The 57,671-nt window shown below is 58.7% G+C and carries 48 protein-coding genes, 2 tRNA genes and 1 pseudogene (1 of these 51 running past the window's edge); 16 read left to right on the top strand and 35 right to left on the bottom strand.

Translation table 11 applies throughout. The annotated features are described in order from the left end of the window. The 10 genes from FYJ40_RS04505 to rpsP all read right to left on the bottom strand — a co-directional run. Nucleotides 1-2,566, bottom strand: the 5' portion of a protein-coding gene (locus FYJ40_RS04505) for a hypothetical protein (protein ID WP_154516241.1). The gene continues 194 nt to the left of window position 1, outside the view; 2,566 of the gene's 2,760 nt are visible here — the first part of the coding sequence; its start codon is at nt 2,564-2,566; the stop codon falls past the left edge of the window. A gap of 172 nt (nt 2,567-2,738) precedes the next feature. After that, on the bottom strand, nt 2,739-5,489 hold the full coding sequence (ppdK, locus tag FYJ40_RS04500; RefSeq protein WP_370450592.1) for a pyruvate, phosphate dikinase: 2,751 nt from the start codon (nt 5,487-5,489) through the stop codon (nt 2,739-2,741). 341 nt (nt 5,490-5,830) lie between these two features. Continuing rightward, on the bottom strand, nt 5,831-6,706 hold the full coding sequence (locus FYJ40_RS04495; RefSeq protein ID WP_154516238.1) for a pyruvate, water dikinase regulatory protein: 876 nt from the start codon (nt 6,704-6,706) through the stop codon (nt 5,831-5,833). A gap of 34 nt (nt 6,707-6,740) precedes the next feature. Beyond that, nucleotides 6,741-8,837, bottom strand: coding sequence for a glycine--tRNA ligase subunit beta (gene glyS, locus FYJ40_RS04490; RefSeq protein WP_154516235.1), 2,097 nt, complete (start codon nt 8,835-8,837; stop codon nt 6,741-6,743). Nucleotides 8,838-8,840: 3 nt separating this feature from the next. Next, the gene (locus tag FYJ40_RS04485; protein WP_006236091.1) at nt 8,841-9,752 is read right to left on the bottom strand and encodes a glycine--tRNA ligase subunit alpha; all 912 of its coding nucleotides are present in this window, start codon (nt 9,750-9,752) and stop codon (nt 8,841-8,843) included. Between the two features lie 59 nt (nt 9,753-9,811). Then, entirely contained in the window at nt 9,812-10,375 is a 564-nt protein-coding gene (gene lepB / locus FYJ40_RS04480; RefSeq protein ID WP_154516232.1) for a signal peptidase I, read from the bottom strand. A gap of 2 nt (nt 10,376-10,377) precedes the next feature. Further along, nucleotides 10,378-11,136 (bottom strand): tRNA (guanosine(37)-N1)-methyltransferase TrmD, encoded by a 759-nt coding sequence (trmD, locus tag FYJ40_RS04475; protein ID WP_154516229.1) that lies wholly within the window; start codon nt 11,134-11,136, stop codon nt 10,378-10,380. Nucleotides 11,137-11,146: 10 nt separating this feature from the next. Continuing rightward, nucleotides 11,147-11,638 carry a ribosome maturation factor RimM gene (rimM, locus tag FYJ40_RS04470; protein WP_370450591.1) on the bottom strand — a complete coding sequence of 164 codons (492 nt, stop codon included), beginning with the start codon at nt 11,636-11,638 and terminating at the stop codon, nt 11,147-11,149. Nucleotides 11,639-11,672: 34 nt separating this feature from the next. Continuing rightward, nucleotides 11,673-11,918 carry a KH domain-containing protein gene (locus FYJ40_RS04465; protein ID WP_154516529.1) on the bottom strand — a complete coding sequence of 82 codons (246 nt, stop codon included), beginning with the start codon at nt 11,916-11,918 and terminating at the stop codon, nt 11,673-11,675. A gap of 42 nt (nt 11,919-11,960) precedes the next feature. Further along, nucleotides 11,961-12,311, bottom strand: a complete 351-nt coding sequence (rpsP, locus tag FYJ40_RS04460) for a 30S ribosomal protein S16 (RefSeq protein ID WP_154516223.1) — start codon at nt 12,309-12,311, stop codon at nt 11,961-11,963. A 201-nt stretch (nt 12,312-12,512) separates the two neighbouring features. On the opposite strand from rpsP, the gene dinB reads away from it, so the two are divergent. Continuing rightward, nucleotides 12,513-13,769 (top strand): DNA polymerase IV, encoded by a 1,257-nt coding sequence (dinB, locus tag FYJ40_RS04455; protein WP_154516220.1) that lies wholly within the window; start codon nt 12,513-12,515, stop codon nt 13,767-13,769. Nucleotides 13,770-13,997: 228 nt separating this feature from the next. Here the strand turns inward: dinB and FYJ40_RS04450 are convergent, their stop codons facing one another. From FYJ40_RS04450 to FYJ40_RS04355, 20 genes are all read right to left on the bottom strand, one after another. Next, nucleotides 13,998-14,747, bottom strand: a complete 750-nt coding sequence (locus FYJ40_RS04450) for a transposase (protein WP_195838550.1) — start codon at nt 14,745-14,747, stop codon at nt 13,998-14,000. 230 nt (nt 14,748-14,977) lie between these two features. Next, nucleotides 14,978-15,433 (bottom strand): ribosome silencing factor, encoded by a 456-nt coding sequence (gene rsfS, locus FYJ40_RS04445; protein ID WP_154516214.1) that lies wholly within the window; start codon nt 15,431-15,433, stop codon nt 14,978-14,980. A 28-nt stretch (nt 15,434-15,461) separates the two neighbouring features. After that, complete coding sequence (gene yqeK, locus FYJ40_RS04440) at nt 15,462-15,995, bottom strand: bis(5'-nucleosyl)-tetraphosphatase (symmetrical) YqeK (protein ID WP_195838562.1); 534 nt, start codon at nt 15,993-15,995, stop codon at nt 15,462-15,464. An 87-nt stretch (nt 15,996-16,082) separates the two neighbouring features. Beyond that, nucleotides 16,083-16,760, bottom strand: a complete 678-nt coding sequence (gene nadD / locus FYJ40_RS04435; protein ID WP_154516208.1) for a nicotinate-nucleotide adenylyltransferase — start codon at nt 16,758-16,760, stop codon at nt 16,083-16,085. A gap of 3 nt (nt 16,761-16,763) precedes the next feature. Further along, on the bottom strand, nt 16,764-18,230 hold the full coding sequence (gene obgE / locus FYJ40_RS04430; RefSeq protein WP_195838549.1) for a GTPase ObgE: 1,467 nt from the start codon (nt 18,228-18,230) through the stop codon (nt 16,764-16,766). Between the two features lie 86 nt (nt 18,231-18,316). Next, nucleotides 18,317-18,574, bottom strand: a complete 258-nt coding sequence (gene rpmA, locus FYJ40_RS04425; RefSeq protein ID WP_154516202.1) for a 50S ribosomal protein L27 — start codon at nt 18,572-18,574, stop codon at nt 18,317-18,319. 33 nt (nt 18,575-18,607) lie between these two features. Then, nucleotides 18,608-18,982 carry a 50S ribosomal protein L21 gene (rplU, locus tag FYJ40_RS04420; protein WP_035138585.1) on the bottom strand — a complete coding sequence of 125 codons (375 nt, stop codon included), beginning with the start codon at nt 18,980-18,982 and terminating at the stop codon, nt 18,608-18,610. 67 nt (nt 18,983-19,049) lie between these two features. Beyond that, nucleotides 19,050-19,862, bottom strand: coding sequence for a TIGR03936 family radical SAM-associated protein (locus FYJ40_RS04415; protein ID WP_154516199.1), 813 nt, complete (start codon nt 19,860-19,862; stop codon nt 19,050-19,052). Further along, entirely contained in the window at nt 19,859-21,736 is a 1,878-nt protein-coding gene (locus tag FYJ40_RS04410; protein ID WP_154516196.1) for a TIGR03960 family B12-binding radical SAM protein, read from the bottom strand. The genes FYJ40_RS04415 and FYJ40_RS04410 overlap by 4 nt, the downstream gene beginning before the upstream one ends. 9 nt (nt 21,737-21,745) lie before the next feature. Beyond that, nucleotides 21,746-22,675 carry a YcjF family protein gene (locus FYJ40_RS04405; RefSeq protein WP_154516193.1) on the bottom strand — a complete coding sequence of 310 codons (930 nt, stop codon included), beginning with the start codon at nt 22,673-22,675 and terminating at the stop codon, nt 21,746-21,748. Nucleotides 22,676-22,693: 18 nt separating this feature from the next. Continuing rightward, on the bottom strand, nt 22,694-23,920 hold the full coding sequence (locus tag FYJ40_RS04400) for an FtsW/RodA/SpoVE family cell cycle protein (RefSeq protein WP_154516190.1): 1,227 nt from the start codon (nt 23,918-23,920) through the stop codon (nt 22,694-22,696). A 9-nt stretch (nt 23,921-23,929) separates the two neighbouring features. Beyond that, entirely contained in the window at nt 23,930-25,999 is a 2,070-nt protein-coding gene (mrdA, locus tag FYJ40_RS04395; protein WP_154516187.1) for a penicillin-binding protein 2, read from the bottom strand. 13 nt (nt 26,000-26,012) lie between these two features. Beyond that, a complete protein-coding gene (locus FYJ40_RS04390) occupies nt 26,013-26,579 on the bottom strand; it encodes a hypothetical protein (protein WP_154516184.1) in 567 nt (188 codons plus the stop codon). 12 nt (nt 26,580-26,591) lie between these two features. Next, entirely contained in the window at nt 26,592-27,533 is a 942-nt protein-coding gene (mreC, locus tag FYJ40_RS04385; RefSeq protein WP_154516181.1) for a rod shape-determining protein MreC, read from the bottom strand. A gap of 78 nt (nt 27,534-27,611) precedes the next feature. Beyond that, complete coding sequence (locus tag FYJ40_RS04380) at nt 27,612-28,643, bottom strand: rod shape-determining protein (RefSeq protein ID WP_006236061.1); 1,032 nt, start codon at nt 28,641-28,643, stop codon at nt 27,612-27,614. A 126-nt stretch (nt 28,644-28,769) separates the two neighbouring features. Next, nucleotides 28,770-30,074 carry a tetratricopeptide repeat protein gene (locus FYJ40_RS04375; RefSeq protein WP_229770665.1) on the bottom strand — a complete coding sequence of 435 codons (1,305 nt, stop codon included), beginning with the start codon at nt 30,072-30,074 and terminating at the stop codon, nt 28,770-28,772. Nucleotides 30,075-30,086: 12 nt separating this feature from the next. Continuing rightward, entirely contained in the window at nt 30,087-30,629 is a 543-nt protein-coding gene (locus FYJ40_RS04370) for a peptidylprolyl isomerase (RefSeq protein WP_154516178.1), read from the bottom strand. A 105-nt stretch (nt 30,630-30,734) separates the two neighbouring features. Then, nucleotides 30,735-31,889: a zinc ribbon domain-containing protein gene (locus FYJ40_RS04365; protein WP_154516175.1), complete on the bottom strand. Its 1,155-nt coding sequence runs from the start codon at nt 31,887-31,889 to the stop codon at nt 30,735-30,737. Nucleotides 31,890-32,104: 215 nt separating this feature from the next. Beyond that, nucleotides 32,105-34,822: an HAD-IC family P-type ATPase gene (locus FYJ40_RS04360; RefSeq protein WP_154516172.1), complete on the bottom strand. Its 2,718-nt coding sequence runs from the start codon at nt 34,820-34,822 to the stop codon at nt 32,105-32,107. A gap of 76 nt (nt 34,823-34,898) precedes the next feature. Beyond that, nucleotides 34,899-34,975, bottom strand: a tRNA-Arg gene (locus FYJ40_RS04355). A gap of 203 nt (nt 34,976-35,178) precedes the next feature. Between FYJ40_RS04355 and aroF the strand changes: the two genes are divergently transcribed. The 12 genes from aroF to FYJ40_RS04295 all read left to right on the top strand — a co-directional run bounded on the left by aroF (nt 35,179) and on the right by FYJ40_RS04295 (nt 48,636). Then, nucleotides 35,179-36,201: a 3-deoxy-7-phosphoheptulonate synthase gene (aroF, locus tag FYJ40_RS04350; protein ID WP_154516169.1), complete on the top strand. Its 1,023-nt coding sequence runs from the start codon at nt 35,179-35,181 to the stop codon at nt 36,199-36,201. 3 nt (nt 36,202-36,204) lie between these two features. Next, nucleotides 36,205-37,119 (top strand): prephenate dehydrogenase/arogenate dehydrogenase family protein, encoded by a 915-nt coding sequence (locus FYJ40_RS04345; RefSeq protein ID WP_154516166.1) that lies wholly within the window; start codon nt 36,205-36,207, stop codon nt 37,117-37,119. A 36-nt stretch (nt 37,120-37,155) separates the two neighbouring features. Beyond that, nucleotides 37,156-38,262 carry a 3-dehydroquinate synthase gene (gene aroB, locus FYJ40_RS04340; protein ID WP_154516163.1) on the top strand — a complete coding sequence of 369 codons (1,107 nt, stop codon included), beginning with the start codon at nt 37,156-37,158 and terminating at the stop codon, nt 38,260-38,262. Next, nucleotides 38,256-39,575 carry a 3-phosphoshikimate 1-carboxyvinyltransferase gene (aroA, locus tag FYJ40_RS04335; protein WP_154516160.1) on the top strand — a complete coding sequence of 440 codons (1,320 nt, stop codon included), beginning with the start codon at nt 38,256-38,258 and terminating at the stop codon, nt 39,573-39,575. Before aroB ends, aroA begins: the two co-directional genes overlap by 7 nt. A gap of 1 nt (nt 39,576) precedes the next feature. Then, on the top strand, nt 39,577-40,674 hold the full coding sequence (aroC, locus tag FYJ40_RS04330; protein ID WP_154516157.1) for a chorismate synthase: 1,098 nt from the start codon (nt 39,577-39,579) through the stop codon (nt 40,672-40,674). A 169-nt stretch (nt 40,675-40,843) separates the two neighbouring features. Further along, nucleotides 40,844-41,989, top strand: a complete 1,146-nt coding sequence (gene pheA, locus FYJ40_RS04325; protein WP_154516154.1) for a prephenate dehydratase — start codon at nt 40,844-40,846, stop codon at nt 41,987-41,989. Next, nucleotides 41,990-43,228: a shikimate kinase gene (locus FYJ40_RS04320; protein ID WP_154516151.1), complete on the top strand. Its 1,239-nt coding sequence runs from the start codon at nt 41,990-41,992 to the stop codon at nt 43,226-43,228. It begins immediately after the preceding gene. Nucleotides 43,229-43,328: 100 nt separating this feature from the next. Further along, entirely contained in the window at nt 43,329-43,766 is a 438-nt protein-coding gene (aroQ, locus tag FYJ40_RS04315) for a type II 3-dehydroquinate dehydratase (protein ID WP_154516148.1), read from the top strand. 129 nt (nt 43,767-43,895) lie between these two features. Next, nucleotides 43,896-44,345 (top strand): DUF4869 domain-containing protein, encoded by a 450-nt coding sequence (locus FYJ40_RS04310; protein ID WP_154516145.1) that lies wholly within the window; start codon nt 43,896-43,898, stop codon nt 44,343-44,345. Then, nucleotides 44,345-45,346, top strand: coding sequence for a translation initiation factor 2 (locus tag FYJ40_RS04305; protein WP_154516142.1), 1,002 nt, complete (start codon nt 44,345-44,347; stop codon nt 45,344-45,346). Before FYJ40_RS04310 ends, FYJ40_RS04305 begins: the two co-directional genes overlap by 1 nt. Before the next feature lie 153 nt (nt 45,347-45,499). Beyond that, the gene (glf, locus tag FYJ40_RS04300; RefSeq protein ID WP_154516139.1) at nt 45,500-46,624 is read left to right on the top strand and encodes a UDP-galactopyranose mutase; all 1,125 of its coding nucleotides are present in this window, start codon (nt 45,500-45,502) and stop codon (nt 46,622-46,624) included. A 236-nt stretch (nt 46,625-46,860) separates the two neighbouring features. After that, nucleotides 46,861-48,636 carry a phosphotransferase gene (locus FYJ40_RS04295; protein ID WP_154516136.1) on the top strand — a complete coding sequence of 592 codons (1,776 nt, stop codon included), beginning with the start codon at nt 46,861-46,863 and terminating at the stop codon, nt 48,634-48,636. A gap of 264 nt (nt 48,637-48,900) precedes the next feature. Here FYJ40_RS04295 and FYJ40_RS04290 read toward each other — a convergent pair. From FYJ40_RS04290 to FYJ40_RS04280, 3 genes are all read right to left on the bottom strand, one after another. Next, a tRNA-Arg gene (locus FYJ40_RS04290) sits at nt 48,901-48,977 on the bottom strand. A gap of 54 nt (nt 48,978-49,031) precedes the next feature. Then, entirely contained in the window at nt 49,032-49,799 is a 768-nt protein-coding gene (locus FYJ40_RS04285) for an ABC transporter ATP-binding protein (RefSeq protein WP_154516133.1), read from the bottom strand. Nucleotides 49,800-49,811: 12 nt separating this feature from the next. After that, a complete protein-coding gene (locus FYJ40_RS04280) occupies nt 49,812-50,657 on the bottom strand; it encodes an ABC transporter permease (protein ID WP_370450590.1) in 846 nt (281 codons plus the stop codon). A 160-nt stretch (nt 50,658-50,817) separates the two neighbouring features. Between FYJ40_RS04280 and FYJ40_RS04275 the strand changes: the two genes are divergently transcribed. Together FYJ40_RS04275 and FYJ40_RS04270 are read left to right on the top strand one after the other, a co-directional pair. Next, nucleotides 50,818-51,774 (top strand): glycosyltransferase family 2 protein, encoded by a 957-nt coding sequence (locus FYJ40_RS04275; RefSeq protein ID WP_154516128.1) that lies wholly within the window; start codon nt 50,818-50,820, stop codon nt 51,772-51,774. Continuing rightward, the gene (locus FYJ40_RS04270) at nt 51,761-52,840 is read left to right on the top strand and encodes an acyltransferase (protein ID WP_154516125.1); all 1,080 of its coding nucleotides are present in this window, start codon (nt 51,761-51,763) and stop codon (nt 52,838-52,840) included. The genes FYJ40_RS04275 and FYJ40_RS04270 overlap by 14 nt, the downstream gene beginning before the upstream one ends. A gap of 44 nt (nt 52,841-52,884) precedes the next feature. Here FYJ40_RS04270 and FYJ40_RS04265 read toward each other — a convergent pair whose 3' ends face one another. Next, nucleotides 52,885-54,729 carry a glycosyltransferase gene (locus FYJ40_RS04265; RefSeq protein WP_154516122.1) on the bottom strand — a complete coding sequence of 615 codons (1,845 nt, stop codon included), beginning with the start codon at nt 54,727-54,729 and terminating at the stop codon, nt 52,885-52,887. A 169-nt stretch (nt 54,730-54,898) separates the two neighbouring features. On the opposite strand from FYJ40_RS04265, the gene FYJ40_RS04260 reads away from it, so the two are divergent. Then, the gene (locus FYJ40_RS04260; RefSeq protein ID WP_154516119.1) at nt 54,899-56,770 is read left to right on the top strand and encodes a glycosyltransferase; all 1,872 of its coding nucleotides are present in this window, start codon (nt 54,899-54,901) and stop codon (nt 56,768-56,770) included. A gap of 393 nt (nt 56,771-57,163) precedes the next feature. On the opposite strand, the pseudogene FYJ40_RS04255 reads toward FYJ40_RS04260, so the two are convergent. Further along, nucleotides 57,164-57,529 (bottom strand): annotated as a pseudogene (locus tag FYJ40_RS04255) (ATP-binding protein); the annotation flags it as partial. Nucleotides 57,530-57,671: the final 142 nt, after the last annotated feature.

Here is a 57,671-nt window from a genome sequence, read left to right as displayed (position 1 = left end):
GATACAGGATGCCTAAGATGTCGAAGTCCTGCTTGGTCATCTCTTCCTTGTTTGATGTGCCGATGAGGCCGTGATCGATACCGTAGCGGCAGATATCGGTCAAAACGGTAACGAGGCCCGTAGGAATCGGCGAGGCATCTTTTGCGGCAGCGGGCGCGGTGTCGTCAGTCACTGCAGTGGCATCGTCGCTCGCCGGAGCAGGCTCGGCCGCGTTCGCATCGGAAGCCGCCTGCTCTCCCTGGGCAGGAGCCGCGCTATCCGTCGTTGCCGAAGAATCCCCCGAAGAAACGGACGTAACGCTCACCGGTGTCTCGACCACGGTCGTCATCGGGTCGACCGGTGCGGGTGCGGCGATGACCTCGGCCCAATCGGAATACACGCCGTCAATAAAGGCGCGAACATGGAAGGTGCCCGGTTGCGAGATGGTCATCGTGCCGTCCGTCGCGACCAAAATGCCCTTGCTCTCGAGCTCCTGGGCCTCCCAGCTGCAGACCCTATCGACTTCCTTGCCCGTCGTGTCATAGACCGTAGCCGTTAGGCCGTCGATGCCGTTGAGATTCTCCTCGACGCCGACGACGGTCTGTGCCGAGCCCTCGAGTTTGATGCTGCCGTTAAACGACTCGGGCGCCACGTCGCTTACCTTATATTTGTAGGCCGCGGCGTCGATCTCGTCATTGGTCGAAACATGCCCGTTCACGTCCACATAGGTGTCCTCGGGGATAAAGTACTTTACGTAGGCGGTGCCGGCCTTTTTACCCACCACGACTTGCTCGTGGGTGACAGGGTCGGTCTGGATCTCGATGACGTCGGACTTGCATTTCTTGCCGTTTTTATCGACCACGCGCCAGTCGCCCGACGACTTCACAAAGCCGTAGTAGTCAACATCGTCCTCGTCCCTTGCACGCACGCGATAGGAAGAGATGGGGTCTTCGTCTCCCACCGTAAGCCTTCGGGTCTTATCGGTCTGCAGCGATACGAGAATCTTGGAGATGGGCTTAATGGGCTGCGGCGTGCCCAACTGCGTATCGACCGTCACCGACTCAAACGACAGATTGGAACCCGTAATGGACATGGGGTAGGTGGCGGCCATGTCGTTGAGCACATTGCACGTGCGCGGGGCGCCGCCGTTGCGCGATGGCACCTCGCGATCGGCCAGGACAGAATTCCAATCGATGGCGCGCACCATGTGGTTGTTGGTGCGATGCGACCAGCTCGTAACGTTTCCGGCGGTGGTATCGTAGCCGTCGTCGCCACGATGGGCGATTGAGCGCAGGAACAGGTTCTGCACGGCGTCGGTCGACTGATCGCCAAAGGTGGTGTAGAACGAGCGCTGGTCATAACCGGCGGTATGGAACTCCTGCACGGCGGCGTTGTCGTCGTAGCACTCGCCGTTCATGTTAAAGATAATCACGTCGAACGTCACGCCCACCGGCTGGTCATAGTCCTCGGAAAGCGTCGTGGTAGAACTCGTCTGCTTGCTATTGACCTGCGTGTGCGCAGGGATCGTCATATCGACGGTGACCGACTGATTGTCCGTTGTGGTGATCGACTGTTCCTCGGTCTTGCTCGCCTCCCATAACTGGGACATCGTGGCTTCGGCCGAAAACGAGGTCTCGATCTCCTCGCTCGCTGTTCCGGGCACGCCCAGCGACTCCTTGAGGCTCACCGATGCGCCCCACGAGCCGCCTTTGGAATACGATGCGGATTCAGAAGTGCTCGTGCCGACCGTCTCCTCGGTACCGCGGGCGAGCGTGATGCTCTGAGAGGCGTCCTCATAGCCGACGTTAAGAGCCGAGGTAACGAGCTCCTGCTCAGTTTTAGAATCGACAAAGGAATAGCCCGGCGCGTCCTCGGGCGCACAGTTAAGCTTGTTCATGCTGTTGAGCTGCTGAACTCTAAAGTTATAGAACGCGATGCCAAAGCCATTGAAATCATACTGATAGGTGCCGCCGAGCTTGTCGACACAAGCAATGGTGGCATAGATGACGTCCTGCTCAGTCGTGTCTTTCGACAGTCCGTCGAGCGGCACGTTTTCACGGAAATCGGAGCCCTCCAGCTTGTGACCGATACAGCCGGCGATATCGTCGGTCAAGCGATCGTAGACAGCTTTGAGGCTTTTTGCCGATGTCAGACCACTCTGTTTCGATTTGTCGGCGCCGTCGGAATGCTCACCGTTGCCGCCCGAAAGCGCATCATACAGATAGATGTAGTGACCCTTACCGAAGTCCTTCTCAAAGCCCTTGCCGGCGTGGTCCCAGTACAAAAAGTCCCCGGAGTCGTCGCCTCCACCATAGCCAAGGATGTTATAGGCAAGCGATGCCCAGTTGGGCAACACCTTTTTGACGGCGGCCGTATAGAACGAGACGTTGTCGTACATCGAGGTACGGCCCTCGAGCTTGCCGTCATCGATATCTACAAACGTGCAGTCGCGATCGTTGACCGTAATGGTGAGCGGGTTGACCACGTCACCATAGAGCTCGTCGCGCGATTCATCCTGAAGGGCAAAACCGGCCGTCGGCATCCCGCAAAGCGCCGTGACCGCAACGACCACCCAGCACAGGATCATCTGTGCTCCCCGACGCGCTCGTTGCAAATACCTGGTGAGGTTTTTCATCGCAGTCCTCCCGTCAGTTGCCAATGTATTGAACCAATAGAATCAATATAAAACGCCGCCACGTCCACAGGGGGCGCGGCGGCGCGAAGGGGGGCGTAAGAGGCGCAAATGGAACGCGACTCAGTTAAGCGGAACGCTTGGCCTCGAGCTTGGCCTGAGCGGCAGCCAGTCGTGCGAGGGGTACGCGATAGGGCGAGCAGGACACGTAGTCCACATCGGCCACGTTGAACAGGCCCTTGATGGACTTGGGGTCGCCACCGTGCTCGCCGCACACGCCAAAGTGCATATCGGGGTTGGCGGCGCGACCCTTCTCGACGGCCATACGCACCAGCTCGAGCACCGCCGCGTCGATGGTCTCGAAGGGATTATCCTTCAGGATCTTCTTGTGCATGTACAGCGGGATGAACTTGGCCTCGGCGTCGTCGCGCGAGAAGCCGAAGGTTGTCTGGGTGAGGTCGTTGGTGCCAAAGCAGAAGAAGTCGGCATGGTGGGCGATCTCGTCGGCGACCATGCAGGCGCGCGGCAGCTCGAGCATCGTGCCCACGGGAATATTGAGCTCGACGCCCTCCTCGGCGGATACCTCGGCGATCACGCGCTCGATGACCTCGCGGGTCTGGACATGCTCGGCTGTGATGGAAACGAGCGGGACCATGATCTCGGGGCGCGGGTCGACGCCCTCCTTGATAAGGCGGGCAGCAGCCGTGGCGACGGCGCGAACCTGCATGAGCGGCAGATCGCCAAAGACAACGGACAGGCGCACACCGCGCAAGCCGAGCATCGGGTTGGACTCAACCATGCCGTCGATTCGACGCAGGCGGGCACGCAGGGTGGCAAGCTCTTCCTCGCTGGCGCCGGCGGCTTCCTTCTTGGTGATGGCGACCTCGAGCTCGCGAGGATTATCCAGGAACTCATGCAGCGGCGGATCGAGCAGGCGAACGACCACATCGCGACCGGACATAGTCTTAAACATTGCCAAAAAGTCCTCGGTCTGAACCTTGAGCAGGTCGGCAAGGGCCTGCTGCTTCACGGCCTCGTCGTCGGACAGGATAAAGCTCTGGATAATGTTCTTGCGGTCGCCCAGGAACATGTGCTCGGTGCGGCACAGGCCGATGGCCTCGGCGCCAAACTCGAGTGCGAGCGCGGCATCCTCGGGGTTGTCGGCGTTGACGCGCACGTGGTTGGCGTGACCGTCGGTCTCGTCCAGGCGAATCTCGTCTGCCCAGGACAGAATGGTGTCCAGGTCGCCGGTGAGCTCGGCGGAGACCAGATCGACGGCGCCGTCGACGACAATGCCCTGGGTGCCGTCGATGGAGATGATGTCGCCCTCGTGCAGCACACGGTCGCTGCCCTCGATGCGCACGACCTTCTCGGCGGCGTCAATATGGAAGCGCTCAACGCCGCAGACACAGGGCGTACCCATACCGCGGGCGATAACGGCAGCATGGCTCGTCTTGCCGCCGTGGCTGGTAAGGATGCCCTCGGCAGCGACCATGCCCTTCAAGTCGTCGGGGTTGGTCTCCCAGCGAACCAGAATGACCTTGTGGCCCTCGTTGGCGCGCGCGACGGCATCGTCGCTCGAGAACACGACCTCGCCTACGGCGGCGCCGGGGCTGGCGTTAAGGCCGCAGGCCAGGGCCTCGTACTTCTTGGAGGAGTCGAACTGCGGATGCAGAAGCTGGTCGAGCTGCGCCGGATCGATGCGACTCACGGCCTCCTCGCGGGTGATGAGACCCTCCTCGACCATCTCGATAGCGATGCGCAGCGCGGCGGTTGCGGTGCGCTTGCCCACGCGGGTCTGAAGCATCCAAAGTTTACCCTGCTCGATGGTGAATTCGATATCGCACATATCGCGGTAATGATCCTCGAGCGTCAGGAAAACGCGCTCGAGCTCCTCACCAGCAGACTCGAGGCCCGGGGTGGTCTTGAGGTCGGCGATGGGCTCAGTGTTGCGGATGCCGGCGACGACGTCCTCACCCTGGGCGTTAACCAAAAAGTCACCGTAGAACTCCTTGGTGCCATCGGCCGGATTGCGCGTAAAGGCGACGCCGGTCGCAGAGGTCTCGCCTTTGTTGCCAAAAGCCATGGCCTGGACGTTGACGGCGGTACCGAGCTCGTCGGAAATGCCATGCTGTTTGCGGTAGATGCAGGCGCGCTCGTTCATCCAGCTGCCAAAGACGGCCTGGATGGCAAGGCGCAGCTGGAGCTCCGGATCGTGCGGGAAGACGGGCTTGCCGTCGACTACCTCGAGCTCGGGATACAGGGCAGCCTCGACGTTCTCGGAGAAGATGCCCTTGAAGGTCTCGACGAGCTCTTGCAGGTCCTCGGCCGAAAGCTCGGAATCGACGCGAACGCCGGCGACCAAGCGAGCCTGGGTCAGGGCGTTCTCAAACAAGTCGGCATCGACACCCATAACGACGTTGGAGAACATCTGGATAAAGCGGCGGTAGCTATCCCAGGCAAAACGCGGGTTTTGCGTCTGGGTAATGAGGCCCAGAACGGAGTCGTCGTTAAGGCCCAAGTTGAGGACCGTGTCCATCATGCCGGGCATGGAGAACGGAGCACCCGAGCGAACCGACACGAGCAGCGGGTCGGATGCGTCACCAAGCTTCTTGCCGCAGCGGGCCTCGAGATCGGCCTCGGCGGCAACGATCTCATCGAGTGCGCCTTCGGGCCACACGTTGCCGGCACCGGAGTACTCGACACAGGTTTGGCAGGTAATGGTAAAGCCACCGGGAACCGGCAGGCCGATGCGGCTCATCTCGGCAAGATTTGCACCCTTGCCGCCAAGCACGAAGTTCATGGACTTGTCGCCCTCAGTGACACAGGTGCCCTGGGCGTCGGTTCCAAAACGGTAAACCCTCTTGCAATCGCTCACGATACTCCCCTTCCATGCGCTGTCGCGCACGACCGTGGTAACGAATCGACCCGCCGAATGCGAGCCGTGAGGGTACTATACGGCGGGTATTGGAAGTGCTTGCGTAGAGGGTGCGAGGTTTGGTAAACGTGGTAAAACTGACGGTAAACGGTAGATAAAGGTGGTTACCTTATGAAGATACCAGTGTAGGAGACTTGCAGGTTACCTGAAAGAACTTTGCTAAATCGCTTTACCATAAATAGCTAATTTGGGACGGGGCTTTTTTAGCTACCCCGTCGGCAATCGGCCAAAAAGCTCGCGGCCTCAGCCGGGGTAGCTAAAAAAGCCCCGTCCCAAATTAGCTACTTTTGTTGAGCGCGGCGAGCGGCACGACGGGCTCGAGCTTCTTGGATTTCCTCCAAATGACCGATGATCTCGGATGCACTCTCCTCAATCGCCTTACCGTCGGTACGCACCACAAAGCAGCCTAGGCGCTTCATGAGGGCACGGGCTTCCTCAAGCTCGCTGCGCACACTCTCGGGCTCGGCATAGGAACCAGCGACGGCGCGGGCGTAGTCATCGCCCAAGCGGCTGTCGCGAATCTCAGAAATAACGTCAACGGTCGAAATCAGGCCGAACAGGCGCATCGGGTCGACCTCGTAAATCGACTTCGGCGGCTCCATGCCGTGCGCCAGCGGAACGTTTGCGACCTTGTAACCCTGATAGGCCAAATACATCGACAGCGGCGTTTTGGACGTACGCGACACGCCCAGCAGCACGATATCGGCCCCCGAAAGGTCGTCGCAACCGCGCCCGTCATCGTGCTCAACGAAATACTCCATAGCCTCAATGCGGTGGAAATAGCGGTCATCCGTTTTGTGAATGACGCCCGCAACGCCCTTGGGCGGCACACCGATGAGCGACGAGAGCACGGCAAGGGTCGGACCGATCAGGTCGACAGAGCGAATATGCAGCATACCCAGGTAATCGAGCACGCGGGCGCGAAGCGCCGGATCGACGATAGTGTGGAACACGGCGATATCACGATGGTCCGCATCGACGCGCGGGCCCACAAACGACTTGACCTGCTCCACCGAGTTCACTTTGGGCAAGCGCAAGAGACGAAAAGCCCCTTCATCAAATTGCCCGGACGCCGCAAGCACCACCTCACAAGCGGTATCACCGAGCGAGTCGGAGATAACGATAACGGTGGGACGAGCGGTGACCGGGCAATCCATGCGGGGCTCCTTTTACGCTTATGCGCAGGCTGGCTTACTTTTTGCGGGCAAGCTCACCGATGTTGGCGATGCCAGAGAAAACGGCCTCGAAGCGGTTGAGCAGCTTAAGGCGATTATCGCGGAGCTGCTCGTCCTTGTCCATGACCATAACCTCGTCGAAGAAGCGGTCGATGGGGGCACGCAGGGCGGCAAGGGCGGCAAATGCGGCCGGGTAATCCTCGGCAGCAAGGGCGCCATCGACAGCGGTCTGAGCAGCCTCGGAGGCATCGGCAAGCGCGAGCTCGGCCTCACCCATCAGGCTGCGATCGTACTCCATACCCAGCTCGGGCTTGGAGATGTGCGCGGCGCGGGCATAGGCAGTAGCCAGGTTGTCGAAGGTCTCGGCATCGTTCTTACGAGCCTCGTCGAGCGCGGCGCAGCGGGCGAAGAAGACGGACGGAGCGATGATGTGCACTGCGGAGACGGCGGCGACGGTATCCGCCGGAATCTTCTCGTCGCGGGCCATGCTCACCAGACGGCCGTGGAAGAAGTCACGGACCTGCTGGGCGACCTCGGCGACGTCGAACTCGATGCCCTGCTCGCTATAGAGCTCAAGGGCAAAGTCGATGAGCGTCGTGGGGTCGATCGGCAGACGATCGCGCAGGATGTTGATAATGCCGATAGCGGCGCGACGCAGCGCGTACGGATCGGAAGAGCCGGTCGGGGGCTCACCGATGGCAAAGATACCGGCAATGGTATCGAGCTTGTCGGCACAGGCCACGATGCAGCCGGCGGTGCCCTCGGGCAGCTCATCGCCGGCAAAGCGGGGACGATAGTGATCGCGAATGGCGTGGGCGACCTCGTCGTTCTCCCCCATCGCAGTTGCGTAATAGCCACCCATCACGCCCTGCTGGCTCGTAAACTCGACGACGGCGTTGGAAACCAGGTCGGCCTTGCACAGGTGCGCGGCACGAGCGGCATCGGCAGCGAGGTGGGCGCCCAGATGGGCCTCGCGGGCAATAGCGAGCGCGAGCTGCTCAATGCGCTCGGACTTGGCGAGCACGCTGCCGAGCTTCTCCTGGAAGGCAACCTTGGCCAGACGCTCACGGAACTCGTCGAGGGAGATCTTCAGGTCCTCCTCGTAGAAGAACTTGGCATCGTCCAGACGGGCGCGCACGACGCGCTCGTTGCCGTCGATCACACGCTCGGCATTCTCGGGCTTGCTGTTGGAGACGACCACGAACTCACGCGTGAGCTTACCCTCGCCGTCATAGATCGGGAAGTAGCGCTGGTTGGTGAGCATGGACTCGCAGATGATCTCGTGCGGGACCTTGAGGAACTCCTCGTCGAAGGTACCGACGAGCACCGTCGGCCACTCGCAGAGGTTAACGACCTCCTCGAAGACCTTCTTGGGCGTGTCGACATGGCAGCCAGGGCGCGCAGCCTCGACCTCGGCAATACCGGCAAGGATGGCCACACGACGACGCTCGGCAGAGAGCACGCCGGCGTCCTCGAGCACCTGCTCGTAGACGGCGGGACTGGCGACAACATGGTCACCGGCGCCCAGCACGCGATGTCCGCGCGTGGTATTGCCGCTCGTCACATCGGCAAACGTCACGGGCACAACGTCCTCGCCCAGAAGGCAGCAGATCCAACGGACCGGACGCACAAACGTAGCGTGCTCGTGGCCCCAGCGCTGGCTGCGGTAGTTAGGCCACTGCAGGCCTGCGATCGTCTTCTCGCACAGGGCCGTCAGAATAGGGGTAGCCGGCGCGGAGGGAATGTTCTTCTCGGCGAATACGTACTCGCGACCGTCGGTGTCCTCACGACGGATCAGGTCCTCGGCAGCCACACCGCACTTGCGGGCGAAGCCCTGGGCGGCCTTGGTGGCGTTGCCGTCGGCATCGAAGGCAATGTTTGCCGCAGGTCCGCGCTTGACCTCGTGGACCTCATCGGTCGCGGTGGCGACGTTGGTCACGAGCGCAGCCAGACGACGCGGACTCGAGATCACGCGGACCTCGCCATGGGCCAGGCCGGCCTCGTCGAGGCCCTTTGCGATCATATCGCCAAGCTGCTTGACGGCATTGTTCAGCGGTGCGGAGGGCATTTCCTCCGTACCGATCTCAAACAGGAAATCCTTAGCGTCTGCCATGGCTTACGCCACCTCGCCTTCCTGGTCGGCATTCTCGTTAACTCCGGCGACCTCGGCCATATAGGCCTCGCAGCACGCCTTGGCGACGGCGCGGACGCGCAGGATGTAGTTGGCGCGCTCGACTGCGGACAGCGCACCACGGGCATCGAGCAGGTTGAAGGCATGGCTGCACTTCATGACGCAGTCGTATGCGGGCAGCGGCAGCTTGCGCTCCAGACAGGAGTGGCACTCGGCCTCGTAGTCGTCAAACTTCTGACGCATCATCTCGACGTTAGCGACCTCAAAATTGTAGGCGCTAAACTCGCGCTCGTTCTCCAGGAACACGTCACCGTAGGTCATGGGCGTGCCGTCGGGCAAATAGCTCCACACCAGGTCATAGACGGAGTTGACACCCTGAGCGTACATTGCGATGCGCTCCAGGCCATAGGTGATCTCGACGGGCACGGGGTCGACCTCGATGCCGCCCACCTGCTGGAAGTACGTAAACTGCGTGACCTCCATGCCGTTGAGCCAGACCTCCCAGCCAAGGCCCCAGGCACCGAGCGTCGGGCTCTCCCAGTCGTCCTCGACAAAACGAACGTCATGGTCGTTAGGGTCCAGGCCAATGGCGGCAAGAGACCCCAGGTAAAGCTCCTGAGCATTAACCGGGGAAGGCTTAATGAGCACCTGGAACTGATAGTAGTGCTGCATGCGGTTGGGGTTCTCGCCGTAGCGGCCGTCGGCGGGACGGCGGCAGGGCTGCGCATAGCAGGTGCGCCACTCGGCAGGACCGAGCGAGCGCAGCGTGGTCGCGGTATGGAAGGTACCGGCACCGACCTCGGAGTCATAGGGCTGCATAATGACGCAGCCCTGCTCGCCCCAGTACTGCTGGAGGCGCAGGATGATGTCTTGGAAGGAAAGCGATGAAGCGTTCATGCCTCTAATATCCCCTCGTCGAAACGATTACACGGTTAGGTACTGTACTATAGCGGTTTTTAGTCGATAGCGCCCAGACGGTTGAGCGGCCAGTAACGCACGAGCGCCACGGCGATCAGGTCCGAACGGTCGACCGGGCCAAAGTAGCGTGAGTCGGCTGAGTTCTCGCGGTTGTCGCCCATCACCCACACGCACCCGTCAGGGACGGTGTAGGGATAGCTCACCTGAGCACCAGGCGCCTGGACCGACAGTGGCCAGCTCATGCCCGTCGTATAGTCCTCGTCGAGCGCTTGGCCGTCAACGACCACCTTGCCGTCCTGCAGGTTGACCGTCTGGCCGGCTGTGGCGATAACGCGCTTAACGAGCACATCGTGCTCAGAGGTGCCATCGGGGTTGTGGAACACCACGATATCGCCTTGGCTGACCGGCTGACCGAGCTCAAGCGTCACCTTTTGCGCCAGGATCTGGTCGCCAATCTCAATCGTGGACTCCATGGAACCGGTGGGCACCACAAAGGGCTCGACCACAAAGGTGCGAATCAAGAAGGTGGCCACGAGCGCGATCGCGACAACCACGACCCACTCAAACGCGCCCTTTAGCATGGAATGCTGCGACGGAACCATTCTCACTCCTCGCTCTGCGAATACGAAGCGTCCAAAATCTCCTGCGCGTACGCACGCTCCTGGGGCGTAAGGCGCGCCGTCTCGATCAGATCGGGACGCCAGCGACAGGTGCGCTCGATGGCGTTCTTGCGGCGCCAAGCGTCAACCTTGGCGTGGTCACCACTTACAAGCACGGGAGGCACGCCCTCGCCGTTAAACTCGGCAGGGCGGGTGTACTGCGCGTACTCGAGCAGCCCACCGTCCTCGGCGGTCGAGAATGATTCGTCAACGTTGCTCATCTCGTCACCAAGCGCGCCGGGAATCAGACGCACGACGGCGTCAGCAACAACCATAGCAGGCAGCTCGCCGCCCGTGAGCACATAGTCGCCGATCGACAGGCGCTCATCGGCATACGCATATGCGCGCTCGTCGACACCCTCGTAACGGCTGCACACAAACAGCAGGCGCTCGCTTTGGAGCAGGCGCTCGGCTACATGCTGCGTAAAAGGCTCACCGCAGGGCGTAAAGAACACCACGGTGGGCTTGGGGCCCTCAGAGCTTATGGCCTCGATGGCCTCAGCGATGGGCTCGACCTTCATGAGCATGCCCTGACCGCCGCCGTACGGCTCGTCATCGACGGTACGGTGGCGGTCGTGCGTCCAGTCGCGCAGGTTATACGCCTTAAAATCAAAAAGGCCGGCCTTGCGGGCACGGCCCAAAATCGATGTGGACATGACGGGCTCAAACATCTCGGGAAAGACCGAAAGGGTCTCGATCAGCATGTTGTCCTCCCTACTTGTCCATATCGATCAAGCCGTCCATAACGTGGACGGATATTGCTCCCCGATCGGGAAGATCGAGCACAACCTGCTCGATCACGGGAATCAGCACCTCGCCATACCGATCACCCTCGACAACCCAAACGTCGTTAGCAAGCGTCGACATAATCTCAACGATCGTTCCGAGCGACCCAAAGCGCTCGTCAACCACCTCACGACCCATAAGGTCGGTATAGGCGGCATCGAGTGAATCGAGCTCAAAGTCATCACGGTTCGCCAGAACGAAACAACCCGTGATGCCCTCGGCGGCCGTCAAGTCGTCAATGCCCTCAAACGAAACCAAATCGCCATCGCCCGTATCGGTAACGGATGTAACCGTGCAAAAGCGGTCACGCTTGAGCGCCGGTGGCGTCAGGGCGACACGCATACCCGGCTCCAATACAGAAGGAAGCCCCCGCAGCGGCTGCGCGAGGACCTCCCCCTTCCTTCCATGCGGCTTAACCACACGGGCGATGTTTTTGTACTGGGACCTCAAGGTCCTAGCCCAGAACCTCTACCTCGACGGAAGTGTCGAGGCGAGCGGCCAGTGCACGGGCGAGCGTGCGAATGGCCTTGATGGTACGGCCGCGACGGCCAATGACCTTAGCGACGTCATCCTCGGCAACCGAAACCTCAATAGTTGAGGCATCGTCACCATCGATAACTTCCAGGCTCACGGAATCCGGGTCGTCGACGATCTGAACAACGAGATATTCGACGAGATCGGCGATGCGATCTGAGAGCATTGCCTCACCCTCGAGCTGTGCAGCGTCAACCTCAGGCACGATTTACTCCTCGGCGCCCTCAGCGGCCTCAGCGGCCTCAGCGGCAGCCTTAGCGGCCTCGGCCTCTTTGGCGAGCTGCTTCTTGGACTTCTTGACGACGGTCTCGGTCTTCTCGCCCTCGTTGGCGGCCTTGACCAGGGCAGCGACAGCGTCGGTGAGCTGAGCGCCCTTGGACTGCCAGTCAGCAATCTTCTCGAGATCGAGGTTGATGGTCTTGGGGGTGGTCATCGGGTTGTAGCGGCCAACCTCCTCGATGATACGACCGTCACGCGGGGCGCGGGAATCGGCGACGACGACACGGTAGTACGGACGCTTCTTAGCGCCGTGACGAGCAAGGCGAATCTTGACTGCCAAAGGAAACTCCTCCAACCAAGCAGCTTTAGGCTGCAACTACAAACAAACAGTTGAACATAATACGCCATCGACGCGGGCAGGTGAAGTCCGTGAGACCAACTTCTTCGGTGTAGTCGAAGGCAAATCCATATCTTAGACAAGAATTCGCGATTTGCAAGCACATCCACGCACCCCACATGAGCTGCGCGGTATACTCATGCCATGAAAAGATGCGAACATACATACGGTTATGAGGATACTGCGGGCGTCACGCCGCCGCCCTGGACGGGTCCGGCGGTGGGTCTGATGGATCTCGATGCGTTTTTTGCGAGCGTGGAGATGCTCGATCATCCCGAGTGGCGCGGCAAGCCGCTTATCGTGGGTGGAGACGCCGAATCGCGCGGCGTCGTCTCCACCTGCTCATACGAGGCACGCCGCTTTGGCGTGCACTCCGCCATGCCCTCGGTCGAGGCGCGCCGCCTATGTCCGCAGGCCATTTGGACACACGGGCATTTCGATCGCTACCACGAGGTCAGCGCACAGGTCATGAATATTCTTGCCGACGAGACACCGCGCGTAGAGCGCGTGTCCATCGACGAGGCCTTTATCGACATCACGCCGGGCCGCTTTGCGCCCGAGGACCCACTGCTCGTCGTACGACGCATCAGCGATCGCGTGGCGGCACTGGGGGTGACCTGCTCCATCGGCGTCGGTTGCAACAAAACGGTAGCCAAGATTGCAAGCGAGCGAGACAAGCCGTTTGGGCTTACGGTCGTACGCCCGGGAACTGAGCAGCGTTTTCTGGCACCGTTACCTGTTTCTGCCATGAGCGGTATCGGGCGCTCGGCCGAGGAGCGGCTGCGCCGCATGCGGATTTACACGCTGGGCGAGCTGTCGCGCGCACCGGAATCCACACTGTCTGCGATTTTTGGCGTTAACGGCGAGCGCATGCGCCAGCGTGCGTTGGGGCTCGAGGTTTCCGAAGTCACGAGCCTCGATGAAGAGCGTGAGGTCAAGTCGGTAAGCAATGAGCGCACCTTTGCGAAAGATTTGACCGAGCGCGGGGACATCGAAGCGGCGATTGCACTATTGGGCGAATCCGTCGGACGTCGCCTGCGCCGCCAGGGGCTTACCGGCACCACGGTGACGCTCAAACTTAAGTACTCGTACGGCAGCGGTCGCTCGGCACAGCGACGACTCCCCCATCCCACCGACGACGAGAACATCTTTGTGGCGGTAGCGATCGAGTTGCTCGACAACATCTGGCAGGAAGGAATGCATGTACGCCTTGCCGGCATAGGCATGAGTGACTTCAATCATCAAGGCGGCATACAGACCGACCTGTTTTGCGAAGTCGACGACCGCGGAGCCCAATCCAGCGACCGCCGTGACCTCTCCGTCGCCATCGACGCGGTCCGAGACAAGTTCGGCGACACCGCCCTATCCTTCGGCCGCCAATCACGCTTCTCCTCCCACTAAGTAGTCAATTTGGGACGGGGCTTTTTTAGCTACTTTAGATTGTCAGGGTAGTACGGGGCAGCTAATTTGGGACGGGGCTTTTTTAGCTACCCTTCAGCTGGCAGCGAATCACCCGGGGCCGGAATAAAACTCAACCGATTTGTAGGGTTAGCTAAAATAGCCCCGTCCCAAATTAGCTACCCAACCCATACCTGACGCGGTCGCAACACAGACCTCGTCCAAAATGAGCTATTTTTTGACTTTGACCTTTTGTATGGTGCAGTGTCCAATACCCGTAAGACGGACGATCTGTTTAATCGAAAAGCCCTCGCTCTTCAAAGTACGAATGCAGGCATCGCGCGCCCCCTTTGGCAAAGCCTTAAGGTGATGAGGCTCGTACGGCTTAAGAAGAGCCTGCGCAAACTCCAACGCATCTGTGTCGCTCACATGAGCGCCGTCACGGAAGCAATAGCGATTGGGCTCACCCGAGGTGCTGAAGGCAAAAAATCTCTGAGAGTCACCGAGCAACCCAAGAACGCAATCCGTTTTGCAGATACCCGGATATCCCATATACTCGCGAAAGCTGCTCCATCGATACAGCGAAGCGGTCCCAATCCTCGCCTTCGCGGGATTGTCGTGAATGTATCTCACGCAGTTGAGCAGCTGATCATCATCGAGGATCGGCACACTCTTAAATCGATCCTGGAAAACAGGCCCCTTCCTGCCTGTCTTTGAGTTGAAATACATGGCATACGCCGTCGTAATCGAATGCATGCAATCGCTCAGATGAACATGCTCGTCGTCAAGCAGAAGATGAATATGGTTATCCATAAGGCACCACGCGATGACATCCACTTTAAACTTCTGGCATTTCGAAGCAATCAGCCGAATCAGATAGAGCCGATCTTCGTCATCCTCAAATATGAGTTGGTCGGCACATCCCTTTTGGACGACATGGTAAAAACCATATACAGAGATTTCTCGCGCAGTCCGAGTCATACGCATCCCCTCCTCTACAGATGACAATTACGTTACCCGAGCCAGAGTAGAAAAAAACGTACTGGGAGCTATAAATCGCGATGTTCGGCGAACGGTAGGTAGTAGCTAAAAAAGCCCCGTCCCAAATTAGCTACTTTTGGGCAAAAAGAAAGCCGGGCGGCCGCGGAAAAACGCGACTGCCCGGCGAAACACTTGAGGGTAGCTAAAAAAGCCCCGTCCCAAATGAGCTACTAGAGGAGGTCCAGGGAGAGCTGGGGAGCATCGCCCCAGAGCTTTTCGAGGCGGTAGAACTCACGTGCCTCGGGAGTGAAGACGTGGACGACAACCGAACCGTAGTCCATAAGCATCCAGGTCTTCTGCTCGCGGCCCTCAATGGAAAACGGGTGCTCGCCGCAAGCCTCGGCGACCTTCTCCTCAATCTCGTCGACGATGGAATCAACCTGGCGGTTGTTGGTGCCGGTAGCAAGGACAAAGTAGTCGCAAACATCGGAAAGCTCAGTCAGGTCGAGCACCTGAACGTCCTCGCCTTTCTTGTCGTAGGCGGCCTGCGCGGCAGCGCGGGCGACATCCTCGGCGGCGACACCGCTGGCGGAGAGCGTCGCGGCGGTGCGGTCGGACGTGGCCACGAAACTCTTGTGCTCCACACTTTCAAGAATCTGCTCGTCGGTCATGGTCTCATCGGCCATGGAATACCTCTTTCTAGACGCACCCGAGCTAGCGCAGCTGGGCGTAATGGTTGTAAATCGTAATAGCCGTGGGATAAAGATAGCGCCCGGACTGGATCACATAGACCAGACCCTGCGCAAAACAGGAGAAGAACAACTCGTCGAGCGAGGACTTCCCCACCATCTTGCGCAGCGCATGGGCATAATCGCCGTGGCGGTTGGGTTCGATGGCATCGGCCACAAAGACCACCATATCGAGTGGCGTCATGTCGCAAGCGCCCACGGTGTGACGGTCGACAGCCTGAAAGACCGCCGGCGACAGCTCGGGAAAAAGCTGCGGAAGCTCATAGGCGGCAACCGGGCCATGCAAAAGCGGCGTCGCGGCAGACGGAGAGCCGGCAATCTTAATGCCATAATGCAGAGCGCGCGTGACCAGCTCGTCGTCGGAGAGTACTTTGTCCCAGTCATGGATCAGGCCGGCGGCAGCGGCATCAAAGCGGTCGACATCGTATACCTCGGCTAGGTGCAGCGCCGTCTCGGCAACCCCGAGCGAATGCACGTAGCGCTTACGCTTATCCTTCATGCGCACATCGAGCAACTCGTGGATACGCGTCAAGAGCGCGCGCTCGTCGCCCTCAAACTGATCTTCTACCGACAACGTTTCCCCCCGTCAATCAAAATCGTCTTGCCCAAGATCGGCATACAGGCCGCGTTTACGGATATAGCCGAGCACGGACTCGCTCGTAAGATAGCGCACGCTCATGCCGCGGGCAACCCGCTTGCGGATGTTGGTCGAGCTAATCGCCAGCGCCGGAATCTGAATATAGCGCACATCGAAGGGCAGCCCCGATTCCTTAATCCTCGACCGGGCCGTATCGATGTCAAAGCCGGGGCGTGTCGCAGCGATAAAGGTTGCCAGTTCGGCAATCTCATCAGCATTGTGCCAGGTCACAATATCGATAATCGCATCGGCACCCGTGATAAAGTAAAGCTTCACCTGTGGAGGGTAAAACTCGCGAAGGGCACGCAGCGTATCGGCTGTATAGGTGACACCGGCACGATCGATCTCGAAGCGGCTTGCCAAAAAGGCCGGGTTCGCGGCAGTCGCGAGGACCGTCATGGCATAACGGTCCTCGGCAGGCGTCACCGGTTTGTCGAGCTTAAAGGCAGGAGAGCCGGCCGGCATAAAAAGCACAGCGTCCAAGTCGAGCGACTCGCGAGCCTGCTCGGCAGTCACCAAGTGCCCGTAATGAATCGGGTCAAAGGTGCCGCCCATAATGCCAAGCCGAAACTCGTGCCCATCCTTGATGGGCAGCTCAGGCAATCCGATTCCACCGCGCAGCGACATGGCTTACTCGCCCTCCGGGGTCTCAATAACGTCGACTTCGGTAGCGCCTTCGGAGCCCTCGGTGACATGAGCCACGTCCGCACCCTCGGCCGCTACGTCAATAACCTCAACGCCTGCATCCTCGAGCTCATCCTCGTATTCCGAGAAGTCCTCGGCGCCCTCAAAGTCAAAGGCGCGCTGGCAAATGCGAACCTCGTCGCCCGCACGGCAGCCGGCCTTCTCGAGCGCATCGTCGACACCCATGCGGGCAAACTTATGCTGCAGGTAGATGACGGCTTCCTCGTTTTCCCAGTCGGTCTGGATAACCATGCGCTCGATCGCGCGACCGACCACGCGGAAAGCACCGGGCTCTTCCTCAACAATGCGGAAGCGCTTCTCGCGCTGCAGGCGGCGACGCTCCCACTCCTCATCGCGCAAATCGACCGGCTCATCAGAGACCGCAAGCTCCGCGCGAAGCTTAGCCACCTGCTCGCCCACGGCAAGCATCAGGGTGTTGAGGCCGGCACCCGTAACGGCGGAAACGGCAAAAAACATGTGGCCGTCGTCGAGCGCCGCGCGCTTAAGGTCGGCAATCTTATCGGCCGTACCCGGGGCATCGCACTTGTTGGCGACAACGATCTGCGGGCGCTCCGAGAGCTCGGCACCATACTGCTCGAGCTCACGGTTAATGATGCGATAGTCCTCAACCGGATCGCGATCCTCAAAACCGCCCGTCATATCGACAACGTGCATGATCAAAGCAGTGCGCTCAATATGGCGCAGGAACTGATGACCCAGGCCCTTGCCTTCACTCGCACCCTCGATGAGGCCCGGTACGTCGGCGACGACATAGGAATACTCACCGGCACGCACCATACCCAAATTGGGCACAAGCGTGGTAAACGGGTAGTCGGCGATCTTAGGACGGGCGGCGCTCATACGCGCGATGAGCGAGGACTTGCCCACCGAGGGAAAGCCCACGAGCGCGGCATCGGCCATAAGTTTCATCTCGAGCTCGATCCAGTGCTCCTCGGCCGGCTCACCCAGCTGGGCAAACGCGGGCGCGCGGCGCACCGACGTCACAAAGTGAGTGTTGCCCAGACCGCCGGCCCCACCGGGCGCCACGACAACGCGCTCGCCATCGTGCACCAGGTCGGCAATCTCGAACATCGGGGTCTGCGTCTCGGGATCGAGCTCGCGGACTACGGTGCCCATGGGAACTTTCAAAATCAGGTCCTCGCCGCTCTTGCCATTGCGACGGGCGCCCTGGCCGTGCGTGCCGCGCTCGGCACGGAAGTGATGCTTAAAGCGGTAATCGATCAGCGAAGACAGCTGAGCATCGGCCTGGATGACGACATTGCCGCCACGGCCGCCGTCGCCGCCATCGGGGCCGCCCTTGGGAACAAATGCCTCGCGCCTAAACGACATGCATCCGGCTCCGCCGTCGCCGCCGCAAACGTTAATGCGGCTGATATCGGTGAACTGTGACAACAGAATCGCCTCCTACAAAAAAAGAGGGAGACCCTTGAATCCTAAAACTCAAGTGCCTCCCACATATGTGCTCTATGAAGGGTGAATTACGCGTTCGCGAGCGGGCGTACGCTGACCCTGTGCTTGATACCCTTGTGGAACTCAACGGTACCGTCGACCAGCGCGAACAGCGTGTCGTCCTTGCCACGGCCAACGTTCGCACCCGGGTGGATGTGCGTGCCGTGCTGACGGACGAGAATCGTGCCCGTGGTTACCGTCTGGCCGGCGAAGCGCTTCGTGCCAAGGCGCTGACCGCGGGAGTCACGGCCATTACGGGAGGAACCGAGTCCTTTTTTGTGTGCCATTGTGTATACCTACTCTTTCGTTACGAGTGTAATCTACTCGGCGACGGGAGCCTCGGCAACAGCCTCAGCCTCTGCCTTGACAGCCTTCTTGGCGCGGGAGGTAGCCTGAACCTTCACGATCTTCAGCTTGGTGAGCTGCTGACGGTGACCCTTCAGACGACGATAGCGCTTACGCTTGTGGAACTTGAAGACCAGCTGCTTCTCGCCCTTGAACTGCTCAACGATCTGAGCGGTAACCTTGGCCTTGGCCAGCTTGTCGGGATCGGTGACGATCTTCTTACCATCGTTGAGGAAGATGACCGGCAGGGTGACCTTGTCGCCCTCATTGCCCTCGATCTTCTCGACGGTGATGACATCGTCGGTGGCGACCTTGTACTGCTTGCCGCCCGTGTTAACGATTGCGTACATGTTTACTTGCCCTTCATGCATCAGTTAGTGCAACAGCCGAATATAGTAGCAGGCGATAATACCCCCGTCAACGAGTATGTGGAGCAAATCCACAAGTTCGCACAGGTATGGGGCTGACGAGTCGGCCCTCGTCGTCTTCGCATGCTTGATTCTGACGCTCGACATCGTAGGAGCAGATGGTCACGAGGTCTTGCATACCGGTGGAAACAATAGGTGCATCGACGCCCGGGGTCAAGCCCTGCAACAAAACATCAGCAGCAGAAAGCAAAATCTCCGGACGCATGGAGCCCTCGTTGTCGGCGTGGGTGTCGAGCATGAGCACCAGATGGTCCGGGCGCTCCCCCGCCTTAAGCTCGTAGCCCACGAGCGTATGGTCCAAGTCCAGGCGCTTGCTCTTTTTGCCGCGCGCATAGTCGATGCCGTGGCCCGCACGCAACGTGTCAATCGCGGCGCGCACCTCATCGGCGCTCACGGGTGACTCAGGGTCCAGATGCAGGTCGATACGATACGACAGACGCGTGAGCTGGGCTGTGAGCGCCGGCGTGCGCACGTCGATGTATGCGGCCTCGATGGGGGCCAGATCGGCCGGAGATGCCGCCGCCAGGCGCTCAAACGCCTCGTCGAGCACGACGAACTCGGTCATAAACAGGTCATACCACTCGCAGGTCGACGACGTGCCCACGGGCAGCGCCGAGGAAAAACCCACGCGCATGTGCGGCGAGAAACCCTGCGTCACAGCATAGGGCAGCCCCGCGCGACGCACGATACGCTCAATGGTATGGATTAGTTCCAAATGGCCCAGGTACTTGAGACGATCGCGCTTGCCGTAGCGAACGCGAAGCCTAAAGAGCGTGGGGCTGTCGGTCAAGCGCTCACTCATGCGCGATCACCCACCAATACGTTCTTGGCGTGGAGCGTGGGGCAGATTCCGCAGCCGGTGCACGACGTGCGGGTGCAGTCGGGCGTCGTGACGCCCTCCAGCGAGCGGCGGTATTCGCGCTCGAGGAAGCCGCGCGAGCAGCCGGGGCTCACGTGCTCCCAGGGCAGGTGCCAGTCCAGCTCGTAGGGCAGGTACACGAGCTCGTTGAGGTCGATGCCGTTTTTGGCAGCGGCCTCCTTCCAGTTATCGAGCGAAAAATGCTCCACCCAGGCGTCAAAACGCGAACCGGCACGCCAGGCATCGATGATGACAGGCGTCATGTCGCGGCCTGCACGAGACAGCGCCGCCTCAATAAGCGAGGTCTCGGCATCGTGGTAGTGCACGCGGACCGCACGGTTGCGAACGCTCGTAATGAGGAGCTTCTGGCGGCGTTTGACGTCGTCGTAATCGAGCTGCGGGCACCACTGGAAAGGCGTGGCGGCCTTGGGGATAAACACCGACACCGAGATGGACACCGAGATGGAGCCGCGGCGCGCCTTGGGTACCACGGAGCGGCCGAGCTCGAGCACATGGTCGGCCAGGTTGGCGATGGCCACGATATCCTCGTCGCGCTCGCCGGGAAGACCCATCATAAAGTAGAGCTTCATGCGATTCCAACCGGCCTCGAAGGCCGCCTTGGCCGCGCGGTCCACGTCCTCCTCGGTCACGTTCTTGTTGATGATGTCGCGCATGCGCTGGCTACCGGCCTCGGGGGCAAACGTCAGGCCGCCCTTCTTTTCGCCGGCGACCGACTCGGCCATATCCACGCCAAACGAATCCAGGCGCTGCGAGGGAATGGACACGCGAATGCCCGTATCTTCCAGGCGGCGGTTAAGGCGACCGAGCACGTCGCGGATGCAGGAGTGGTCGGTGGTCGAAAGCGAGGTAAGCGACACCTCGTCATAGCCGGTCTTTTCCAGGCCCTGGATCACCGAGGACACGATCTGGTCGGCCGAGCGCTCGCGCACCGGGCGATACGTCATGCCGGCCTGGCAAAAACGGCAACCGCGAGCGCAGCCGCGCAGGATCTCGATAGACAGGCGATCGTGAACGAGCTGCGCATAGGGCACGCACGACTGCGACAACGGATTGGTAGCGCCAAAGTCCTCGACGACGCGCTTGTAGACCACCGGCGGCACGTCTTTGCCCTCGCGCGGCACGGTGTAGCCATGCGGTGAGCAGGGTTCGTCATAGCGCACCTCGTACAGCGAGGGCACATAGGTACCGGAGACGGTCGCGAGCCGCTCGACAATCTGGGCGCGCGGGACGCCCTCGTCACGCAGGCGGCGATGCAACTGGCAGATCTCGAGCAGCGACTCCTCACCCTCGCCAATCAGGATGGCATCGAAGAAGGCCGCATACGGCTCGGGGTTATAAACCGAAGGTCCGCCGGCGACGATGATGGGATCGTCCTCGGTGCGGTCGGCCGCCAGAAGCGGAATGCCGGCGAGATCGAGCGCCTCGAGAAAGTTTGTCACGGCCATCTCGTGCGGCACATGCATACCGACGATATCAAACGAGGCCACGGGCGCTGCGCCCTCGAGCGACAGCAGCGGGATACCGGCCTCGCGCATGGCATCGCCCATATCGGGCCACGGCACATAACCGCGCTCACAGGAGATGCCCTCGGCCTGGTTAAGGATGTTGTACAGGATGGCGATACCCTGGTTGGGCAGGCCGACCTCGTACACGTCCGGGTAAATCATGCAGCAACGATAGTCGGCATCGGCCTTGAAGAGCGTACCCCACTCGTGGTCGATATAGCGACTCGGCTTTTCGACCTTCGCGAGCAGCGGCTCGATTAAATGAAAACAGTCTTGGTATGGAACGCGCAAAAGAAACCCCTAAGCAGCGAGATCGGATGCATCCTCAAAAGGATTCATGGGACGGGTAGCGCCGGCAACCGTGGTCACCAGGTCGCGGACGCGCGAAAACGTGGCGGCAACCACCTCGTTGGCACGGCTGTAGTCGATATCGCGCTCGTAGAGAGACACGAGTGCACGGCCCATGCCATAGGTGCCCGCGGCAGCAGAGAGTGCCTTGACGGCAAAGCCGATATGCGGCGTCTGCTTTACCAGGGCGCGCGTGACGGCGCGCATTACCAAGCCGCCGGCAAGCACGCCCGCGACCTCGTAGCCGCGCTCGGGCTTAATGCCGCGTCCAAAGATGGCCGCAAGCTCAAAGAGCATGCCAACCTGCGCCAGCGCCATAACGGGATAATCGGCCCCCGGCAAAAACACCAGCGCGCCCGTCGCCATATTGGTAAGCGCGCACGAGGTGATGATGCGGTTGGCGGCGGCAATGCGCATAAAGGCAAAGTTCGCCGCAAAAGCCGTCTCCTTTTCCGTACGGTCCAGGATCCAGCGGGCGAGCGTCTCGAGCAGATACGTCTTATCGGTGGCCGCTACCACGCCGAGCATGGGCGTGGACTCCTGGATAAAAGGCACCTCGACAGCGGACTCGGCCAGCACGCACACGGGCGCGCCGGCAATGACGAGCTCCTGTACAGCACTCTCAAGGCGCTCAGATCCGCACGAAAGCACCAGCACCACGTCGGTATCGGTCTTGGGGACGATACGCTCCTCCCCCAGACGCTCAACGCGGACAATGCCCGAGGTCGTCTGCGGCACAAAGGCATCGCGCACCGTCTCGACCAAAAAACGCGAGGCAGTCGAATCCAGGTAGACCGAAACGCGCACCGGCGTATCGGAATCCCTCTTGGTGGTCGCGCCCATTTTAAAAGCGCGGGTCAGCTTTTCCACGGGAATCTTCATGGCAAACCCCTCCAGCGGTTACGCGGCGCCCGAACGATGCCGCCATATGGATTGTACGATACCCACCGTCAACAACTGGATCATCATCGACGACGAACCAAAGCTAATGAACGGCAGCGGAATACCGGTAATCGGCATCATGCCAATGCACATGCCGATGTTCTCGAACGTCTGAAATGCCCACATGCCGACAATACCCACGCATGACAAGCGTAGAAACAGAGACTCGCACTTAAAGGCGACGCGAATCGTCGAGAAGATGAGCAGCACGTACAGGCACAGCAACAAAAAGGAACCGCAGAAGCCGAACGTCTCTGACAAAAAGGCGAAGACGAAGTCGGTATGGAACTCGGGCAGAAAGCCGCCGGCCGACTGCGTCGCATGCCCCAGGCCCTTACCAAAGAAACCGCCCGAGCCGACCGCGATCAACGACTGCTGCAGGTTGTACGCATCGTCCGAATCGGCGTTGTCGGGATCGATGAAGACCGTCAGACGATTCATCTGGTACTGCTTAATGAGCACATCGTGGCCGAGCAGCGAATCGAAGACCGAATCGAGCGCCAGGACGAGCGCCACCAAACCCACGAGCAGAGCCAAAGTCGACAGCACCCATTCGCGGCGCGCACCGCTCATGCAGATGACGATGGCACCCGACACCAGCACGACCAGACCCGAGCCCAAATCGCCCATGGCGACGACGGCCAAAAACGGAACGGACAGCATGCCGCAGAGCTTAATGTAGTCGCGAGCGGTATCGATGCGCCCGTTGTACTGCGAGCCAAGCGTGGCCATAAAGAAGATGGTGATGAGCTTGGCAAGCTCAACGGGCTGGAATGTTAAACCGATACCGGGAATCTTGATCCAACCCGTCATTCCCAAGCCGCCCGTATAGGACAGGCCCGGAATCTTAGGCGAGAAGATCACGATGAGATCGATGACGAGCAGGGCCGTCGAAAAGTTGGAAATGCCGCGCAGGTCGGTGCGCCAGACGAGCACCGCCAGCACCGCGCCAATACCGATACCCAGCAGGTGACGCGAGAACGAGGCGTCGGCTTTAAACTGCGAGGCGGACCAGATAATAATGGCGCCATAAGTGACGAGCGCCACAGTCGCCAACAGGACGCCGACGTGCACCTTTTGGCGAAACGTTCCGCGCGATGCGGAAATCTGCTTGTTAACGCGGTCCAGGCTGCTGCGAGAGCCGGTTTTGGTTGAGCGGAACAGGTCCGCCGGCGAAAAGTCCATCGCAACCTCCTATCGAACCGAGGAATCGCCCGTGGCCGTCGACGTGTCGGGCTCGTCATAAATCGCACCGAGGACATCGCGCACAACGTGCAGCGCGGTATCGGAGCCGCCACCGCCCTGTTCCAAGACAGTGGCGATCACATACTTGGGGTCATCGGCCGGCGCGTAGGCGCAAAACCACGCGTAATCGTCCTCGCCGCTCTTCTCACCCGTGCCGGACTTGCCGTAGACCGTAGGGGTCAGGGAGTTAAAGTGCGCGGCGGTCGAAGTCGACGCCGAGTAAATCACATCGTGCATGCCGTTGCGGACCAGCGCAAGATCGGCATCGTTGTTAATTTGAGCCTCAAGGCGCTTCTTTTTGCCCTTGCCGTTGTACTTGTAGGCATCGCCGTCGCCATCACGCGAGACAGCAGACAAGAACACATGCGGCACATACTGTTTGCCGCCGTTGGCAATACCCATGTAGGCGCAGGCCATCTGCAGCGGTGTCACCAGAATGTCGCCCTGACCGATGGCGATGTTGGTCATATCGCCGGCATTCCACTTGCGGTCCTCGGCCGAGGCGTCGGTAAAGTACGACTCTTTCCACTCTGCATCGGGAATGCGGCCCGCACCCTCACTCGGCAGGTCGATGCCGCAGGTCTTGCCCAGGCCCCAACGGCGAAAGACCTCTTGCAGGCCTTCGGGATGCTGGTCGTTGTAGAAAAAGGCCTTGCCCATATCGTAGAACACGGGGTCGCAGGAGTTGGCGATACCGGACTGCAGCGTCATCGTGCCGTGGCCGGAGTGCAGCCAGCAGTACTTTCCCCAGGATTTGCCCAAGCCGGTCCAATATCCCGTGCAGTTGGTCGTTTGACTCGAAGTGTACGTGCCAAATTCGAGGCCAGCCAACGCCGAGAGGGGCTTGATGGTCGAGGCAGACATGTACTGGCCGCTAATGGCGCGGTTGAGCAGCGGATGCGAGCCCTCGTCATCGTTAAGCTCGGTCCACACGTCATTGGAAACGCCGCCGATAAAGACAGAAGGATCAAACTTGGGTTCGCTTGCCATGCCCAAGATCTCGCCGTTGTTGGGGTCAAGGCACACCACGGCACCGTTGCCGGCATTGCTATGGCCCGTAGTCTTGGCAAGCTCAATGGCATTCGCCAGAGCCGTCTCGCAGGCCTGTTGAATCTTAAGATCGAGCGTAAGCTTAATGTCAGAACCGGCCTTGGCGGGAACGGCGCCGGCTTGACCGGTAACGTTACCCGAGGCGTCAACTTTCACGGTCTGCTCACCGCGAATGCCCTGCAGCAGATTTTCGTAGTAAATCTCTACGCCCGCCTGACCCACAATATCGCCCGATTGATACGAGATCTGGCCAGCCGCGCTTTCGTTGCCGTCCGACGACTTCTTGTTCTGCGCCTCGAGCTGCTCGGAGGTAATGGTGCCGGTATAGCCCAAAATATGGCAGGCGGTCTCGCCATACGGGTACTGGCGCTCGGTGCGCTCGGCGATCTTCACGCCGGGAAACTCACCGGCGTGCTCCTGAATGTAGGCGACGGTAGAGCGGCGCACGTCAGTCGCGATCGTATGCAGGCTCTGCGCGCCCTCGGAATTGTCCTGGATGTTGCGCAGCACCGCGACATACGGCATGCCGAGCACGTTGGCAAGATGACGCACCAGCACCTTGTCGTCGGCAAGATCGCGATAGGCGACGACGGCGAGCGAGGGGCGGTTTTGCACCAGTGCGACGCCGTTGCGGTCCAAGATGCGGCCACGCACGGCCGGCGTGGTAACGGTACGGGTCTGATTGCTCTTGGCCTGCTTGTCGTAGTAGTCCGACGAGACCATCTGCATGCCCCACAGCTTAACGGCAAGCGCGGCAAACATGGCACCCACGCCCGTGGTGAGGATGGAAAAACGGCCCTTGAAGGCCGTGGCGGCCGTATTGCCCTCGCCCTCGGTGGCGCGCGGGGCCGTTCCGTGCTGTGTGTCGTAGGTAAAGCGGGAGTCGCCGCGGCGCATGATGACCAGCGCGACCACAATGGCCACGACCAGCGCGATACCGGCGACAACAACCGTCAACTGGGAAGACATCTTGAGGCCTCCCCTATTTGAGCTTACGGGTCTTGGGCTTAAAGCGCATGCCCGTCTGACGCCCACCGCGCGCAGAGAACCCATAGCCAGACTGCGGAGCGGCGCCGGACATCAAAAACGGAATGGCAATCAAGCCCGTCAGGATCGAGGACGGCAGAGCGTGCCCAAAGATGGCCACCACAAAGCTCGTCTCCAGACCCATAAACAGCAAGATGATGCTGTAGACCACGTTGATGGCAAGCGCAAAGGCGCCCACGGTAATGCCGCGCGCGCTCGGCGAGCCGCCCGTCTGACCAGCCGCGCTGTGCACCAAAGCAAAACTGCCCACGGTCAGCAGCAGCGACATAACGCCCACCGGCACGGCGGCGGAAAGGTCGTAAAACAGACCGCTGCAAAAGCCGCACACGACGGCACGCGTAGGGTCGCCCGAAAACACGCTCAGACACACCAAGATGATCATAAAGTTGACGCGGCCGCCCGCGATGGAGATTTGCGGTGCCAGTCCCGCCTGCAGCAGCACGCAGACGATAGCGGCGATTGCAAAGGCGCGGGAGCCAGTCCCCTGTTCGTGTAGATCCATGGACATGCCTCCCTATTCGCTCGATCCAGAATCGGACGCTTCGGCCGTGTCGGAATCATCATCCGATTTCTCGTCCTTAGACTGAGTCGCGGCATCGCGCGATGAGCCCTGCGGGGCACTATTGGCCGAGCTCACATCATCGTCCGAAGCCGACTGCTCGTCGGTCAGCGAGGTAATGACGAGCACTTCCTCGTTATTTTCGGCCGTGGTCTGCGCACGCACCACAATGGTGTAGTACACGTCGTTAGCCGACTTCTCGACCGAAGACACGGTGCCGAGCGGCAGTCCCTTGGGGAACACGCCACCGATGCCCGAGGTCACGATGATATCGCCCACCTTAACATCGGAGTCGACGCTCACGTACTCAAGACGCAGCGTGCCATCGGGCTGGCCCTGTAGCATGCCTTGTGCGCGCGTGTCCTGCACCATGGCGGACACACCAGAGTTCTCGTCGCCAATCAGGCGCACGGTCGATGTCTTGGCCGAAACCTCGATAATCTGGCCGATGACGCCGGCCGAGCTCGTCACGGGCATGTTGATGGTAAGCCCGTCGGCAGAACCCTTATCGATGGTGACGGTCGACGTCCAGGCGTCACCCGAGGCTCCGACAATACGAGCCGCAGTGGACTTGAGGTTATAGGTCGACTGCAGGCCCACCAGACCCTCAAGGCGCTCAGCGGTCTTTTGGGCCTCGGAAAGCTCCGCGACCTTGGAAGTGAGGACCTCGTTTTGCTTCTTAAGGTCGTCGAGCGACTCCTGCGAAGCGGTGAGGTTGGAGAACACGTTGCCGATGGCATTGAATGGCGCCGCCACCGCCGAGCCAACGAAACGCACCGGAGAGGTGATTGTCGTGACGCCCGAACGCACGGCATGTATCGGCCCGGCCTCGCCCTCTCGAATGTAAAACGTGAGCAGCAACACAGAAATCAGGCTGAAAACAATCAACGGGCGCATACCCGTTGATTGTCGTTTGGTATTCAGATTTGAAGAGAAACCCGAAGATCGTGCCAAATGGAATCCACCTTTTGGAAATTAAGCATTGGTCTGGACGAAACCGCCGTCAAACGCGTTGGCCTCGAGCACGCGGGCGCAACCGTTTACGACGTTGTCGAGCGCCGTGGGGCTCACGTTGACCGAAACGCCCGTCTCGTCGCGCAGGCGCACGTCGAGGCCGCGCAGCAGCGCTCCGCCGCCGGTCAGCAGAATGCCGTAGTACATAAGGTCCGAGGCAAGATCGGGCGGTGTGGCGTCGAGTGCGTCCTTAACGGCCTTGGCCATCTCGTCGAGCGGCTTATTGAGCGCACGACGAATCTCCTCGCTCTCGATGCGCACGGTCTTGGGCAGGCCCGTGATCACGTCGCGGCCATTGACCTCGACGTCAAGCTCGTCCTTGAGCGGCACGGCAGAGCCGACCTTAATCTTAATGTCCTCGGCCGTGCGCTCGCCGATGGCCAAATTGTAGGCATCGCGAACATGTGTGAGGATAGCCTGATCGAACTCGTCGCCGGCAATGCGGATGGACTGCGACACGACGATACCGCCCATGGCGATAACGGCAACCTCGGTGGTGCCGCCACCGATATCGATAACCATGGAGCCGGTCGGCTCCTCGACAGGCAAGTCAGCACCGATAGCGGCAGCCATGGGCTCCTCGATCAGATAGGCCTGGCGAGCGCCAGCCTGAATCGTAGCCTCGAACACGGCGCGCTTCTCGACCGACGTGACACCGGAGGGAACGCATACGACGACGCGCGGACGAGGGGTCCACGGATAGCGCTTCTCGGAAGCCTTATCGATAAAGTAGCGAAGCATGGCCTCGGTGACATCGAAGTCGGCGATGACGCCATCCTTAAGAGGACGCACGGCCACAATGTTGCCGGGCGTACGGCCAAGCATACGCTTAGCCTCGATACCGACTGCAAGGATGCGCTCATCGTTTTTGTCGATAGCGACGACGGAAGGCTCGCGAATGACGATGCCCTTGCCGCGCACGGAGACAAGCGTATTGGCGGTGCCGAGGTCGATGGCTAGATCGCCCGCATAGCTACCGAAGAACATGTCCATCAAAGAAAACAACGCAACTCCTGATGTGTTGGATGATTGCTGGAAACTACTAGCCCATCATACTAGCGCAAGCCCGGCACCTCACTTGCGGTGAAGCACCGGGCAGCGCCAAATCTCATAAGGTCACTACTGGTTGTCAGCGGCCGAGAAATCGATGTCGAGCGAAGATACCGCCCAGCCGATATGGTTATCGGAGCGCACGAATTTGACGGTATATTCCTGCTCGCCGCCCTTGGACAGCGAAGCCTTCACCTTCGCGGTGGTCTCGGTCATGGACTGATCCATACCTTCAACGGAGACGGTGGCGCCCTGCGGGATCGAGGAGATAATCATCGCCTTGGCGTCCTCGGACAGGCTGGAGGCCAGGCAGGACTCGGCCTTGGCGGTATCACCGTCGCCGGCAGCCTGGAACAGATCGGTGATGACGGACTCCTGCGAGGGGATACCCATGCCGCGCGTGTAGGCAAAGCCCAAACCGCCCGCGGCAAGAACAATCAGCAGAAGCAAAACCAAGAAGACCTTGAGGCCCGTATGGCGATGGCGACGACGGACCTTGGCCTGCTTGCGGTCCTGACGATCCTGCTGGACCATCTCGGACTCGGACAGCGTAAAGAAGCCCGTGTCGGACGGATCGGGCATAAACTGGCCAGTGGCACCCGTGGGATCGAGCGAATCGACAGCAGTCGTATCCATGGCGGGCGCCGGGGCCGTGGCCATGGCGGTCTGGGCCGAAAGCGCGGCAAGTGAATCGTGCACGCGGGCAAGCTCATCGGCCTGCTCGGGTGTGAGCTGATAGATGCCGTCGGCAGTGGCGGCATTAAAGGCATCGAGCGCCTCGGAAGGACGACCCGCGGCAGAAAGCGCCTGGCCCATACCCGCGTTAAGCGCACGCGTGTCATCGCGCGGACCGGCAAAGTCGATGGCCGTGCGATAGGTCTCCACGGCGTCCGCCGGTCGGCCAAGTTTGATGAAGCAGCGGCCGAGTTCGCCAAGGGCGGCCGCGGGGGCTGGATTGGCGCCATCGATGGCGGCCTGGCGGAAGGCAGTGCCTGCATTGGCGAAATCGCCCGACTGGAACAGCGCGTTGCCAAGACCCAGATAGGCCTTAAACGGCGTGGCATAGGAAGCATCCTGCGTTGCGGCGGAGAACGCCTGGGCTGCGGTCACATAGTCACCCACGGCAGCGAGCGCCTTGCCGCGGTTGGTGAGCAGCGCGCCGCGCTTTCCATAGGTGCCGTCGTTGAGGGCAGCCGCGTACGCCTCGGCAGCCTCGGCATACATACCCAGGTGCATCAGAGCGTTGCCACGCAGATGGTCGGCCTCGCCCATGATCTCGCTGGGGGTCTTTGCCGCACCGAGCATCTGAGCGGCTGCAGAAAAGTCGCCCGCACGATAAGCGGCTCGACCCTGTTGAATCAGCTGGCTATTCAAGGAAGTCCCCTTTTACTCGTGAACGATCTCGACATGGACGATCTCGTCGCCGGCACGCAGCTGCGAAATCACGTCGAGGCCCTCGACCGTGGTGCCAAAGACGGTGTAACCGGAATCCAGATTGTGCTGGGCACCCAGGCAGAAGTAGAACTGGGAGCCCGCGGAATCGGGATCCATGGAACGTGCCATGGCAAGCGCACCGTCCACATGGCTGTTGCGCGGGTTGGTGGCAAACTCTCCCTTGATGCAGTAGCCGGGGCCACCGGTGCCGGGCATACCGTCGGGGCCCTCAAGGCCGGCGGCGACGTCAGCGCCGGACATATCGCGGGTATTGGGGTCGCCGCCCTGGATCACAAAGCCGGGCACATAGCGGTGAAACTTAAGGCCGTCATAAAAGCCCATGGTGGAAAGCTCGCAGAAGTTCGCCACATGGATGGGAGCGCCCTCGCCGTCAAATTTGACCTTGATCGTACCCTTCGACGTCTCGATGATCGCACACTCGTCACCAGCGAGCTGGTACTCGGGCGTATAAAGCTCTTTCTTAAAACCAAACATGTGGTTCCTTCCTCGTGCGTTTAAAGCATATTTGTACGAATTGTAGCAATAAGCACGGGCTTCCATCAATTGCGCACGCAGGTTATGCCGTCGGAGGGCAACAAATTACGAACGCGGCTGCGGCTTCCAAGCGCTCACATTGGCATCGTACTGGTTAAGGGCGCTGTTGCCGCCCTGTGCGATGGGCGCCAAGATTTCACTCTGGCGGGCGCTCAGCGACTCGCCATCGGGAATGGACAGCGAGATATCCCAGCTCTGGCAGATCATGTCGACGCGCTCGTACATCCACTCGGCAAGCTGCTTGAGGTGCTCGATATCCTCCGCGTAGACGGTATCGTCTTGCACCTTAAGGTTGTTGAGCTCGTCTTGGGTCTTTTTGATCTGGTCGCGCAGGGCATAAGCGCTCTGCGACAGCTCCTGACGCGTGGAGAGCGGCGTGCGTAGGTACCCGCTGTTAAACGAGTCGACAACCTCGCCGATCTGATCATCGTCGCCATACGACACGATCGTCCGATACAGACCGTCGAGCTTGGTATAGAGCTGGTCGTCGGAAAGGACGGTCTCCTCCTGGACCACCTCGGCGGTATCGTCGGACTTGGTCTCTTCCTCGGTAGCCTCGCCCTTCTGGCGCGAGGGGAACGTCGTCTTGGCGGCCTGGCCAAACTGGTCGTAAAAGCCCGGCATAACGCCCATGGGGTCCGACGTCACAAACCAATAGGCACTGCCGCACACGGCAGCGAGCAACGCGATGACGATGAGCGGCTTGGGAATACGGCGCTTGTGCTTGTGGTAGGCATCCTCGTCAGGATGCACCTTGCGCTTGGGTTTTTGATTTTTGGACTGAGCGTCGTCACGAAGGGACACCGGCAGCGGGATATCGACCTTGGGAATGCCAAAATCCCTGTCGAAAGCCGGCAGCACGCAGGTCTCATTGGGATCGGCGGCATCGGAAAGTACCGCGGCGGCAGAGGCCGGCGCATGGGGTACCTCGGTATCGATCTGCTCCTGCGTCAGGCGGGGAAAACCAGCCGTGCGCCCAGCAGCCAGGTCGGATGCGGCCGCATCCTCGGATAGAATGCCCGGGGCAGGGCGCCCGCACTTGGAACAGGTACGGTCATGAGGCGACAGACGGGCACCGCAGCCTTCGCAGAACACAAACTCGGTGTGCTCGGGGCCATCGCCCGGGCCAACATAGGTATTGCAATAGGGGCAGAACGAGGAGCCGTCCTCTATGGTCTTGAGACAATGCGGGCAAATCACGGCATCCTCTTTTCGGAATCATTCGAACCATCGAGGTTAGAGCATAACATCGCTACGCCCCTAAAGGCACAGGGCACCAATTCAACATCGCAGGGTAGCTAATTTGGGACGGGGCTTTTTTAGCTGCCCTGGCCGCCAATCGGCCAAATAGAATGCGACATCAGCCGGGTAGCTAAAAAAGCCCCGTCCCAAATTAGCTACCCTGTGAGGTGCGGTTACTTCTTCTTTTTGCTCGGCATCGAAACCTTAATGCCCTGCGCGGACTTGGTCACACGCGAGCGCTTGACGCCCGCGCCCTTCTTTTTCTTGGGTTGGGTCTTTTCCACGCCCTCGAGCGCGCGGGCCTCGGCCTCACGTGTCGTACGCTCCTCGCGGCGCTGCGCCATGTCGGCGGCGACGCGCTTGGCAAAACGCTCGGCCGTCGAGCCCGTCGAGCTCACCTTGCCGCCACCGCGGCCCAAGCGAACGCGCACGCCGCGGCCAAAGCCAGTGGCGGCATGACGGCGACGCGGCTTAAGCGAATCCATCATCGTGGCGAGTTTAAAGAACACGCCGCAAGTAAAGACCACAATCACCAGAAGGATAATTGCCTCGCCCATCGACAAGTTGGCGATAGACAGCAGCTCGGGGAATCCGATAACGCCCACCAAGATGCCGGCGACGACAAATACAAAGAGCACAACGCGCAAGGGAGTGAGCGGCTGCGAGATACGCCAGATCAGGCTCACGCTTGCCGAACACGACGTGAGAAGGCACATCGTCGAAAGCGTGAGCTGGCTAAAGCCAAACACGCGCGCCACAAAGATGTCGAGCGCCGCAGCCAAAATGACTGCAACCGATGCCGGCAGCGCGCGCTTGAGAACGTTGGTCAAGAACGACCCCTTCACGCGGGCATTGTTGGGCTCAAGGCCCAGCACAAAGCCCGGCGCGCCGATGCAGAAGAAGTTGATGAGCGTCATCTGGATAGGCTCAAAGGGATACGGCGGCAGCGCGATGCACAGCGCCGCCAGGCCCATCGAGAACAGCGTCTTGGTCAGGAACAGCGAGGCCGAACGCTGCAGGTTGTTGATGGAGCGACGGCCCTCGGCCACCACGGCGGGCATCGAAGCAAAGTCGTTATCGACCAGCACGATCTCGGCCACGTTGCGTGCGGCGTCGGAACCGGCGGCCATGGCCACGGAGCAGTCCGCCTCCTTGAGTGCCAGCACATCGTTGACGCCGTCACCCGTCATGGCAACGGTATGGCCGCGACGTTTGAGCGCCTGCACGAGCTCGCGCTTCTGCTGCGGGGTCACGCGGCCAAAGACATGGTAGCGGTCCACCGCCGCATCAATCTTGGACGGCGTATCGAGCGTCGTGGCGTCCACATAAGCGTCCGCCCCCGGCACGCCCACCACGCGTGCGATCGACGACACCGTGCGCGGGTCGTCGCCACTGATCACGTTAAGGGTCACACCCTGCTCGTTAAAGTAGCCGATGGTCTCGGCGGCCGAAGTGCGAATCTCATCGCGAATGGTCACAAAGCCCACGGGCTCGGCCTCGCCCACCATATCGCCATCGGGCGTAAAGCCGTCCACACGGGCCACCACGAGCACGCGGCAGGTGTCGGCAAGCTCGGCCACACGATTTTCGACCTGCGCAAAGATACGCTCCGAAAGCACAAATTGCGCCGCGCCCATCACATAAGAGCCCTGCGCAAACGAGGCGCCGCTCCACTTTTTGGAGGACGAAAACGGAATGACCGACAGCGGCTCGGACACCTCGACCGGGCGGTCGGCGTAGTAGTTGAGCAGCGCCTGGCAGGTCTCATTGGCATCGGCCGAGGTCGCGCGCGCGACATTGGCAAGCGCAAAATCGAGCACGGTAGTATCGACGGAGACGGGTGCCTCGTCCGGGGCCAAGCCCACACCCTCAACGGGCAACGGATAGGTGCCCTCGACCTCCATGCGACCCGACGTGATGGTGCCCGTCTTGTCCAGGCACAGCACGTCGACGCGCGCGAGCGTCTCGATGCAATAGAGCTGTTGCGCGAGTACCTTGCGGCGCGCCAGGCGCACCGTCGCGATGGCAAGCACCGATGAGGTCAGCAGCACCAGGCCCTGCGGAATCATGCCCAAAAGAGCGCCCACCGTGGACAGCAGCGCCGACGAAGGCACGCGACCGGCCAGCAGCTCGGAAAAGCACCACGAAAGCGCACTATCGCCCGGCGTACCGGCGGCATCCCATAGCCCGCTCACACTCGAGGCAAACAAGGCCAGACCAAGCGGAATCATGATGACGCTCGCAAAACGCACGATAGCGTTGAGCGCGTTCATGATCTCGGAATTGACCTTTTTGACGTACTTGGCCTCGTTGTTGATCTTGGCCACATAGTTATCCGCACCAACATGGACCACGCGGGCACGCAACAGGCCCGAGTCGATAAAGCTGCCGCTCATGAGCTCGGAACCAGGTTGCTTCTTAATAAGGTCGCTCTCGCCCGTCAGCAGACTTTCGTTAACGAGCGCCTCGCCCGATACCACCACGGCGTCGGCAGGTATCTGGTCGCCGCGCCCCAGACGAATGATGTCGTCGAGCACGATCTGGTCCAAGTCGAGCTCCACCTCGGCACCATCGCGCACCGCGATGGCCTTCTTAGAGGTCAGCAGTGTGAGCTTGTCGACCATCTTTTTGGAGCGCATGGACTGGATGACGCCAATGGCGGTATTGAGGAACACCACGAACAGGAACGTCAGGTTCTTAAACGATCCGGTCATAATGACCAAAATCGCTAAAATCACGTTGATCAGATTGAACAGCGTGCAGAGATTTTCGATGATAAGCTCACGAACCGATTTGGTCTTGAGCTCCATGTTGCGGTTGATCTTGCCGGCGGCAATGCGCTCCTCGACCTCGGCGGTCGAAAGTCCGCGCTCGATATCCGTCGTTGCCATACCACGTCCTATCACGTCGCGTCGGTATAAGAAAAACCGCCCGGACCATGCGAGGTTCGGACGGTCTTACGTTCGATGGTGCCCCATGTTGGATTCGAACCAACGGCCTTCTGCTCCGGAGGCAGACGCTCTAATCCCCTGAGCTAATAGGGCCAACGGTTGGCATTATACCCAAGTGCGCCACGAGCTAACAACATAATAGAAAAAGCTCTGCAATTACGTGGGAGACGAAGCGCAACGGCTCACTTTAGGACGCAAAAGTGAAATAATTAGTATAAACTCTCATGCACCATATGATACGGCTCGCACTGCGGGCCGTTTTTGCAAGGGTTATCCATCGAGGTGAGAGGCACACCATGATTGCAATTTTAAAGCAGAGCGCCAGCGATGAGGCCATCGGCCACATCGTCAGCTGGATTGAGAAGAAGGGTCTCAAAACCGACGTGTCGCGCGGCGAGAACGAGACCATCATCGGCCTGGTGGGCGATACGACCAAGATCGACCCGTTCCTGCTCGAGTCCATGGACGTCGTCGAGCGTGTGCAGCGCGTCTCCGAGCCGTTCAAGCGTGCCAACCGCAAGTTTCACCCCGAGGACTCTGTCATCGACTGCGGCCACGGCATCAAGATCGGCGGCGACCAGTTCCAGGTCATCGCCGGACCCTGTTCCGTCGAGGGCGAAAACCTCATTCGCATCGCACGCCGCGTAAAGGCCGCCGGCGCCACGATGCTGCGCGGCGGTGCCTACAAGCCCCGCACCTCCCCTTACGCCTACCAGGGCATGGGCCCCGCCGGCCTGGACCTGCTATGCGAGGCCTCGGCCGAGCTCGACATGCCGATCGTCACCGAGATCATGGACCCGCGCGACGTGCAGGTCTTCTTGGATAAGAAGATTGACGTCATGCAGATTGGCGCCCGCAACGCCCAGAACTTCCCCCTGCTCAAGGAGGTAGGCAAGACCAAGACCCCGGTCCTGCTCAAGCGCGGCATGTCCGGCACCGTCGACGAGCTGCTCATGGCTGCCGAGTACATCATGAGCGAGGGCAACGACAACGTCATCCTGTGCGAGCGCGGCATTCGCACCTTCGAGACCCGCACCCGTAACACCTTCGACCTCAACGCCGTGCCGGTGCTGCACCACCTGTCGCACCTGCCCGTCGTGGCCGACCCCAGCCATGCCACCGGCTACACCCGCTACGTTGAACCCATGGCGCTCGCCGCGACCGCCTGCGGCGCCAACGGTCTGGAGATCGAGGTCCACGACGAGCCCAGCCGCGCGTGGTCCGACGGCGCCCAGGCCCTCACCCCCGACCAGTTCGACGACACCATGCGCCGCATCCGCGCCATCCGCGAGGTTGTCTGCCAAGAGACCATGGAGTAGCCCATGGGTACGGTAAGAAACGCACGTGTTAACCAGGGCGGCCCCAAATGCGCCGGCGTTGTGGGCCTGGGTCTGATCGGCGGCAGCTTTGCCCGCGGCTATGCGCAGGCGGGCGTCCGCGTGCTGGCCTGGGACCCCGACGATGACGTCATGACGGCCGCCAGCATGGGCACCGTCGCCGGCGAGCTCAACGACGAGACGCTCGGCGAGTGCGACATCATCGTACTGGCCTGTTACCCCGAGGCCTGCATCGAGTGGCTCGAGACGCACGCCCAAGCACTCGCCGACGCCACCGATACCGAGGCCATCATGGGGCCCGTGGTGATTGACACCGTGGGCGTGAAGGGCATCGTGTGCGAGCGTGCCTTCGAACTCGCCCGCGAGTACGGGTTTTACTTTGTGGGCGCGCACCCCATGGCGGGCACCCAGTACTCGGGCTACGCTCACTCCCGTGCCGACCTGTTCCAGGGCGCGCCACTCGTGCTCGTGCCGCCTGCAGTGGACGATGCGCTCAAGCTGGAGCTTTTAGGCCAGGTGCGCGAGATGGTACGCCCCTTAGGGTTTGGCAAGTTCAGCGTGACCACTGCCGCCGAGCACGACCGCGTGATCGCCTTTACGAGCCAGCTCGCGCACGTCGTCTCAAACGCCTACGTCAAAAGCCCGACCGCCCAGGTTCACCACGGTTTTTCGGCCGGTAGCTACCGCGACCTTACCCGCGTGGCGCACCTCAACCCGCAAATGTGGTCCGAGCTCATGATTGACGACGCCGACGCGCTCGCCTTCGAGATCGACCATCTGATCGAGTCGCTTGGCGCCTACAGCCGTGCGCTCAAGGACCGCGACCAGCGTTATCTTGAGAATCTCCTTGCCGAGGGCGACCGCATCAAGCGCGCGCTCGACGACGAGGCCGCCCACTAGACCACCTATCACGCCAGGTCGAAAGGACCAAAGCTTATGGCGATTACCATCGATATCGACACCGCACGCCCCTACCAGGTGCACGTCGGCACGTTTTTGCTGGAGCAGGCGGGCCCGCTCGTCCGCGCCACCGCCGGCGGATCGCGCGCCGTCATTGTGACAGACACCAACGTGGGTCCGCTCTACCAAATGCCCGTTAAGCAGAGCCTGGAGGCTGCGGGCTATACGGTGAGTGTCTGCACCTTCGAGGCCGGCGAGGCCCACAAGCGCGCCGAGACCTACATTGCCATCCTGGAGTTTGTGGCCGAGCACGAGCTTTCGCGCTCCGACGTGATCGTGGCACTCGGCGGCGGCGTTGTAGGCGACGTGGCTGGCTTTGTGGCCGCCACCTACATGCGCGGCTGCAAGTTTGTGCAGATCCCCACGAGCCTGCTCGCCATGGTGGACTCGTCGGTGGGCGGCAAGACGGCCATCGACCTAGCTGCCGGCAAAAACCTGGCCGGCGCCTTTTGGCAGCCGAGTGTGGTTATCGCCGACGTGGGGTGTCTCGCCACCCTCACGCCCGAGCAGTTCGCCGACGGCTGCGGAGAGGTCGTCAAACACGCCGTGATCGCCGACCCGGAGCTCTTCGCCGAGCTTGAGAAAACCCCGCTCACGCTGGAGCTCCTCAACCGGGACGTGGCCCGCGTGGCGCTCATCATCGCCCGCAATATCGACATTAAACGCGCCGTGGTTGTCGCCGATGAGCGCGAGACCAACCAGCGCAAGCTGCTCAACTTTGGACACAGCGCTGGACACGCTGTCGAGGCCTGCGAGCACTTTGAGCTGGGACATGGCAACTGCGTGTCGATCGGCATGGGCATCATCACGCGCGCCGCAGCCCTGCACGGCATTTGCGACGCCGAGCTGCCCGGCCGCATCGAGGACCTCTGCGCTCGCCACGGCCTTAAGACCCGCTGCGAGCTTTCGGCCGACGCCGTCTTTGCCGAGGCGCTGCACGACAAAAAACGCGCCGGTGACACCATCGACCTGGTAATTCCGCACGACATTGGCCGCTGCAGCATCGACCGCACGCCGCTTTCCGCCTTTCATGATTTAATTGCCGAGGGCCTCGGCCAGAAGGGAGACGCCTCCGCATGCTAGCCCGCATCACCCCGTCCCCGCTCAAGGGCACTGTTCCCGCCATCGCGTCCAAGTCGATGGCGCACCGCCTGATCATCTGCGCCGCCCTTGCCAACGGAGAGACGCATGTGACCTGCAACACCACCTGCGCCGATATCGAGGCCACGGTGCGCTGCCTCACGGCGCTGGGCGCCCGCATCGAGACCGTCGAGGACGGCTTCCAGGTCCACCCCACCATGAAGAGTATTGAGTTTGGCCTACTCAAGGCACTTGCCGGCGGCACGCTCGACTGCGGCGAAAGCGGCTCTACCCTCCGCTTTATGCTGCCCGTCGCCTGCGCGCTGGGGGCAGAGGCCACGTTTGTGGGGCAGGGCCGTCTGGGCGCACGCCCCCTCTCCCCGCTCTCCGACGAGATCATCGCCGCCGGCTGCGACCTGCAGGGCCTGGGCGGCTTTCCGCTCAAGACAAGTGGCCGCATGCGCCCGGGCACCTTTATCCTGCCGGGCAATGTGAGCTCGCAGTATATCTCGGGCCTGCTGCTGGCGGCCCCGCTGCTGCCCCAGCCCTCCTGCGTACAGGTGACCGGCCTTATCGAGAGCCGCCCCTATATCAACCTGACCATCCAGGCCATGAAGGCCTTCGGCATCGAGGTCAACGTCGAGCGCATCGCCGCCACAAACGGCAAGCCCGAGGTCACAAACTTCCGCGTGAGCAGCGGCTCGTACCGCACGCCTGGCAACGTGGCTGTCGAGGGCGACTGGTCCAACGCCGCCTTTTGGCTGTGTGCCGGCGCCATCGGCTCCGACCCCATCACTGTGGAAGGCGTATCACTGAGCTCCGCGCAGGGCGACCGCAACGTGCTTGCCGCGCTCTCGCGCTTTGGCGCCCGCATCGTGCGCTCCACCAACGCCGCCACCGTGCAGTCCGATAAGCTCGCCGGCTTTGAGATGAGCGCGCACGACATCCCCGACCTGGTGCCCGTTATCTCTGCCGTGGCATCGCTGGCACAAGGCCGCACGTTCATCCGCGATTGTGCCCGCCTTCGCATCAAGGAATCTGACCGCCTGGTCACCACCACTCGCGAGCTCACTGCGCTGGGCGCGCAGGTGCGCATTGCCGGCGACGACCTCATTATCAAGGGCGTCGACGCCTTTACCGGCGGCGAGGTCGATTCGCACAACGACCATCGTATCGCCATGATGGCCGCCATCGCCGCGAGCCGTGCTACCGGCGAAGTTGTGATCCACGGCGCCGAGGCCGTCAACAAGTCCTATCCCGATTTCTTCGACCACTACCGCCTGCTGGGCGGCAAGGTCACGCTCGAGGAGGAGTAGCATGTCCTCGACCTTTGGCAACGTTTTGCACTTAAGCATCTTCGGCCAGTCGCACTCCCCCGCCATCGGCTGCTCGCTCGACGGCATTCCGGCAGGTATCGCCGTTGACCAGGAGCAACTGCAGGCGTTTTTGGACCGTCGCGCCCCTGGACGCGACGAGACCGCGACCAAACGCCGCGAGGCCGACGCCGCGCACATCATTGCCGGTGTGGTCGATGGGCACACCACCGGCGCGCCCATCGCTGCGATTATCGAGAACACCAACACGCGCTCCAAGGACTATTCCGAGCTGCGCCGCAAGCCCCGCCCCGGGCACGCAGACTTTCCGGCGCGTGTGAAGTACCACAACATGCACGATGTCGCCGGTGGCGGACATTTCTCCGGCCGCTTAACGGCCCCCCTATGCATCGCCGGCGGCATCGCGCTGCAGGCACTCGAGGCCCGCGGCATTCAGGTCATGGCGCACGTCGCGCAGATCGGCGGCATCTCCGACCTGCCCATGGACGACATGGTCTATCGCGAGGCCGACCGCAAGGCGATCCTTACGAACGACCTGCCCTGTATTGATGCCGCGGCCGCCGGTCGCATGCGCGAGGAAATTCTAGCCGCGCGCGACGAACTCGACAGCATTGGCGGCATCGTGGAGTGCGGCATCTATGGGCTCCCCGCGGGCATCGGCGACCCCATGTTCGACGGCATCGAGAACCGCATCGCGCAAATCGCCTTTGGCATCCCCGCCGTAAAGGGCGTGGAGTTTGGTATGGGCTTTGCCGTGGCCGCCATGCGCGGCAGCGAGAACAACGATCCGTATCGCGTTGATGCCGAGACCGGCGAGATTGCGGTCGAGTCCAACAACGCCGGCGGCATCCTGGGCGGCATCTCCACCGGCGCACCCGTCATGTGGCGGATGGCCGTAAAGCCGACGCCCTCCATCGGTCGCGAGCAGCAGACCGTGGACATGGACGCCATGGAAAATGCGGAGCTCTCGGTCCACGGCCGCCACGACCCCTGCATCGTCCCGCGCGCCGTCCCCGTAGCCGAAGCAGCCGCAGCGCTCGCCATCTGGGACGCCCTCCTCGAGGACGCCGCCCAGCTTTAGCCCACCCACCCCGAGGGTAGCTAATTTGGGACGGGGCTTTTTTAGCTACCCCCATATGCCAGTGAGTATTTGCCCCGGCGCCCATCGATTCGCCACCAGTCAAAGGGTAGCTAAAAAAGCCCCGTCCCAAATTAACTACCCCCGGCAACGATTCACGAAAGGGGTCTCCATGGACCTTGCCGATATTCGCCAGGCCATCGATGGCATCGATACCACGCTCCTCAATAGCTTTGTCGAGCGCATGGACATTGCCACCGAGGTCGCCAAATCAAAGATCGAGATGGGCAAGGCCGTCTTTGACCCCGCCCGCGAGCGCTCCAAACTCAACAACCTTGCCAGCCGAGCACCCGAGCGCTACGAGGCCCAGACCATCACCCTGTTCCGCCTCCTCATGAGCATGAGCAAGGTCGAGCAGCAGCGCTACATCAACGAGCTCAAGGGCATCACCGTGTCGCAAAAGGCCCATGCCACGGCCACGGCCTTTGACACGCCCTTCCCCCAGACGGCCACCGTCGCCTGCCAGGGCGTTGAGGGCGCCTACAGCCAAATCGCCGCGTGCAAACTCTTCGATGTGCCCGATATTGCGTTCTTCGAGACCTTCGAAGGCGTTATGCGCGCCGTGCGCGACGGCTTCTGCGAGTTTGGCGTGCTGCCCATCGAAAACTCAACCGCCGGCTCGGTCAACGCCGTCTACGATCTTCTCGCACAGTTCGATTTCCACATCGTGCGCTCGCTGCGCCTCAAGATCGATCACAACCTGCTCGTCAAGCCCGGCACCAAGCTCGCCGACGTGCGCGAGGTCTACAGCCATGGCCAGGCCATCGCCCAGTGCGCCGGCTTTATCGAAGCCCACAACCTGCATGCCACCAAGTACCCCAACACCGCCATGTCGGCCGATATGGTCGCCAACTCCGAGCGCACCGATGTCGCCGCCATCGCCTCGCGCAGCTGTGCCGCGCTCTACGGTCTGGAGGTGCTGGAGCCCAACATCCAGGACTCGGACAACAACTACACACGCTTTGTCGTCATCAGCCGTGAGCCGCGCGTCTATCCCGGCGCCAACCGTACCTCACTCATGATCACCACGGCCAACGAACCGGGTGCCCTCTACCGCGTGCTCGAGCGCTTCTACGCGCTCAACATCAACCTCATCAAGCTCGAGAGCCGTCCCATCCCCGGGCACGACTTTGAGTTTATGTTCTACTTTGACCTGGACTGCCCCTTTGGCAGCAAGGCCCTCGACGACCTGCTCGACTCGATTGACGACGTGTGCGAGAGTTTCACCTACTTTGGCAGCTACACGGAGGTGCTTTAGATGACCGATACCGAGGCAACCCGCCCCTACGGCGTGCTGGGCCGCGTGCTGGGCCACAGCTACACCCCGACCATCTACAAAGAGCTCGCGGGCCTGGAGTACGTGCGTTTTGAGCGCGAGCCCGAGGACCTCGAAGCCTTTATGACGGGCGACGAGTGGGAGGGCACCAACGTGACCATCCCCTACAAGCGCGCCGTCATGGAATACCTGGACGAGCTGAGCCCGCTGGCCAAGCGCATGGGCAACGTCAACACCATCACGCGCCTACCCGACGGCCGCCTGCGCGGCGACAACACCGACTACTTTGGCTTCCAATGCCTGGTCGAAGAACTGGGCGTTGAGGTTGCCGGCAAGAAGGTCCTTGTGCTCGGTGCCACCGGCGGTGCCGGCACCACGGCCAGCATGGTACTCGGCGACCTGGGCGCCATCGTTGTACCTGTCGGCCGCACGAGCGAGGTCAACTACGATAACATCGCACAGCAGTCCGACGCGGCGCTGCTCGTCAACTGCACGCCCGCCGGCATGTTCCCTCACTGCCCCGACGCGCCTTGCACGCTCGAAGGGCTCGATGCGCTCGAGGGCGTCATCGACATTGTCTACAATCCCGCCCGCACGGGACTCATGCTCGAGGCCGAGCGCCGTGGCATCCCCTGCATCGGCGGCCTGCTGATGCTCGTGGCCCAAGCGGCACAGGCCGTCGAGCGCTATACCGGCCAGATTACACCGCGCGAGCGCATCCTGGGTGTGACGGAGCGCCTGTCCCGCCGCGAGCAGAACATCGCGCTCATCGGCATGCCGGGCTCGGGCAAGACCCGCGTGGGCGAGCAGATCGCCCAGCTCACGGGCCGCGAGCACATCGACTTGGACCGCGCGCTCGAGGAGCGCCTCGGCATGCCCTGTGCCGACTTTATCGTCGAGCGCGGCGAGGCGGCATTCCGCGAGCAGGAGACGGCGGCGCTGGCCGACATCTCCAAGCGCAGCGGCCTGGTGCTCTCCACCGGCGGCGGCGTGGTCACACGCGACGAGAACTATCCGCTGCTGCACCAGAACAGCCAGATCGTGATGCTCAACCGCAAGCTCGACGAGCTCGCTCACAAGGGACGCCCCATCACCGCCCGCGACGGCATCGAAAAGCTCGCCGAGCAACGCATGCCGCGCTATCGCGCCTGGGCCGACTACATCATCGACTCACGCGACAGCGCCGCCAACACCGCACGCGCCCTCCTCGACACCCTCTAAAACCTGCCAAAAAGGGACAGGTTTATTTTGGCAGGTTTTATCTGGGCAAACGCCGCAGACAGCAAGCCCCTTCACCAACCAGACCACAAAGGAAGCAACCATGAAAGCACTCGTCATCAACGGCCCCAACCTCAACATGCTCGGCATTCGCGAGCCGGGCATCTACGGCAGCGACAACTACGACCGCCTGGTCCAGATCTGCCAGGAGGCGGGAGCCGCACAGGGTTTTGACGAGGTCGAGGTCTTCCAGTCCAACCACGAGGGCAGCATCGTCGACAAGATCCAGGAGGCCTACGGCAAGGTCGACGGCATCGTCATCAACCCGGCGGCCTACACGCATACGAGCGTGGCGATTCTCGACGCCCTCAAAGCCGTCGCCATCCCCGCCGTTGAGGTCCACATTAGCGCCGTCGAGACCCGCGAAGACTTCCGCCAGGTGAGCTATGCGCGCCTGGCTTGCTTCGCCACCATCACCGGCGAGGGCTTGCAAGGCTACGCGCACGCGCTGGAGCTGCTGAGGGAGCATCTCGAAAAGTAACGTCGCGAGCAAATCCATCAAAACGACTACGCGCTAATAAAGCCAGCGCCGGCAGTAGCGACCTCGCTGCTGCCGGCATTTTATTACTGGCATATAATCGTTGCAGTCACACTACGTCTGGAGACCCACATGCTGAGCATTCACCTGGGGGATTACCCCGGTTCCATCTACGATACCGAAACCTATTTTAGGAACTCATACTTGGACTCATGGTTCGAAGACCCCATGGCCGCACAGATTATTAAACGCGTGGACGGATCAGAGCTCATCGGTCCCCACAACATCGTAAGCAAGCAGCTGGGCTCAATCACTCCACTCGAACTGTCCGGCGGCGTTAAGACGCTGCTGCTGGTGCGCAATCTCCCACATATGGTGTTTAACGCATCCACCTGCGGAGACAACTGTGCCCGCTGGCTACTCAAGATCGGCAAAGAACAGGATGTGCTGGTGACTCTTTACCACATCATGAAATTCCCCTGGAAGAACTTTGAAATCCGCATTGAAAACGATGGCCGCATCGTCAGGAACATGCAGGAGTTTGTCGGTGCCACGAATGACTTTTTGGATGTTGATGAGTAATGAGGGGAACGCACACCGTTGTCGTAGAGCGTGCAAAGGTCAAATACACGCTCACGTTTAAACGAAATATTTCCTTCATACGCGGCAACAGCGGCACGGGCAAAACGACGCTCATCTCGATGATTCGCGACTACAACGACCGAGGACCGGAAAGCGGCGTTGCACTCAGCTGCGACGTACCTTGCGAAACGCTTTCTGGCAGACGCTGGGAGCGCGAGCTGTCGATCATCGAAGATTCAATCGTCTTTCTAGATGAGGGTAACGAGTTTATCTACTCAAAGGACTTCGCCAAAGCCGTCAACGGCTCGTCCAACTATTTTGTTCTGATATCTCGTCGCGACGCCAACGAGCTCCCCTACAGCGTCGACGAGATCCTAAAACTGGTCAACACCACAAGCAAGACGATCAATGGCCGCAAGAGCGACAGGCGCTTCTACTCGGTGACCAAGCCGCTATATGACCACACGGCAAGTATGCTGTATCAGGACCTTAACGTAGGTTTCGACAATCCCGATGCCGTAATTGTCGAGGATAGCAAGTCTGGTTATCAATTCTACAGCGCCCTTTGCAACCGACTGGGAATCCCCTGCTACACCGCTACCGGCGTAGCAAACCTAAAACGAACGATTCACGAATGCCCCGAGCAAAACGTTCTTGCCATTGGAGACGGCGCAGCGTTTGGTCCCTACATCGAAAAGGTGCTCGGACAGCGCGTTTACAAAAACGTTCGCTTGTTCCTCCCTGAATCATTTGAATGGGCGCTTTTGCGATCTGGCCTCATCCCCAACAACGACATCCCAAAGATCCTCGAGGACCCCTCGAGCTACATCGAAAGCCGCGACTACCTGAGCTGGGAGCGATTCTTCACCGACGTATTGATCAAATACTCGGCAGACACTCGCTATGCCTACAAAAAGGCAAAGCTCAATGAGCAATACCTAAAGCCGCAGGCGATGAATGCAGTCGGGAGCGTCTTACCCGAGTGCCTAAGGGCTGAATAGCGAGTCCTTAAGATCATTTGGAAACCCGGTTACGCGCACGCGCTGGAGCTGCTGAAGGAGCGTCTGCTACACTAACCCCAGGGACGAACACATCAGGTACGTTTGTCCCCAAACAAAAGCAACTGTCCAATTGACATACAAAGGAGCATATCCATGTCCCAGTACGATTACCTCGTCGTCGGTGCCGGCCTTTCGGGCGCCGTCTTTGCCAATGCCGCCAAGCGCGCCGGCAAGTCGGTCCTGGTCATCGACCGCCGCGACCACATCGCGGGCAACATCTACACCGAGGACGTCGAGGGCATCCAGGTCCACCGCTACGGCGCGCACATCTTCCACACCTCCATGAAGGACGTCTGGGACTACGTCAACCGCTTCGCCGAGTTCAACAACTACGTCAACTCGCCGGTCGCCAACTTCCACGGCAACATGTACAACATGCCCTTCAACATGAACACCTTCGCCAAGATGTGGCCGGGCGTCGTCACGCCGGCCGATGCCAAGGCCAAGATCGCCGAGCAGGTGGCCGCCGAGAACATCGGCGAGCCGCAGAACCTCGAGGAGCAGGCGCTGTCGCTCGTCGGCCGCGATATCTTCGAGACGCTCGTGAAGGGTTACACCGAGAAGCAGTGGGGCCGCGACTGCAAGGACCTGCCCGCGAGCATCATCAAGCGCCTCCCCTGCCGCTTCACCTACGACAACAACTACTTCAACGACCGCTACCAGGGCATCCCCATTGGCGGCTACACCAAGATGGTCGCCAACATGCTCGAGGGCATAGAGGTGCGCTGCGGCGTGGAGTACAAGGAGCTGATCGCCTCCGAGCCCGATATCGCCGCCAAGACGATCTACTGCGGCCCCATCGACGCGTTCTACGACTTTAGGCTGGGCACGCTCGAGTACCGCAGCTTGCGCTTTGAGACCGAGACGCTCGACGAGCAGGACCACCAGGGCGTGGCCGTGGTCAACTACACCGAGCGCGAGATTCCCTACACGCGCATCATCGAGCACAAGCACTTTGAGTTCGGCACGCAGGACAAGACCGTCATCACGCGCGAGTACCCGGCCGACTGGAAGCCCGGCGACGAGCCCTACTACCCCATCAACGACGCCAAAAACGAGGCCCTCTACAAGCGGTACGAGGAGCTAGCGGCGCAGGAGGGCGACGTGATCTTCGCCGGTCGCCTGGGCGGCTACAAGTACTACGACATGGACAAGGCCATCGCCGCCGCCTTCGAGCTCGTCCGCAACGAGCTGGACGTGGAGCCGACTGAGGCATAGGGTTCAACATTAATCATCGCCGGCCACCCTGAATGCTAGACGAAATTTGGTTTAAGAGTTGCGCGTAACAGTCCATAACGCCTTTTTGATAAAAGTCTCCCCCACTCACGCATTGGAGGGCTCGAACAAATGACATTTGCTCGAGCCCTCCAATGGATAGTAAAAAGGAATGTAATGCCTTCAGCTGTTCAGGTTTGCGAAAGCATCTGACAAAACCGAACGCAAAGGAACCATTAATGCAGCTTACGCATAAACAGTTTAACGTTCTCTATGCCCTGAGCAGGCACCCCGACATTACGCAACAACAACTTGCGGGCGAGTGCGAGATTGGGCTTACAGCGGCAAATGCCGCTGTAATAGACCTCTCAGAAGCCGGCCTCATCAAGGACGCCCACCTCACGCCTAAGGGCATGACCACACTAAAACCCTACGCCGTGGACAATGCCATTATCCTTGCGGCAGGCCTCTCCAGTCGCTTTGCCCCCATCTCCTACGAACGCCCCAAGGGGCTTCTCAAAGTACGTGGGGAAGTCCTGATCGAGCGCCAAATTGAACAGCTACACGAAGCTGGGATTTTCGACATCGTCGTCGTTGTGGGATACAAGAAGGAGTCCTTCTACTACCTCGAGGACAAATACGGCGTTAAGATCATCGTGAATTGCTCCTACGCTGAGCGCAATAACAATTCCTCGATTATGCTCGTGCGCGAGATGTTGGGCAATACGTACATCTGCTCCTCGGACAACTACTTCGAGAAGAACCCTTTCACAGACCATGTCTGGAAGGCATACTACTCAGCCGAGTTCAGCCAGGGCCAGACACCCGAATGGTGCCTGGAAACCGACACCCACGACCGCATCACCAAAGTTAGGGTCGGCGGGTCCGATGCATGGTATATGATTGGCCACGCTTATTTCGATCGAGAGTTCTCAACTCGTTTTCGAGAGATTCTTGAGGCAGAATACGACCTCCCCCAAACTCGCGACAAGCTCTGGGAAGATCTCTATGCCGACCATATCAACGAGCTTGACATGCAAATCCGCAGGTACGACCCGCCCACCATCCACGAGTTCGACTCACTCGACGAGCTGCGCAACTTCGACCCTCTTTTCCTCGAAAACCTTGATTCTGAGATTTTCGACAACATCGTTACCGTCTTGGGATGCGAAAAATCCGAAATTCGCGACGTCTATCCGCTCAAACAGGGTCTTACGAACCTCAGCTGCCACTTTACGACCGATGACGGCGAGTGGGTCTACCGCCACCCCGGCGTAGGAACCGAGCTCCTTGTAGACCGTAAAGCCGAAAAAACCGCACTCGAGACCGCACGCACGCTCGGCCTTGACTCCACCTTTGTTTTTGCGAATCCCCGCCGCGGCTGGAAGGTGTCTCGATTTGTGACGAATTGTAGAAACCTAGACGTTCACGACGACGCCCAATTGGCCCAAGCCATGCAAATGGCCCGCAGGCTCCACGAGAGCGGTGCAAAAGTTAATCGCTTTTTTAGCTTCTATGAAGAGGGAAGGGGCTACGAACGTGCCATTCTAAAACACGGGCCCATCGATGTGCCGGATTTGTCCGAGATGGATACGCAGGCAGCCGAACTGAACAGAATGCTCATTGCCGACGGCGGCGATCCGGTCCTCTGCCACAATGATTTCTTTAGTCTCAACTTCCTCGTAAGCGGCGACGGCCATGTCGATCTCATTGACTGGGAATACGCCGGTATGAGCGACTATGCTAACGATTTTGGAACATTCTGTGTTTGTGAACAGTTAACCGAGAAGAAAATGCACAGGGCACTAGAGCATTACTTCAGCCGCAAGCCAACCGATGCGGAATGGCGTCACAACCTGGGCCAGGTGGGCATGGCGGGCTGGTGCTGGTACACATGGGCACTGCTTAAAGAGACAGAAGGCGACAACGTTGGCGAGTGGTCCCATATCTACTACCGTTATGCCAAAACATACCTTAAGAAGGCGCTCGGGCTCTACAAGGAGTGCAGCGGGTAAGCAGCGGATTATCTCCCCATCACATGTTTAAGAGGAACAAGATCAAGGCGGCATCCTCAACGGCGACGACCGCCATGGCAAGGGGTACCGAAAAGGAAGCGGACACGCTTATTATCCTATAAGCCCCGTAACCAAGCATGCAACCATTATCGAAATAAGGCTGCAAGTCATCCCCATGCCTTACAGCCCACGTTAAACAATGTCATGGCTGAACGCTTATAAAGCAAAGACCCGGCATGATAACCGGGTCTTCAAAAACTCTTTTGGTGCTCCATGGCGGATTCGAACCGTCGACCTTGGGATTAGAAGTCCCCTGCTCTATCCAACTGAGCTAATGGAGCATAGAGTCATGCAAATACGCCAAAAGCGTGTTTGCACAACGCATAAATTATAACCTACTTAAACTGGTCGTGGTATGCCTTGCAGACCTCATCCACGAGGCCATCCATACGTAGATCGCCCTTTTCGATCCAAACAGCACGTTGGCAAATACGCTCAACCTGCTCCATGGAGTGAGAAACGAACAAGACCGTGACGTCGCCACTCTCGATAAAGTGCTGAATGCGGCGCTCGCACTTCTGCTGGAAAAAGACGTCGCCAACAGAAAGCGTCTCATCGACGATGAGGATATCGGGCTCGGTAATCGTAGCGATAGCAAAGGCAATGCGTGCGACCATACCCGAAGAGAAGTTCTTCAAGGGCATGTCAACGAAGTCTTTAAGCTCAGCGAACTCGATGATCTCGTCAAAACTAGCGTCGATAAACTCCTTGGTATAGCCAAGCAGCGCACCGTTCAGATAGATATTCTCACGCGCGGTAAGTTCCGGGTCAAAGCCGGCACCAAGCTCAATCAGCGGTGCAATATTGCCGTGAACCTTAACCTCGCCTTCGCTGGGCTCCAAAACGCCAGCGATAATCTTGAGCATCGTAGACTTGCCGGAACCGTTAGTACCAACAAGGCCAACGACCTCGCCGCGATGCACATCAAACGAAATGTGCTTAAGCGCACGGAATTCCTCAAAGAACAGCTCGTGCTTTGCGAGCTTAATAAAGTACTCCTTGAGGTTTGTAAGCGACTCAGACGCCATGTTAAAGATCATGGTGACGTCTTTGACCTCAACAGCAAGGGGCTGCTTGCTGTAATCAATAGCAGATTCAGTCATGAACAGCACTCCTTAGATGTAGAGAATGAACTTGTGCTCGGTCTTATGAAACACGGTGTAGCCAATAGCAAGAGCAAGAACAGCCCAAACAACACACAGCCCAAAGGTAAGCGCAGAAGGCACGGTATTAAACAGGAAGATATCACGCATAAACTGAAGGTAGTTGTACATGGGGTTCACAACCACAAGGACCTGGATCCAACGTGCCATTTGGCTGATAAAGTCTGTCGTCCAGAAAATCGGCGTCAAATACATCCAAGCAGTAATAACAACGCTCCACAGATGCATAACGTCACGGAAGAAGACCGCCAATGCTGACAGCATCATGCCCAAACCCATACAGAAGCACATGAGCAGCAGCAGGCAAACCGGCAGAAGAATTAAATGCCAAGTAGGAGCCACGCGGAAAAAGAGCATAACAAGGGCGACGGCAACCAAAGAGAAGGAAAAGTTGACAAGCGAGAACAACACCTTCTGCACCGGGAACACCCAACGATGCACTTTGACCTTCTTAAGCAGCGAGGAAGCCCAAATGATGGACATAAGCGCTTGGTTCGTCGACTCGGACATGACAGAGAAAGACACGTTACCGACAATCAAGTAAAGCGGATACATTTCGGGCGTAATAGAACCATTGCGACCCTGCGCGAAGATTGTCGAGAACACAATCGACATAACAACCATCATCAACAGAGGATTAAGGACGGACCATGCCACGCCCAAAACGCTGCGACGATATTTGATTTTAAAATCTTTGGTGACAAGCTGCTTAAGAATGAACTTGTCCTTTTCAAAATCATTTTTAGCGTGAGAGGCCGGTTTAGCCACCGCTTTCTGACTCTCTACGTTGTCAGCCACGGACCAACTCCTTGTCTCGTATAACATAACAGTGGAAAGTATAGCCCTCCCACGTTGCCGATAACCCACCGTAACAAATCTGGAGAACTAACCCATATCTAACCGTGAGGGCGGTCGATAGGTATACTTTTGACCAGTTAAGTCGTAAGAAAGGCCCCACATGGACTACTCGAATATCGCCGTCATTATCCCCTGCTACAACGAAGCGCTGACGATTGGCAAAGTTGTCGACGATTTTTGTCGAGAGCTGCCAGGTGCAATTGTCTACGTTTACGACAACAACTCGTCCGATGACACTTCACAAGTCGCTAAACAGCACGGGGCCACGGTGCGCCAGGAGCCCAGACAGGGCAAAGGCAACGTGTGCCGCCAGATGTTTCGCGATATCGATGCTGAATGCTACTTGATGGTCGACGGCGACGATACATACCCTGCCGAAGCCGCCAAGTCGCTCTGCGAGCCCATCCTTAACGGCGAAGCGGACATGACCGTTGGCGATCGCCTGTCAAACGGCACCTATGCCGAAGAGAACAAGAGGGCCTTTCACGGGTTTGGCAACAATCTTGTTCGCGCTATGATCAAGTGGATTTACGGCTACAGCTTTGATGACGTCATGACCGGCTACCGAGCCATGAGCAAGCCTTTCGTCAAGACCTTCCCCGTTTTGAGTGAGGGCTTCCAGATTGAAACCGAGCTCTCCATCCATGCCGTCGATCACCGCTGGCGTATTAAAGACGTGCCGGTGGAGTATCGCGATCGACCTGAGGGCTCTGAATCAAAACTCAATACTGTCAGCGACGGCATCAAGGTCATCGCAATGATTGGTACGCTCTTTAAAGACTATCGTCCGCTCAAGTTCTTTAGCCTTATTGCCCTTATCTTTGCCATTATTGGCCTTGCCCTTGGTATGCCAATTGTTGCAGAGTACTTCCAGACCGGCCTTGTGGCCCGCTTCCCCACTGCTATTCTCGCCGTCTCGTTCATGTTCCTATGCGGGCTGAGCCTGGCAACGGGACTTATCCTCGACTCGGTTGCAAAGGTCGAAAGAAAGCAATGGGAACTGCAAGTATATAAAACGCACAGTCAAAAGGCGAGTAGATTCAATGAGCATAAATAAGCGTCTTGCAAACTGGGATCTTCTAAGAACCCTATCGATGTTTTTGGTTGTTGTTGTTCACATCGCACCGCAACTGGGCCGCTTTCGAAACATCGATGTCAGTCTGATAGTAGGTATTGCCGCCATTATCTGTGACCCAATCTTCTTCTGCCTGTCGGGATATTTTGCGCTGAAACCGCTTAAGAAAAGCTACATAGACTTCCTCTTCGGAAAAGCCCTGTCCCTATTGCTGCCCATCTTTGTATACAGCGGACTCTTGTATGCATACAAAATTGCCATGGGTTCAATTCAGGATATGAACTATATACGATATGCAAGCGACTTGGTTCAAAGCGGTTGGTGGTTCATCCCTGCACTCATACCATGCATTTTGGTGGCACCGATACTTTCGAAAATGTTTGATGCGCTCGATGATCGTACCTGCAAAATAGCCTTTTTCGTAACCCTAGGAATCTATGCGTGGGGCGGGCTATCATGCGTTGCAAAGTCCCTGCTCATTAACTCTCAACACACAACCTTTACGGCTGCCGTCAGCATGCTGCAGCACTTTATACCCATGTCACTACTCGGAGGAACGTATTTCACGTTCTTTTGTATGGGATATTTCATTAAACGCGTCAGCCCGTTACTGAGCACAAGAGAAGTTCGTTTAATTAAGGTTGCCGGCATTCTGTTCTTTATCCTAGACATTATTAGCGCGTATTTCAGATTCGAACGAGCAGATCCAAGTTATAACTGGATGATTACAACTGTTGCCATATTTATTGCTATAGACAGGCTTAAAATCTCTTCGGATGTATTATCTAAAGCCATTGAATGGACTGCGAAAAGGTCTTACTCAATCTATCTCCTTCAGTACACAACGATTGAATTCGCCATCAATATTGTCTATATCACCACTTTGAATGGTGGATATGCAACGCTAGAATGGCCGCTCAGATTACTCACTTGGCTGATCGCAACGACGCTAGCATACGGATTGGCGCTAGTGATCGCATCGCTCGTCGACACACTGATAGTTGGACCCATTCAGTCAAAAATCAGGCAACACCGGCTGGAATTCTAAGATTGATAAATAAGAAGAGGCCCGGACTCAGTCCGGGCCTCTTCTTATTTAAGTCCCAAGTACTCTTCCCAGAACTCTCGTGAAGTCATGTACGGCATGGCATCTTTCCATGTCCTCCTGACGCTCTTGCCTTCTTTGCGATAGCGTGCCATCAGTTCGTGCTCTCGACGGCGAATACTCTTGAACCGCGCTCGGTCCATCGTGCGAACCGATCCCTTCTCGCGGGTCGGATCAAGAAAGACCAGCGTCTTGCAGCGCGTCGAGTTGCCCTCAAGCGTACAGCTGCCGTTCTTTACTACATAGCCAGCTTTCCCGCGCAGCAGCGCATCGGGAAGATAATGCTTGTCGTAAGGAATAGATCTCCAATACTTCATAAACTTCGAAGGATGGAATTCCAGATTAACATTAGCGAGCACTTGCTCCGTAACCCCGGCCTTGCGAAGAAGCTCTGGATCCATTTCGGAAACAGGAATCAGCTTTTCGTTTAACTTACCCTTGCCGATCATCGTGTCGGCGCCATCAAGCTTCTGGAGATACTCAGGGCCACGCAGATAATCCTCAAAGCCATCGAGAATAAACTCGGCAGCCTGATAGTCCATATCGCGCAAGTTCTGACGTACCCCTCGCTGAATACGAAGGACAAACATCTTCTCATCAGCACAATCATCGAGAGCAATCATGGCAAAGAAGTTACGGAAGTACTGGTAGCAATCAACCGAAGCGCGGAAACGCCCCTCAAAGCTTGCATGCCACACGCAAATGCAATTCATGGTCATGTAGACAGGCTTATTGCGCATGCCAAACTCAACGTCGTCGCAGCGAATAAAGAAAGGCATGGGAAGGCCGTTCTTTTCGATAGCCTTCACCGGAATGCAGCTATACCACCAGGCTCCGTAAGCCTGGTCAACCTCGACGTTTGTACGTTCGTTTTCGAGGATATCGGCCAGCTTGCCAACATTCAGATCCTCTTTTACGCGACGATAGGCGCCAGAAGAAGCCACATATGAAACATCCTCGAACTGGCGGGTGGGATCTTCCATCGAAAGCATGGCACCGTTAATAAAGGCATCCTTATATTTGCCTTTAGCAAGAGAGAGGAGATTGAACGTACGAATCAAACTCTCGGGCATGATGGAAACATCATCGTCCATCAAAATGATATGGGTGAACTGACCAGGAGTTTCAGTGGCTGCCATCATTCCGCGCGAAAAACCTCCTGAGCCACCCGTGTTGGGATTCGGGAGCACGGTAACCAACTTGTCAGATAGTGCCGCGGAATCGAGGGTCTGCCCATTATCGACAACAAACATGTGGAAGTGGTCGTGGATTGGGCCGTCCTCTTTTGAGATGCCGGTTTTAACGAGATCGATGTTGGGAATGATATATTTCTCATTTTTAAACGTTGTCGTAGACAAAGCGAGGTCAACACGATTTACCTCGTCCTCATCCACGGTTGCGGTATAACAGCCCTTAACCAAAGTCGCGGTAGTCGATTCCACGGAGGATACAGAGAACCCAATAAGGTCAAAATTCTCCAAACAGACACTAATGGCCAACGAACTCGGTCCATTCTCAGTAGAAAAAGGGGCCTGTTTAATTTGTACTGGATCGAGTGACCCATGTTCTACGCCATAAATACGCACAAGTCCCGATCCATCAAGAACCAAATTCAGACAGACCTCATCGAGCTGCGCGTATTGTCTCCATTTCAAAGCGGACAATCCGTTGACATACGTCATAAAGTCAACGGTTCCATCTATCTGCAAGCAGCCCCCCGGAAGGGTGCGCACAATGCCGCCGCGTTCAACCCGATAATAGAGCTCCGAGTGGGAAATCGCGTGGTCATCAACGCAGCGCACTATGTTGGCTAACTTATAATTAAGTTTCAAAATAAACTCCCATACTTACCTTCAAGAAGATACAAGCAATCACATTATCGCCTAAATTGACTGTAAGTCGCACACTTCTGCAGGCATCTTCAACACCTTATGGATAATGTGAAACATCGCGTATGTCTATATAATGAATCAAGATTATTTACAAGAAATGGAGATTTAAATGCCCCTGATGAAGTTCGCGAATGTACTCTTGGAGCACAACGCACGCGCGGTCAATTATCCCTCTTTGTATTGTCGTTCAACTGAACCCGTTGTCTTTCTTCCCGATAGTGATGCCTGGGAGCTCCACGGAGAAGGCGAATATGACTTCAGCACTTATTTCAATGCGCTTTCGATTAATAAACTCAATACTTATACAAACGCGCAAAAGTATTATTTGCACCTCGAACTTAAGGGTGCTTCGTGCGAGGTAGTACAAACGACCTCTGATAGATTCTCATCTAGTCCGATTGTTCTTGATGCAACAAAAAGAACCGTAGAGAAATCCGACTCCTTTACCGCCCTAGATATCGAATTAACGACGAATAAAGATACGATACTGGTCGGGTTTATCATTCGCACCACGGGTCCTGTACAAATTAAAAACAGCTATTACTCGGTCTCGACCGATCAACCGCTAAAAGAAATTGAGCTTGTCTTAGCGACTACGACATTCAAGAAAGAGAAGTACATCACATCAAATATCGACTTAGTAAAGTCGGAGATTCTTGATAGCGCTGATCCAATCGCCGACCACTTTAATATGCACGTAATAGATAATGGCAGAACGCTCGATTCATCAGCCTTGGAAAACGAACACGTCCACATTCATCCAAACCAGAACGTTGGTGGCGCAGGCGGCTTCACTTACGGAATGATTCTTGCCAAGGAGCAGAAACCGAAAGCAACTCACGTTCTACTTATGGACGACGACGTGGCCGTATCTCCGGAGAGCATCAAGAGAACTTATAACCTGCTAAGGATAGTGAACAAAGACTATTCCGAAGCGATGATTAGCGGCGCAATGCTTAATTACGGCATTGCAGATCAACAGTGGGAAGACACTGGCTATATGACTCCCCTCGGCTCTTTCTCCCCCGCAAAACAGCCCTTATACCTATCCCGTTTTGAAGACATTGTTTATAACGAGACGTTTAGAATCCCTAAAAACATTCGAGACACCAACGCCCGTTACGCGGCATGGTGGTACTGCTGTATACCGATAAGCACAATTGAAGAGAACGGATTGCCACTTCCCTACTTTGTTAGATGTGACGATGCAGAGTACGGCGTTCGATGCAATAAACCCTTTATGACGATGAACAGCATCTGCATCTGGCATGAAAGTTTCCATGTTAGATACAACGCGGCAGTTGAGCGCTACCAAACAACGAGGAACACGCTTATTGCCAAATTCACCACTGGATTCGGAGCAAACTCTGATTTCATGTACGAATTAAAAAATAACGTTCGACTCGAGCTCAAAAAGTATGGCTATAAAAATGCCAGCTTAGTTCTTGATGCATTCGAGGACTTCATGAAAGGACCCGATTTCTATAGCGAAATCGGAATTGCCGAGAAAACGTTCATGGAAGCAAACAAGAAGAAGGAAGCAATGGTTCCCTTCAGCGAGCTAGAGAGACAAGCTCGCGAGATTGGAATTGAAGGCTTTTCCATTGATGATATTGATAGACAATTGATTGCGGGAGACAAGCCACGATCGATTTCGCAAAGACTGATTGATTTTATTACCGATAATAAACAGAGGATACTAACCGGAGATGGTTCTGGATTTGCAGTCATACCTGTACACGGTTGGGAATATCCCGCCGGAGCAATCCGGGGGAAAAAGTACCTTATCGTTATTGACTGGTACAACCGAATGGGATGCATAAGGACAAAAGACGCCGAGAAGTACGCCAAACTCCTTAAGCGCTACAAAGCCGATGTTAAACAATATAAGAAATGTGAGAAAGAACTCGCTGAAGCCTACTCTAATAGCAGACCAATCGTCACATCAGACGAGTTTTGGAAAAAGTATCTTGGAATCTAACTTGCTGGCTACGCAACTGAGTAGTTGCATACCTGCGCTCTACAAAATTCGCGAAATGACACCGGCCTATAGGACAAAATGTGCGTCCCGATAGAACATCCGTTTCCATCCATTAATCCAGCCAGAACGGGTACGGGTCCCTGTGGTGGAGGTCCTCCCACACGGCCCTGTCTCCCCACTCCGGCCCTCCGTCCTCGCGCGACGGCGAGGCGGAGTAGACGCTGAACAGGAAGTCGATGTCCGCGTCGGTCGGCATCGTGGCGAGCTTCTCGCGTGCCGTCCTCGCTGTTAGCGTCGGATTATTTTAGCCAAATATAGTCGGCCGAGATTGACCAATCCCGGCCGACCCATTTTAGCCAACACGCCCGCATCTATGACTTTCCTATCGCATTCCTACATCCCCTCGGGCTGGATCCCCCTCACCTTCACCGCCTGGGGGACGGCCTCCACCGAGTAGGTGTCAAGCCCCCTGCCGCGGTAGCTCGGGCCCCGCATCACGAACACCGACGCCTTGTCGAACAGCCTGTCGAGGGCGCAGAGGAGCGTGTCGTCGCCCGTGAAGAACTCATCCCACCCGCTCGGGGCGATGTTGCTCGTAAGGACCATCGCGTTCGGCCCCTCCTTCTCGTAGCGCCTGTCGACGACATCGAAGAACAGGTCGGTGCACGGCCTGTCGTAGACACATCTCCCCACCTCGTCAACGATGAGGCACGACGGCTTGACGAGCGAGGAGACGACCCGCGAGGTGTTTCCCCGCTGGACGGCCTTCTGGAATGTTGATGTTCACTAAGAAGTGGTCCGAGTGATCACTGGGAAATGAGCACCGTGAGCACGAAAAATTGAGCAGTTTAAGCAAGAGGGCCGCGCCCCGGGGACCGGGGGCGCGGCCCTCGCCGTATGG

It is taken from the genome of Collinsella sp. WCA1-178-WT-3 (M1), from assembly GCF_009696325.1.
In the GTDB taxonomy this organism is placed as follows: domain Bacteria; phylum Actinomycetota; class Coriobacteriia; order Coriobacteriales; family Coriobacteriaceae; genus Collinsella.
The sequence above is the reverse complement of the archived record's forward strand: the minus strand, read 5'-3'. Positions and strand labels throughout refer to the sequence as shown.

Bases quoted from the DNA above. Each gene is read 5' to 3' on its own strand.
- FYJ40_RS04305 (WP_154516142.1), top strand. From the start codon at position 44,345: ATGAGGGGAACGCACACCGTTGTCGTAGAGCGTGCAAAGGTCAAATAC.
- FYJ40_RS04495 (WP_154516238.1), bottom strand. From the start codon at position 6,706: ATGGATTGCCCGGTCACCGCTCGTCCCACCGTTATCGTTATCTCCGAC.
- FYJ40_RS04320 (WP_154516151.1), top strand. From the start codon at position 41,990: ATGACCGATACCGAGGCAACCCGCCCCTACGGCGTGCTGGGCCGCGTG.
- FYJ40_RS04310 (WP_154516145.1), top strand. From the start codon at position 43,896: ATGCTGAGCATTCACCTGGGGGATTACCCCGGTTCCATCTACGATACC.
- FYJ40_RS04295 (WP_154516136.1), top strand. From the start codon at position 46,861: ATGCAGCTTACGCATAAACAGTTTAACGTTCTCTATGCCCTGAGCAGG.
- FYJ40_RS04360 (WP_154516172.1), bottom strand. From the start codon at position 34,822: ATGGCAACGACGGATATCGAGCGCGGACTTTCGACCGCCGAGGTCGAG.
- aroB (WP_154516163.1), top strand. From the start codon at position 37,156: ATGGCGATTACCATCGATATCGACACCGCACGCCCCTACCAGGTGCAC.
- FYJ40_RS04345 (WP_154516166.1), top strand. From the start codon at position 36,205: ATGGGTACGGTAAGAAACGCACGTGTTAACCAGGGCGGCCCCAAATGC.
- rsfS (WP_154516214.1), bottom strand. From the start codon at position 15,433: ATGGCCGATGAGACCATGACCGACGAGCAGATTCTTGAAAGTGTGGAG.
- rplU (WP_035138585.1), bottom strand. From the start codon at position 18,982: ATGTACGCAATCGTTAACACGGGCGGCAAGCAGTACAAGGTCGCCACC.
- FYJ40_RS04260 (WP_154516119.1), top strand. From the start codon at position 54,899: ATGCCCCTGATGAAGTTCGCGAATGTACTCTTGGAGCACAACGCACGC.
- mrdA (WP_154516187.1), bottom strand. From the start codon at position 25,999: ATGTCTTCCCAGTTGACGGTTGTTGTCGCCGGTATCGCGCTGGTCGTG.
- aroQ (WP_154516148.1), top strand. From the start codon at position 43,329: ATGAAAGCACTCGTCATCAACGGCCCCAACCTCAACATGCTCGGCATT.
- FYJ40_RS04370 (WP_154516178.1), bottom strand. From the start codon at position 30,629: ATGTTTGGTTTTAAGAAAGAGCTTTATACGCCCGAGTACCAGCTCGCT.
- FYJ40_RS04275 (WP_154516128.1), top strand. From the start codon at position 50,818: ATGGACTACTCGAATATCGCCGTCATTATCCCCTGCTACAACGAAGCG.
- FYJ40_RS04405 (WP_154516193.1), bottom strand. From the start codon at position 22,675: ATGAAGATTCCCGTGGAAAAGCTGACCCGCGCTTTTAAAATGGGCGCG.
- FYJ40_RS04400 (WP_154516190.1), bottom strand. From the start codon at position 23,920: ATGGACTTTTCGCCGGCGGACCTGTTCCGCTCAACCAAAACCGGCTCT.
- FYJ40_RS04270 (WP_154516125.1), top strand. From the start codon at position 51,761: ATGAGCATAAATAAGCGTCTTGCAAACTGGGATCTTCTAAGAACCCTA.
- glf (WP_154516139.1), top strand. From the start codon at position 45,500: ATGTCCCAGTACGATTACCTCGTCGTCGGTGCCGGCCTTTCGGGCGCC.
- aroF (WP_154516169.1), top strand. From the start codon at position 35,179: ATGATTGCAATTTTAAAGCAGAGCGCCAGCGATGAGGCCATCGGCCAC.
- trmD (WP_154516229.1), bottom strand. From the start codon at position 11,136: ATGCTGATCGAGACCCTTTCGGTCTTTCCCGAGATGTTTGAGCCCGTC.
- FYJ40_RS04285 (WP_154516133.1), bottom strand. From the start codon at position 49,799: ATGACTGAATCTGCTATTGATTACAGCAAGCAGCCCCTTGCTGTTGAG.
- FYJ40_RS04380 (WP_006236061.1), bottom strand. From the start codon at position 28,643: ATGGACATGTTCTTCGGTAGCTATGCGGGCGATCTAGCCATCGACCTC.
- pheA (WP_154516154.1), top strand. From the start codon at position 40,844: ATGGACCTTGCCGATATTCGCCAGGCCATCGATGGCATCGATACCACG.
- FYJ40_RS04415 (WP_154516199.1), bottom strand. From the start codon at position 19,862: ATGAGTGAGCGCTTGACCGACAGCCCCACGCTCTTTAGGCTTCGCGTT.
- nadD (WP_154516208.1), bottom strand. From the start codon at position 16,760: ATGTCGCTGCGCGGTGGAATCGGATTGCCTGAGCTGCCCATCAAGGAT.
- glyS (WP_154516235.1), bottom strand. From the start codon at position 8,837: ATGGCAGACGCTAAGGATTTCCTGTTTGAGATCGGTACGGAGGAAATG.
- mreC (WP_154516181.1), bottom strand. From the start codon at position 27,533: ATGCGCCCGTTGATTGTTTTCAGCCTGATTTCTGTGTTGCTGCTCACG.
- FYJ40_RS04390 (WP_154516184.1), bottom strand. From the start codon at position 26,579: ATGGATCTACACGAACAGGGGACTGGCTCCCGCGCCTTTGCAATCGCC.
- FYJ40_RS04450 (WP_195838550.1), bottom strand. From the start codon at position 14,747: ATGACTCGGACTGCGCGAGAAATCTCTGTATATGGTTTTTACCATGTC.
- aroC (WP_154516157.1), top strand. From the start codon at position 39,577: ATGTCCTCGACCTTTGGCAACGTTTTGCACTTAAGCATCTTCGGCCAG.
- dinB (WP_154516220.1), top strand. From the start codon at position 12,513: ATGAAAAGATGCGAACATACATACGGTTATGAGGATACTGCGGGCGTC.
- yqeK (WP_195838562.1), bottom strand. From the start codon at position 15,995: ATGAAGGATAAGCGTAAGCGCTACGTGCATTCGCTCGGGGTTGCCGAG.
- FYJ40_RS04465 (WP_154516529.1), bottom strand. From the start codon at position 11,918: ATGCTCTCAGATCGCATCGCCGATCTCGTCGAATATCTCGTTGTTCAG.
- lepB (WP_154516232.1), bottom strand. From the start codon at position 10,375: ATGGTTCCGTCGCAGCATTCCATGCTAAAGGGCGCGTTTGAGTGGGTC.
- FYJ40_RS04485 (WP_006236091.1), bottom strand. From the start codon at position 9,752: ATGAACGCTTCATCGCTTTCCTTCCAAGACATCATCCTGCGCCTCCAG.
- aroA (WP_154516160.1), top strand. From the start codon at position 38,256: ATGCTAGCCCGCATCACCCCGTCCCCGCTCAAGGGCACTGTTCCCGCC.
- rpmA (WP_154516202.1), bottom strand. From the start codon at position 18,574: ATGGCACACAAAAAAGGACTCGGTTCCTCCCGTAATGGCCGTGACTCC.